Genomic DNA, 57,671 nt, shown 5'->3' with positions numbered 1-57,671 from the left:
GTACTTGCCCTCGGCGCCGAGGTGGTACTTCACGTCACCCGAACCGTGCGCCTGCGACGGGTTCAGGTTGCCCTCGAACTCGGAGAAGATCTTCGAGTACGGCTTGCCGACGATGTTGGCGAGCACGTTGAGACGGCCGCGGTGCGGCATACCGATGACGACCTCGGAGAGGTTGTGCTCGGCGCTCTGGTCGATGACCGCGTCCATCATCGGGATGACCGACTCGGCACCCTCGAGCGAGAAGCGCTTCTGACCGACGTACTTGGTCTGCAGGAAGGTCTCGAAGGCCTCCGCCGCGTTCAACTTGCTCAGGATGTACTTCTGCTCGCCGACCGGCGGCTTCACGTGCTTGACCTCGACGCGTTCCTGCAGCCACTTCTGCTGCTCCGGCTCGAGGATGTGGGTGTACTCCACACCGACGTGGCGGCAGTAGGCGTCGCGCAGGATCGACAGCACGTCGCGGAGCTTCATCTTCTCCTGGCCGTGGAAGCCACCGACCTTGAAGGTGCGGTCGAGATCCCAGAGGGTCAGGCCGTAGGTCGCGATGTCGAGATCAGGATGGCTGCTGCGCGCATCGCTGTTCATCATCAGCGGATCGATGTCGGCCATCAGATGGCCGCGGCTGCGGTAGGCGGCGATCAGCTCGAGGACGCGGGTGCTCTTGTCGACGAGGCCGGCCGGGATGTCACGACGCCAGCGGACCGGCTCGTAGGGCACGTGGAACGCGGTGAAGATCTCGTCGTAGAACGCGTCGTCGATCAGCAGCTCGTGGACGGTGCGCAGGAAATCGCCCGACTCCGCACCCTGGATGATGCGGTGATCGTAGGTCGAGGTCAGCGTCATCAGCTTGCCGACGCCGAGCTCGGCGATCTGCTCGTCGCTGGCGCCCTGGAACTCGGCCGGGTACTCCATCGCACCGGCGCCGATGATCGCGCCCTGACCCTTCATCAGGCGCGGCACGGAGTGCACGGTGCCGATGGTGCCGGGGTTGGTCAGCGAGATGGTGACGCCGGAGAAGTCATCGGCGCCGAGCTTGCCGTCACGCGCACGGCGGACGATGTCCTGATACGCGTTGTAGAACTCGGCGAAGCCCATCGTCTCGCACTCTTTGATGGCCGCGACGACGAGCGTGCGGTTGCCGTCCTTGCCGACCAGATCGATGGCCAGACCGAGGTTGGTGTGCGCGGGGGTGACGACGTTGGGCTTGCCGTCGATCTCGGCGTAGTGCCGATTCATGTTCGGGAAGGCCTTGATGGCCTGGACGATCGCATAACCCAGGATGTGGGTGAAGCTGATCTTGCCGCCGCGGGTACGGGCGAGATGGTTGTTGACGACGATACGGTTGTCGATCATCGCCTTCGCGGGAACCGCGCGAACACTGGTGGCCGTCGGGATCTGCAGCGACAGCGCCATGTTCTTGGCGATGGCGGCGGCGGGGCCGCGGAGCACCTTGTTGCCGTCCTCGGAATCCTTCTTGGACTCGGCGGCTGCGGGCTTGGCGGCAGCGGGCTTGGCAGCGGCGGCGGGCTTCGGCTGGGAACGGGCGGAGCCGTCACGGCTCGCGACACTGTGGCCGGAGGCGGCCTTGGTCGCGGTCGACTCCTTGGCAGGGGAGGGCTTGCGGGCAGAGGCGGTCCGCGTCGGCTCCTGGTCGAGTGTCACCTGCTTACGCGGTGCCGACTCGGCCGTGGGCTTCGCCGGAGCGCTGCCGTTGGAGGAGGGGGTGGTGGAGGCCGGTGCGGCGGACGTAGAACCACCGTTGTCTCCGGGCTTGTAACTCTTCAAGAGCTCATGCCAACTCGGGTCCACCGAGCTCGGGTCCTCTTTGAATTGCTGGTACATTTCCTCGACCAGCCAGGTGTTCTGTCCGAAGTCAGAAATCGAACTGCTGCTCACAGCGGTATCTCGCCTCAATTCCCTTAAGGTGCCGGGTTCTCTGCCACGCTGACGTCCCTTGTGGAGACTATCGGTGAACCATCTGCCGATGCTACGCGTCGTCTGGTGCGTCACACCCACCGACCTGCTACTACGGAGTCAGATCGTCATCTCGGGTGATCCGGCGCGGATGGTCTGGTTGTCGGTTGCGGACGCGCCACGTCGAGCGTCCTGTTTCGAGCCCGCGTGGGAGTCGGCGTCCACTGCATCCATACCCGCGGTGGGCACCATTCCACCGGGCTCGGTCACCGCGGCCTCGTCGGGATCCACACCGGCCTCCCAGAAGCCGCGATACAAACTGTGCAACGCCAGGAGTTCGTCGTGTGTTCCGAGTTCGACGATTCGGCCGCCGTCGACCACGGCGATCATATCGGCGCGGGCCGCGGTACCCAGCCGATGCGCGACGATGACGGAGGTCCGGCGCCGCGTCATCGCCCGTCCGGCGGCCAGGACCTGGGCCTCGGTGGCCTGATCGAGCGTGGCGGTCGCCTCGTCGAGCAGGAGGAGGTCGGGGTCGACCAGTTCGGCGCGGGCCAGGGCGATCAGCTGGCGCTGACCTGAGCTGAGGCCCTGGCCACGTTCGCCGATGGGATGGTTCATGCGCCCCGGTAGACCGGTGATCATCGGTAGGGCGCCCACCGCGGCCGCGGCCTCGACGATCGCGGCGCGGTCGGCATCCGGCCGGCCGTAGGCGATGTTGTCCGCGACGGTCCCGGTGAACAGGTGCGGCTCCTGCGGGACCAGTCCCAAGCGGCAGCGGTATCCGGAGAGGACGAGGTCGCCGATGTCGGTGCCGTCCACGAGGACGCGTCCGTTGGTCGGGTCGTAGAAGCGGGCCAGCAGTTTCACGATCGTCGACTTGCCCGCTCCGGTGCGGCCGACGAGGGCGAGCGAGGACCCGGCGGGGATGTGCAGGTCGACGTCGTGCAGGGCGTCGGACTCCGCGCCCTGATAGCGGAAGCCGACCCCGTCGAACTCGACCTCGCCGTCGAAGCCGGCCGCCGGCGGCGTGGTGGCGTCCGGGTTGACCCGCAGCGAACTCGGGGTGCGCAGCAGGTCGCGGATGCGCCGCAGGCCGACCGCCGCCTGCTGGTAACCGTCGAAGACCTGGGACAGCTGCTGAACGGGCCCGAACAGCATCGTGAGATAGAGGACGAAGGCCACCAGGGTGCCGGCGGTGAGCGAGCCGTCGGCCACCTGTCCGGCGCCGACGCCGAGTGCGATCGCGGTGGCGATGTCCGACATCAGCATGATCAACGGAAAGTACGAGGCGATCGCCCGCTGAGAGACCATCCGGGCCGCGACCCACGCCGCCGAACGCTGTCCGAAACGCTTCTGCGCGTCGTCGGTGCGGAGATAGGTCTGAGTGGTCTTGATCCCGGCGATGTTCTCCTGGAAGTCGGCGTTCACCGTGCTGATCAGTTCGCGCGAGCGCGTGTAGGCGGCGCTCGCGACGCGCCGGAAGACAACCGTGGCGACGATGAGCAGCGGGAAGACCGGGAGCACCAGCAGCGCGAGCAGCGGCCCGGTGACCAGCAATGCGACCGTGACGCCGACCAGGGTCAGGAGCGCGACGACCGCTGACGTCAGACCTGTCTGCAGGAAGGTCGACAGCGCGTCGATGTCGGTGGTCATCCGCGTCATGATCCGGCCCGACAGCTCGCGCTCGTAGTAGTCCAGGCCGAGGCGCTGGATGTGGGCGTAGCTGCGGATGCGCAGTCCGAACAGAACGCGTTCACCCGCTCGGGTGGAGGTCATCGTCAGCAGGGATGCGGCGACCCACCCGACGCCGACGAGTGTCACACCACCGATCGCCGCCCACCAGAGCGTGCGCTGGTCGTGATCGCCGGCCGCGTCGATGACCGCGCGGGCGATGCTGGGGAACGCCAGACCGACGAGGGTGTCGACGGCGATGGCCGCCAGTGCGAACGCGAGCAGCCAGCGAACCGGTGCGAGCAATCCGCGGAGGGTGAAGCGCGGGTTCTCGCGTCGGGCGTCGGCGACGTCCACGGCGGGGTCCTCGGCGGCCGGTGGCAGGGCGTCGACCCGGGCCTGGAGTTCGGGGGTCGCCGGCATCGACCCCAGTGCGCTGGCGACGCCCCCGCCCCGTTGCCCGGTCCGCGTGCCGGCGCCGACCGGCGCGCCGGTCCGGGCATAGGCCTGTTCCTTCGGGAGATACGTTGTGGGCCAGAGGCTCTCGATGACGTCGTCGGAGACGCTTGACGGGGTGGGCGCGGTCCCGTCGTCGTGCGGGTCAACGGAGGCGTTCGTCATCAGTTCGCGGAACCGCGCCGAAGAGGCCTCGAGTTCGGCAGGCGTGCCGATCGCGGTGATCCGGCCTTCGTCGAGCACGGCCACCCGATCGGCGAGCACGAGCGTCGACCGCCGGTGGGCGAGGACCAGCATGGTCCGTTTCCGGTCGCGCAGGCGGCCGAGGATCCGGGCCTCGGTGGTGGCGTCGACCGCCGACGTCGCGTCGTCGAGCACCAGGACGCGCGGGTCGGCGAAGAGTGCGCGGGCCAGCGCGATCCGCTGGCGCTGTCCGCCGGAGAGGGTCAGGCCGCGTTCGCCGACGACGGTGTCGTAGCCGTCGGGGAGCGCCTCGATGAACTCGGTGGCCTCGGCCGCGGCTGCTGCGGCTTGCACGCGGTCGGCGAGGGAAGCGGGGTCGGCGGTGGCGCCCGGGCCCATGGCGATGTTCGCGGTGATGGTGTCGGAGAAGAGGAACGGCTCGTCGAAGACAGTGGCGAGGGCTTCGTGCATCGCGGTCGGCGACAGCGAGTCCACCGGGTGCGGGCCATCGGCGCCGACAAGGGCGATCGTGCCGGCGTCGGGTCGCTCGAAGCGGCTGACCAGGTCGGCGATGGTCGACTTCCCGGAACCCGGTGGGCCGACGATCGCCACGCACTCACCGGGCTCGATCCGCAGGTCGATCCCGGTCAGCACGGCAGGCGGATCGTCGGCCTCGTGGGTGTGGTGGGCGAAGGAGACGTTTTCCAGTTCGACGCCGAGCGGGCCGTCGGGCAGCGTGCCGGTGGCGGTCTCGCCGGGATCGCGCGGGTGATCGATGACGTCGTAGACGCGTTCCACCGCGGCGCGGGCGAGCTGGGCGTTGACGATGAGATTGGTGAGCAGGCGGGCGATGCCGGTCATCGCGGTGACGTAGGTGGTGAACGCGAGGAACGTGCCGGCGGTGATCGCGTCCGTCATCGTCAGATAGCCGCCGACGATGATCACGCCGACCATGCCGAGCTGGGGGATGGCGCTCAGGGTGGGCCCGAAGCGGGCGTTGATGCGTGCCGCGCGCAGGCGCCGGGCGAACAGGGTGCGGCAGCGTGTCACCAGGCCGTCGACGGCGCGGTCCTCCTGACCGAAGCCCTTCACGACACGGACGCCGGTGACGGTCTCCTCCACGTGTTGGGCCACGTCGGCCGCGGACTGCTGCGCGGACCACGTCGCCGCGAAGAGCTTGCGGCGGGTGCGAAAGACCTCCAGGGCGATCAGCGGCGCGATCACCAGCGCGACCGCGGTGAGCAGCGGGGAGAGATAGGCCATGACACCGAGCGCTACGACCATCTGCACCGCGGCACCCATCGAGAGCGGCGCCATGGCCAGCAACCCCTGGACCACCTGGATGTCGGAGATGGAGCGGGAGACGATCTGCCCCGTCCGGATCTGGTGCTGGCTGCGGCCGTCGAGGTGCAGCAGGGTGTCGAGCAGGCGCCGGCGCAGGTTGTTCTGCACGTTGATCGCGAGGCGACCGGCGAACACCCGCCGGCCGAAGTGACACGCATAGCGGACGAATGCGAGAACGACCAGGCCGGTGATGATGGTGGACAGGGCGAGGTCGTCGTCGATGACGCCGGTGGCCCGGTCGATCGCGGCCTTGGCCAGCAGGGGCATCACGACGTCGACGGCGACCGCGATCATCGTGACGGTCAGGGTCACGATGACGATGCGACGGTAACGCCACGCCTCGCCGAGCAGTTTCCGGATCCAGCCCGGTGAGGTCGGGGTGCTCCCGGTGGAGGGAGGCGCGGTGGATTCCGGGATCACCGGGAGCCGGGCGGCAGCGGGCTCGTCTCGTTCACCACCTCGGCGTCGAGAACCCAGAAGGCGGGTGCGGGCCCGAATGCCTCACGCGCGTTGTGGACCACCTTCCGGCCGAGCGCGCGGCTGCCCGCGCCGCCGATGACCGCACCGATGCCGGCCGGCATCAGCTTGCCGAAGATCAACGGCGCGCGCCGGATCGCGTACTTGCGCACGAGCTTGTTGACCAGGGTCTTGTTCAATTTGGTGATGGCGCCCGATGGCAGGGCCGCCCCGCCGAGACGACGCAGGGGGCCGCCGCGCGTACCGACGACCCGACCGAGGGCGAGCACGCCCTCTTCACCCAGGGCGACCGCCAGCACGAGCGACTTGCGCCGGTCGGTCTCATGGACGCCGATGCCGTGGACCTCGGCGATCGACAGGGCGAGCAGCGCCGAGGCCTCGAGGAAGAAGGCGGTGTCGCCGGTCATCGCGCCGAACGCGGTCATCGTCCCGACCCCCGGCACGGCCGCGGCCGCGCCGACGGCGCTGCCCGAACCGGTCACCGCGTTCAGGTAGCGCTTCTCGAGTCGCTCGATGATCTGGGCGGGGGAGTCGTCGGGGTACTTGCGGCGCAGTGAGTCGACGTACTTCTTGACCGCGGGGCCCTGCAGGCGCTGTGCACGGTCGAGGATGCCGCCGGTGACCTCGACGGCCTTGCCGGTGGGCTTACGAGTGGTGTCGGTCATGACTTCGGTACCCAATTCTCCTCGGGGACGACCTCGTCGGGTCGTGGGGGGCCGGGCGGCGTGCCGTCGCCGAAGGGACGCCCGCCGAGTTCCTCGCGGTGATGCGGGGTCAACCATCCCCGCAGGTCAGGGCCCTTGGGCACGATCTGCGTGGGGTTCACATCGGTGTGCACGATGTAGTAGTGCTGCTTGATCTGGGTGAAATCGGTGGTGTCGCCGAAACCGGGGGTCTGGAACAGGTCGCGGGCGTAGGCCCACAGCACCGGCATCTCGCTCAGCTTGCTGCGATTGCACTTGAAATGGCCGTGGTAGACGGGATCGAAACGGGCGAGGGTCGTGAACAGCCGGACGTCGGCCTCGGTGATAGTGTCGCCGACGAGGTATCGCTGAGTCGACAGCCGCTCGGACAGCTCGTCGAGCTTGGTGAACAGACGGTCGTAGGCAGCCTCGTAGGCCTCCTGGCTGCCGGCGAACCCGCACCGGTAGACGCCGTTGTTGACCTCGGTGTAGATCCCGTGACTCACCTCGTCGATCTCGTCGCGCAGGCGTTCGGGGTACAGCTCGGGGGCGCCGTCGCGGTGGAACGCGGTCCACTCCAGGGAGAAGTCGATGGTGATCTGGGGGAAGTCGTTGGTCACGACCTCGCCGGTGGGGACGTCGACGATCGCCGGCACCGTGATCCCCTTGGGGTAACCCGGGATCCGCTTCTCGTAGGCGTCCTTGAGGCGCGGGATCTGCAGGACGGGGTCGAGGCCTCCGGGGTCGAGGTCGAAGGTCCACGAGTTCTTGTCGTGGGTGGGTCCGCACAGTCCGAGTGAGATGGCGTCCTCGAGTCCGAGGAGCCGGCGGACGATGAGCGTCCGGTTGGCCCACGGGCAGGCGCGTGCGGCGACGAGTCGATAGCGCCCGGCCTCGACGGGATAGCCGTCACGCCCGTCGGCGGTGATGCGGGTCTCGATGTACTTGGTGTCCCGCACGAACTCCTGGCCGGACATCACATAGCTGCCCTGCTCCCCGGAATCGGTCGTCCCGGTGGGGTCGCTCTGGGTGGATTCCTCCTGCGCACGAGTCATGCCGTCCACAGTAATGATGGCCGGCGACACTTGGCAGCAACCGCACACGTGCGTATATTCCGACTGGAATATTCGACGCCGATCAGCGGCCGCCGGACCAAGGGGGTCACGCATGGCGTGTTCCACACCGCTCGGACCGGTGGCGATCCTGGTGCTCGGCCTACTTCTCGAACGTCCGATGCACCCGTACGAGATGGTGCAGACGACCGTCGCACGTCGCGAGGACCGGCTGGCCAAGTTCCGGGCCGGCACGCTGTACCACGCGGTGGACCGACTCGCCGAGAACGGGATGATCGAGGTCCACGAGGTCCGTCGTGAGGGCAATCGGCCCGAGCGGACGGTGTACGCCATCACCGAAGCGGGGCGGCGAGCACTGACCGAGAACCTCGAACGCATCCTCGAGACGCGACCCGAGGAGTACCCGGAGCTCTACCTCGCCCTGTCCGAGGCGCACGGTCTGCCCAGGGAGCGGGTCGTCGAGCTCCTCGAGCGGCGGGTCGCGACCATGCGCGCCGACCTCGCCGACGTCGAGGCCGCCGTCGCGGAGTTCCGGTCCCGCGGCAAACCGGAGATGTTCTTCCTCGACGGGGGTTGCCGTATCGCCACGCTCACCGCCCAGATCGGCTGGCTCGACGACCTCGTCGATAGGCTCCGCACCCGCCGCATCGAATGGCTCGACGATCCGGAGTCGCCGTATCGCGTGCCGACCCAGCCGGACTCCGCCCCGGCACCGAATCCCGGCGCAGACGCCGCACACCTCGCACAGAAGGTCGAGTAGAGATGACCCGTTCCACCCCTGATACCGGGGTCACCGGCTCCGAGGTGACGACGAGACCCTGGGCCGCGCTGATGGCGCTGTGCGTGGGTTTCTTCATGATCCTCGTCGACATGACGATCGTGGCGGTCGCGCAGCCGCGCATCCAGGCCGACCTGAACACCGACGTCAACGGCGTCGTGTGGGTCACCAGCGCCTACTTGCTGACGTATGCGGTACCGCTGCTCATCACCGGGCGCCTCGGCGACAAGTACGGGCCGAAGTCGATGTACCAGATCGGCCTGATCGTCTTCACGATCGCCAGCGTGTGGTGCGGACTGTCGGATTCGATCGGCGAGCTCATCGCCGCGCGCGCCCTGCAGGGCGTCGGCGCCGCGCTCATCACCCCGCAGACGATGTCGCTGATCACCCGCATCTTCCCGCCCGAGAAACGCGGTGCGGCGATGGGGATCTGGGGCACGGTCGCCGGTGTGGCCACCCTGGTGGGCCCGCTGCTCGGCGGTGTCCTCACCGACTCGTTCGGCTGGGAGTGGATCTTCTTCATCAACCTGCCCGTCGGCATCGCCGGCCTCGCACTGGCCGCGATCCTGGTCCCGCAGGTCGAGACCAACGACCACCAGTTCGACTGGATCGGCGTGGCACTGTCGGCGATCGGCCTGTCCGCCCTCGTGTTCGGTATCCAGGAGGGCGAGAGCTTCGACTGGGCCGCCTGGGTGTGGGTCCTGATCGTCGGCGGGGTGATCTTCCTCGGCGTCTTCGTCTGGTGGCAGTCGCGCATCCGCACCGAACCGCTGCTCCCGCTCGGGCTGTTCCGCGACCGGAACTTCTCACTGGCGACCATCGGCATCGCATCGATGGGCTTCGCGATGTCGGCCATGATGATCCCGCTGAGCTTCTTCCTGCAGCTCGTCGGCGGCATGACACCCACCCAGTCGGCGGTCGTGATGGTCCCGATGGCGGTACTGACCGGAATCCTGGCACCCATCGTGGGGCGCGTCGTCGATCGTGTGCACCCGCGCGCCATCGTCTCCACCGCACTCCTCCTGAGTGCGATCGCCGTCGGATGGCTGGGTGTCGTCACCCGACCGGACACCCCGGTGTGGATGATCATCCTGCCGCTGTGCCTGATGGGTGTCGCGTCGGCGGGGGTCTGGGCGCCCCTGGCCGCCACCGCCACCCGAAACCTGCCGTGGCATCAGGCCGGGGCGGGCGCCGGTGTGTACAACACTCTGCGCGTGATCGGTTCGGTGCTGGGGTCGGCGATGATCGGCGCCCTTCTGCAGTCCCGTCTCGCAGCCGAACTGCCCGGGATCGACGCCGGCGCCGCACAGGACGCCAGTGGCGCGAACCAGCTGCCGGAGTTCCTCCGCGAGGGTTTCGCCACGGCGATGGGTCAGTCGCTGTACCTGCCCGCGGCCGCCTTGCTGGTCGGCGTGGTGGCGACGTTCTTCTTCGTGCGACCCGCCCACCAGATGCCGACGGCCGCGGCCGCAACCGGCGCTCCCGCGGATGCCGCGGCGGGTAGCGCGACTCACAATGTGCCGATGACCGGGGCCTGAGCGCGCGTCCCACGATCTGTCGGGCACCGACCGTATGGTTTGTCACCATGCGGATCGTGCACACCTCCGACTGGCACCTGGGCCGGACGTTCCACGGTGTCGACCTGCTCGCCGACCAGCGTCGCGCGCTGACCCATCTCGCCGAGCTGGTCGCCGCCGAATCGGCCGACGCCGTGATCGTCGCCGGTGACGTCTACGACCGGTCGGTGCCGTCGGCCGACGCGGTGCGCGTGTACGACGAGGGCCTCGCCGAGATCGCCGCTGCCGGTGCGCGCATCATCGTCACCTCGGGCAACCACGACTCGCCCACCCGCCTCGGCGCAGGGTCGGCGTTCGCGGCGGCCGGCGGGTTGTACCTGCGGACCTCGATCGACGCGATCGCCGAACCCATCGTGCTGACCGATGAGCACGGCGAGGTCGCGGTGTACGGCATCCCGTACCTCGAACCCGACACCGCCCGGCGCCATCTCGGGGTCGAGGAGGTGTGCGGCCACACCGCGGTCCTCGACGCCGCCATGACGCGCATCCGTACCGATCTCGCGACCCGGCAGTCCCGATCGGTCGTCGTCGCCCACGCCTTCGTCAGCGGTGCCGCCGCGTCCGGGTCCGAGCGATCGATCAGCGTCGGGGGAGTGGAAACCGTGCCCGCCGGAACCTTCTCCGGAGCCGACTACGTCGCCCTCGGACATCTGCACTCTCCGCAGCGTGTCACCGATACCGTGCGCTACAGTGGTTCGCTGCTCCCGTACTCGTTCGGCGAGCGCACCCATCGCAAGGCGGTGTGGGTCGTCGACCTCGACGCCGACGGGGTCGGCGGGATCCGCAAGCACGAACTGCCGGTCGTCCGCGAATTGAGTTCTCTGCGCGGGACTCTCGACGAGTTGCTGACCTCCGAGAGCTTCACCGATACCGAGGACCACTACGTCGAGGTGACCTTGACCGACGCGGTGCGCCCGCTCGACGCCATGCGTCGCCTGCGGGAGCGGTTCCCGCATGCGGTCCACGTGCAGTGGGACCGCCCGCACACCGGTCCGGGGGTCGATTACGGCTCGCGGGTCCGCGGCCGCAGCGACGCCGAGATCATCAACTCCTTCATCGAGGACGTCCGCGACACCCCGACCAAGGGGGAGCGGGTGCTGATCGAACGCGCACTGCGCGCCGTCGTCGGCGAACCCGAGGCCGACGCCGGTGCCGACGGAGAGCTCGTTCTGTTCGCCCTCGACGCGTTCGTCGCCGAGACCGCGTGAGCACTGACGCCGTATGAGACTGCACCACATCCGGATTCGGGCGTTCGGCCCGTTCGCCGACGAGGTCACCGTCGACTTCGACGAGCTGGGCGCCGACGGCCTGTTCCTCCTGCACGGCCAGACCGGCGCCGGCAAGACCACCGTGCTCGACGCGGTGGCGTTCGCGTTGTTCGGCCGGGTCCCCGGCGCCCGCGACACCAACCGCCGACTCCACTCGGATCATGCTGCACCCGAGACGGTTCCGGAGGTCGAACTCGAGGCCACCATCGGTTCCCGGCGGTTGCGCATCACGCGATCTCCCGAACACGAGCGCCCCAAGAAGCGCGGCGACGGCAAGCGGAAGATCAACGCGTGTGCGTCGTTGGTCTGGGTGGACGGTTCGGGGCCGGACCTCACCCGTATCCCCGAGATCGGCGAGGCGGTCGTCCGCCTGCTCGGTATGAGCGCCGAGCAGTTCTTCCAGGTGGTCCTGTTGCCGCAGGGCGATTTCGCCCGGTTCCTCCGCGCGCACTCGGACGAGCGGGAGGAGCTGCTGGAACGCCTCTTCGATACGGAACGTTTCGGCGACCTCGAGGAATGGCTACGCGATCGCGCCCGCGAGAGCGCGTCCAAGCTGGCCGAGCAGACCGGCACGCTGGACCGCATCGCCGGGCAGATCGTCGCGATCAGCGGTACCCAGGCGCCTGCCGAACCCGACTTCGACTGGGCCCAGGGATGTCTCGACACGGCCCGGCAGGCCGCCGAGTCCGCGCTGATGGAATCGACGGCCGCGCAGGCCGCCGTCGAACAGACCGAAGCCGCGTATGAACACGGCAGGCGCGTCGACGATCTGCGTCGCCGCGGACTGCAGGCCCGCGAACGGCTCGCCCGGCTCACCGAGGGCGAGACGACGCTGACGGCGGCCGAGCGGTCACGCCGGCTCGCCCTGCGTGCGGCGCCCATCGTGCCGCTCGCCGATGATCACAAGCGTGCAGACGCCGAACTGATGGCGGCCTCCGACGCTGCCGATCGTGCGCGCGAGGCGCTCACGGAGCTCGCCGAGGGTGAGACGCTGTGCGAATCCGATTGCGACGATGCCGCTCTCGTTGCGGCCGTCGACCGGTGGACCGAGGAATCGGGCCGCTGGGAGCCGCTGGCGAAGCGTGTCGCCGAACGTCCCAGGCTGGTCGCCGACATCGACGGACTCGAGAAGACGATCGCCGCCGCGGAACAGCAGGCCACGGACATTCGGACGTGGCTCGAGGCGGCACCCGCTCGCCGCGAGGAGGCGGTCGCCGCACTCCGGGCCGCCGACGAACTGCGTGTCCAGGCACCCAAGCTGCGTGCCGAACGGGACCATGCCGGCCGCGTTCTCCAGGCCTTCACCGATCGCGACGAGGTGTTCGCGCAGCTCGCCGCCGCCGAACGGGACCTTCTCGACGCGCGCGAAAAGCACTCTGCTGCACGGGAACACCAGCTCGATCTCCGTGAACGGCGCCTCACCGGCATGGCCGTCGAACTCGCCGGTGCCCTCGTCGACGGGGAACCGTGCGCGGTCTGCGGCTCGGTCGGTCATCCCGCGCCGGCGACCGGTGACGCCGGCAGCTCGGTGGGGGAGGCCGAAGAGAAGGAGGCCGCGGCCGCCGAGGAACGTGCGAGCGCGATCAAGGCCATCGCCCAGTCCGCGGTCGCGGCACTGCAGGAGCGCCGGGCCAATCTCGACGCCGTCATCGCCGGTGCCGACCGCGCGGCCACCCAGGCCGGGCACGATCGCCTGGTCGCCGACCTCGCGGCAGCCGAACGTGCGGCGGCGCGCACTCCGTCGCTGCAGGACGCGGTCGAGCGCGTCGACGCCGAGATCGCCGACCGGCGCCGGACTCTGGCCGATCACGAGACCGCGCAGGCCGGACGCCGCGAACGTCTCACCGCTCTGCGTGAGAATCTGAGTGCTCTCGACGCCGAGGTTCATCAGGCGACGGGCGGACGGATGGGGATCGCGGAGCGGCGTCGTGAACTCGCCGAACTCTGCCGCCGCACACGGACTCTGCGAGAAGCCCGGCGCGAACTCGACCGGACCCGACGACGGCGTACCGACATCGCCGAGCGCCTCGCCACGGCCTGCGCCGACGCCGGATTCGCCGGCGCGGAGGAGGTTCGCGCCGCCGCCGCGTCGCAGGCGCAGATCCGTCAGTGGGAGAAGCTGCTCGAGGAGGCGGCCGCGATCCGTGCGGGCGCCGAGGAGACCCTCGCCGATCCCGACGTGCGCGCGGCGCTGGAGGCACCCGAGGTCGACGTTGCGGGCCTGACGGCCGATCTGGTGTCCGCACGAGCCCGGCGCGACGACGCCGCCCGCGTGAATGCGGTGGCGGCACAACGCCGTACCGACCTCGAGGAATACGTCTCCGGCTTCTGGGCGGCTCTCGACGCACTGGCACCGTTGAAGGCCCGCCACGAGGAGTTGCAAGGACTCGCCGAACTGGTGAGCGGGCGCGGACAGAACTCGCGTCGTATGTCGCTGCGGTCGTATGTGCTCGCCGCCCGTCTCGACGAGGTGCTCGTCGCCGCATCTGGGCGTCTTCGCGAGATGTCCTCGGGGCGTTATGAATTCGTCCACTCCGACGCCGCCGGCGTGCGCGGTCGGCGCGGCGGCCTGGGTATCGAGGTCCGGGATGAGTACACGGGCGTGCTGCGCGCCACCACGACCCTGTCGGGCGGGGAGACCTTCTTCGCCTCGCTGGCCCTCGCGCTGGGCCTGGCCGATGTCGTCTCCGCCGAATCGGGCGGCCGGGTCCTCGACACGATCTTCATCGACGAGGGTTTCGGCACCCTCGACCCCGAAGCCCTCGACCTCGTGATGGGCGTCCTCGACGACCTCCGCTCCGGCGGTCGCGTCGTCGGAGTCGTCAGTCACGTCGACGAGTTGCGGGCCCGGATCCCGGCCCAGCTGCACGTCCTCCGGGGCGAACACGGATCGACGCTGCGGGTGCAGAGTCCGCTCGGCGTGTCGTGAGCAGCCCGATTGTGATGTGCCGGTGAGCGTGCGCTAGTCTGGGTTCCGCCCGATGAGCCCCCGTAGCTCAGGGGATAGAGCGTCTGCCTCCGGAGCAGAAGGCCGCAGGTTCGAATCCTGCCGGGGGCACCACAACTGCACAAACCCACCACTTTTGCGTAAACCCATCACCTTCACGGTGGTGGGTTTACGCATTTGTGGTGGGTTTGCGCGCGTCTCAAGGCGACTACAAGTCCCGGGTAAGCAGCTGGGCGCAGAGTGACGGCAGTCAACAGACACCAGCCGTCAGGAGAGACCCGTGACCAGCCGTTCTTCCAGTCAGTCCACCGCCACCTCGACTCCGGACCTCACCGGTATGAAGATCGCCCACCGCGCCATGCTCGACGACACACGTCGCTTCGCCGAGATCCTGGGCCGCATCGGTGCCGGTGAACCGTGCGACGACCGCCGCCGGCGAGCCATCGGCGACTATCTCACGCAGCTGTGTGCCTCGGTCCACCATCACCACACCATCGAGGACGAGATCGTGTGGCCGATCCTCACCGCGTCGGCCGGAGCTGCCGTCGACGTGCGCGAGTTGCAGGACGATCACACCGAACTCGAAGCGTTACTGGCCGTCCTGGGCACCCATGTCGGCGGGTTCGCCCGTGCACGATCCGGCGACACCCGGGCGGCCGGGAACCTGGCCGAGACCCTCCGGCAGACCCACGAGCTGCTCGCCGAGCACATCGCAGACGAGGAGAAGGTGGTGTTCCCGATCGTCGACCGCTACGTGAGCGTGACCGACTGGGATCGGGTGGAAAAGGCGGCGCGCACAGGCGGGAAGATGAGTTTCGAGGCACCCCGCATGTTCCGGCATGCCGACGAACGCGAGCTCGCCAAGATGCGAAAGGAAGCCGGACCGATCATTCGTGCCGTGCTCGGCCTGCTGATCCGCAGCTACGACAAGCGGGAGGCGATCATCGTCGGCCAAGCGCGGTGAGACCCGACTCGACCTCGGCCCGGACCTTCGCCTCGCTTCGACGGTGGTCGTCCGCAGCAGCGTGGTCGCCCAGCAACTCGGCGAGCTCGGCGAGTACGACATCCATCGGGCCGAACACGACGGATCCCGAGTTCAATCCGGCGACCGTCCCCGACCAGCGTCGTAGTTCGTCGTAGAGTTCGGCAGCAGCCTCGACCATCTGCAATCGGACCAGTGCCCGCGCGTGGAACACCGACATCGCGGTCCAGTAGAAGTCACGGCTGACCGGCGGGGCGGTCTCGGCGACGCGACGCGCCTCGTCCGGGCGTCCTGCGTCGAGCAGCGCGACCACGTACGGCCACGAGACCATCTGAGGTGCGGCGCCGACGACCACCCCGAGCGGTTCGACGAGATGGGCCAGCGAACCGCGGAACCACCCGATCACCATCTCGCCGACCAGGCCGATCTCGGCGGCATTGACGGCTCCGGCCGCTTCGAGTCGAGCGGTGAGGTCGCGGTACTCGCCTTCGGCCCGGTCGATGTCACCGCCGAGTGCCTCGAGCACGGCAGAGAAGGCGGAGAGCACGACGACGAGCTCACCGGCTCGACCTGCCGAGGCGGACCGGAGTCCTTGCTGAACCTCCGACGCAGCGCCGGGCAGGTCGGTCTGCGCGGCCCGTGCCAGGAACGAGAAGAAGTGCGCGGCAGCCTGATACGCGAGAATTCCCGACTCCCGGGCGACTCGTGCGAACTCGTCGGTGAAGTCGGGGAGACCGGCGGAGGCGTCGGGTCCCAGCGCGGTGTACACCCGTGCATTCCACGCGGCGCACAGCGCTTCGGGGTCGTCGTGCTGATTCGCCGTCTTCACCGCCTGCTCGGCCAGTCCGATCGCGCGCCGGTCGTCGATGCCCTCCAGCTCGAAGACCGCGGACACCAGCAGGTACACCCGCTGCACGTCGGTGGCCCGGGGAAGTGCGTCCGTCATCGCCGCGATCAGCTCGGTGTCGGCGACCCGCTGGCGGCGGATGGTCCAGATGACGGGCGCCCGCCAGCAGGTCAGCGCGGACATCACCAGATCGTCGTCGCCCAGGCCGCGCGCCAGATCGAGGGCCTGGCGTCGACGTTCCCGGGCCTCGATGGTGTCGTCGCCACGGAAGGCCAGGGCCGTCACCAGATGGGTCAACGCATCGACGAGGGCCCTGCGGTCGGCCGCCCTGGCATCGGCGCCCGCATGCCCGGCCGACTCGTGGAGGAGTACGGCAGACCGCCACGACTCGGCGGAATCGGCCTTGAACTCGGTTCGGAAGCGGGCCCGGGCCGCGCGCGTCACCAGCTCGATGGCGTGGTCGAGGGTGTCGGGGGCGACGCCCAGGGCAGCGTGGTGGGCCAGCTCGTCCGGGTCGGCGCCCGGGACCCGTTCGAGGAACTTCACGATCTGCCAGTGCAACCGGCGTTTGCGCAGCGCGGGCACGCTGTCGTAGACGGTGTCCCGGACCAGTACGTGATTGAAGTGGACGCTGTCGATGTCGGCGGTCAGCAGGCCGGCCGCAACAGCGGTGTCGACGGCGTCGAGAACCTCGTCCTCGGCCGCGGCACCGCCGCCCGACCGGGACCACAGTGCGAGTACGCCGTCGATCGGAGCGGTGCGCCCGAAGAGGGCGGCTAGACGCAACACCGTGGCCACTTCCGCGGGCAGGCGCTGAATGCGTTGCAGCAGGACGTTTTTGACGCCGTCGGGAATGGCATCGACGGCCTCGGACGGCCCACGGGAGGCGATCAGTTTCGCGAGTTCGCGGGTGAACAGAGGGTTGCCGTCGGTTCTGGATCGCAGCAGATCAAGGAGGGTCGCATCCACGTCGCCCAGTCCGACCGACCGGGCGAGCTCGCGTATGCCGTTGTCCGACAGGCCTTTGAGGTCGACGTGGTCAGCGGTGACCGCGGCGAGGGACGCCGTGGTCGCGAGCAGGTCGACCCCGGCCTCGGAGGCACGGTAGGTGACCAGGACCAGGATCGGTGACCGCGCCATCCACGTCACGAGCTGCCGAAGCACCTGCAACGTGGCGCCGTCGGCTCGGTGCGCGTCGTCGAGCACCAGGATCGTTCCCGGTGCGGTCGACCGGGCTGCGCAGGCGTCGACCATCCGGCGCGCGATGTCGAACGTGGTGTCGAGGCCCTCGGAGGTGGTCGAGTCACGCTGAACCGCCAACTGTTGCAGCATCTCCCGCCACGCCCATGCCGTCGGTGCACCGTCGACCTCCGGACAGTGGCCGGTGGCCCCGACCCAGCCGCCGGATTCCAGCCGACCCACCAACGTCTGTGCGAGAGTGCTCTTGCCGCCACCGGCCTCCGCGCTGACCCAGACCACGCGCAGCCCGTCGGCGGCCGCGGTGTCGGCGTGGCCGCTCAACAGGACCAGCTCGTCCTCGCGTCCGGCCGGTTCGCGGCGTTCGGCCGGCGCAGCCGTCGACGGACCGGGCGACGGCATCGCCGGAGCCGGCGTCTGCGGCACCGCGGGAGTGTCCAGCGAGGACGACTGCTGCAGGATGTCGCGTTCGAGTTGCTGGATCGCGGGTGCCGGGTCCACTCCGAGTTCGTCTGCGAGGTATGACCGCAACCGTCGGAGCGCGGCGAGGGCGTCTGCCTGCCGGCCCAGTCGATACAGGGCGAGGGCAAACAGGCGGAAGAACTCCTCCCGGGCAGGTTGGTCGTCGCACTCCGCGGCCAGGACCTGGGCCACCTGCGCCGCCCGCCCGTGGTCGACGGCCAGTGCCGCCCACTGTTCGATCGCCGATCGGCGGAGGTCGTGTAGTCGCGCGACTTCGGGTTGTGCCCAGCTGTCACCGGCGAAGCCACCGTAGGGATCTCCGCGCCACAGCCGCAATGCGGCATCCAGCTCGTCGAGTCGTCGTTCGGGGGAGTCGGAGGCGGCCCCGGTGACGGTGGCTTCGAACTCCCACGCATCCACCGCGGCGTCGGGCAACCGCAAGGCGTACCCGGGTTGCTCACTGACGAGGACGGTGGCGGGTGCCCGGGGCGGACGAGACGGTTCGATGACGCGCCGCAGATTGGACACTTGCACCTGGAGTCCGGCCAGGGCCTTGGGCGGGGGCTCGCCGTTCCACAGGTCGTCGATCAATCGGTCGGTGGACACCACTCGACCGCGACCCGCGACCAACCGCGCCAGGACCGCGCGCTGCCGACGCGGGCCCAGATCGAGTGGCTCGGAGTCGAGTTCGCAGGAGAGCGAGCCGAGCACGGAGATCCGCAGCCTCGAACCGGCATCACCGGCCGGACTCGCGCCCCGAACCGCCATGACCAACCCGATCCTCTCGTCGACGTGGCCAGACTAACCCGCCGACGAAATCGCCACCTCCGCTACGGAAATCGCGGCCTGGCGGCGGCGTTCCGAACGGAGGTGGCGAGTGCGGCGATCGTCAGTTCATCGGCAGCGGCTGGGCGTTGCGCTCGGCCAGCATCGCCTTGATGATCCCGATCTCCTTGTCCTGCGTGCGTTCCATCGCCGACGCGAGGTCGCGGACGTAGGGCTGCGAGACGTTGTCGGGGTTCGCGGCGTACTCCATCATGTGGAGTCCGCCCTCGTGGTGGCGCAACATCAGCTGCAGGAAGGTCGTGTCGACCTCCGGGCCGCGCATCGCGCGGAACCGCTCCATCTCGGCCGAGGTCGCCATGCCCGGCATGGCCGGCTGCTCGACGTCGGCCGCCGGAGTGGCCCCGTGATCCCCGTGTCCCATGTCGCCGTGGTCCGTGTCCCCGTGGTCCGTGTCCCCGTGGTCACCGTGATCGTCACCGGAGGCCTCCGTCGACGATCCGTGGCCCATCCAGCCCATCGTCTCGCCGGGGTTGGTGACGGGCCGGCCCCAGCGGCTCAGCCACGACTGCATCTGGCCGATCTCGTTGCTCTGCGCGGTCAGGATGTCGAAAGCCATGCTGCGCACCTGCGGATCGGTGCCGTGCTCGAGTTCGATCGCGGCCATCTCGATGCCCTGCTCGTGGTGACGCGTCATGTCCTGTGCGAAACCGACCGCCGCCGAGTTCGCCGCGGGGGAGTCCTCCCCGGAGGAGTTGTCGGTCAGGCTCGCCTGGATCAGCAGGCCCAGTCCGACGCCGACGAGGAGCACCGCCACCGCGGCGAGTGCGAGCAGAGCCGGGCGTCGACGCGACGGGGTGGTCTCGGTGCTCTCGGGTGTCGTCGTGCCCTCGGGTGTCTCGCTCATGGTCGTTCCTCGCTTGTTCAGCCCGCGGGCATCGGGTTGTTGCCGCCGCCGTCCATGGGCACGGCGTCGGGGCCGGGTTCGCCCTCATCGGCCGGCGGGGGATTCGACGGATCGAAGCCCGGGATGGCGGTACAGGTGGCCTGGGTCTCCGGGTAGGCCGCGGTCTGCGGGTTCTCCGGGTAGACGCCGGGCATCATGTTGCGGCGCAGCGAGGTGATGAACTGGTCGATCCGCGGGTCGTTCGCCGAGTCGAGCTTGAGCTGGTGACCCCAGCTCTGCAGCGAGATGGGCTTGTCCAGGCCGGGGTACGGCGACAGGAACAGGTACTGCTCACCGCGCACAAGTCGCTTCAGGTAGTCGAGATCCTCGGGCGAGACGGTGTCCGGGTTGTAGGTGATCCAGACCGCGCCGTGCTCGAGGGCGTGGACGGCGTTCTCCGAACGCAGCGGGTTCGGGTAGACGACGCCGGTACAGGTCGCCCAGATCTCGTCATGCGGACCGCCGAACGGCGGCGACTGGTCGTAGGCGACGCGCTGCGAGGCGTTCACGTGCTTGCCGGCCTCGTAGTAGATCTTGGTGACGCCGTCGATGCCCTGTGACGGGTCCGGGGTCTGCGGCGACGGGACGAACCCCTCGGCCGACTGGACCGCCACGTCGTCCTTCTCGTTGGCGCGCTTCTCGTTGAGCTTCGGGAGCAGGTAGATCGCGAGTCCGGCCACGAGGCCGATGACCACGACGACGGCGCCGATCAGCATCCAGTCGACCTGCCGGCCGGTCGCAGTGGGTACGGACCCGGACTTCTTACGAGCCTTGGGGACGTTGGCCCCTGGTTTGCGCGCCATTGACTTCTTTCCTCGTACGACGGGGGTCGCCGTGCGCGCGGGCGGTCGTACCCCCCGACGCGCGCTCGGCGCACCCGAGTCTACTGGTGGGCTGCCCCCGCTCTGGGAGGGTGCGATTATCGATGAGCAGCCCTCGGCCAATAGGATGGTGTCCCGTGACTCCCGCCGACCTGGCCGCGCTGCTGCGCGCCGTGACCCTGACCGTGGTCCGCGACCGCGGACTGGACGAGAACCTGGTGCCCGACTCCATCGTCGTCGAGCGCCCCCGTCACGCTGACCACGGCGATTACTCCACCAACGTCGCCCTGCAGCTCGGCAAGCGACTCGGGGTGGCGCCGCGTGAGCTGGCCGGCTGGCTCGCCGAGGCCTTCTCCGGCGCCGAGGGCATCGCGAAGTCGGAGATCGCCGGTCCCGGCTTCGTCAACATCTGGCTCGGTGCGGCCGCCCAGAACACCGTCGTGAAGACCGTGCTGGAGCAGGGTGAGAGCTACGGCCGCGGCAAGGAGCTGGCCGGCTCGATCATCAACCTCGAGTTCGTGTCGGCCAATCCGACCGGACCCATCCACCTCGGCGGTACCCGCTGGGCTGCCGTCGGTGACGCGCTCGGTCGTGTTCTGGCCGCTCGCGGCGCGGACGTGACGCGCGAGTACTACTTCAACGACCACGGCGCACAGATCGACCGCTTCGCGCGGTCGCTGGAGGCCGCGGCGCTGGGCAACCCGACCCCGGAGGACGGTTACGCCGGCGACTACATCGGCGACATCGCCGCCCAGGTCGTCGCGAAGGTGCCCGACGTGTTGTCGCAGCCCGAGGCCGACCGGGTCGAGACCTTCCGCGCCGTCGGCGTGGACCTGATGTTCGACCACATCAAGAAGAGCCTGCACGATTTCGGCACCGACTTCGACGTCTACACCCACGAGGACAAGATGTTCGCGACGGGCCTCGTCGACGAGTGCATCGAGCAGCTCAAGGGCAACGGCAACCTCTACGAGAACGACGGTGCGTGGTGGCTGAAGTCCACCGACTTCGGTGACGACAAGGACCGTGTCGTCATCAAGAGCGACGGCAACGCCGCCTACATCGCCGGCGACATCGCGTACTACCGCGACAAGCGCAACCGCGGCTTCAACCTGTGCATCTACATGCTCGGCGCCGACCACCACGGTTACATCAGCCGCCTCAAGGCCGCCGCGGCCGCGCTGGGCGACGATCCGGCCACCGTCGAGGTCCTCATCGGCCAGATGGTGAACCTGGTCAAGGACGGCAAGCCGGTGCGCATGTCGAAGCGTGCGGGCACGGTCATCACCCTCGACGACCTCGTCGACGCCGTGGGCGTCGACGGCGCGCGGTATTCGCTGATCCGTTCGTCGGTGGACGTGAACATCGACATCGACCTGGACCTGCTGACCAAGCAGTCCAACGACAACCCGGTGTACTACGTGCAGTACGCGCACGCCCGGATGTCGGCGTTGGCGCGCAACGCCGCCGACCTGGGCGTGGTGTCCTCGCTCGATCACCTCGACCTGCTCGATGACCCGGCCGAGGGTGAATTGATCCGCACCATCGGGGATTTCGACGAGGTCGTGGCCACCGCGGCCACACTGCGCGAGCCGCACCGCGTCTGCCGCTACCTCGAGGTCCTGGCCGGCACCTACCACCGCTTCTACGCCAAGTGCCGCGTCCTTCCCCAGGGCGACGAAGAGGTGGCCGACATCCACCGCGCCCGGCTCGCCCTGTGCGAGGCCACCCGCCAGGTCCTGGCGAACGGCCTCGGACTGGTCGGTGTCAGCGCTCCGGAGCAGATGTGAGCGCGCACCCGGCCGGCCCGCGGCACGCCGAACTCCTGGCCGCGCCGCACCTCGCGCAGCGCCCGAACGATCCGGCCGTCCTCGCCGCCCTGCCTCCCCAGGTATGGCCGCGCAACGCCGCCCGCGACGAGTCGGGTGAGCTGCGGATCGCCGGCGTGCCGGTGAGCGAGCTGGCCGCCGAGTTCGGCACCCCGGCGTTCATCGTCGACGAGGCCGACTTCCGGTCCCGGTGCCGCGACATGATGGCGGCCTTCGGCCCCTACGGCCGGGTGCACTACGCATCGAAGGCCTTCCTGTGCACCGAGGTCGCGCGCTGGGTGAACGACGAGGGTCTCTCCCTCGACGTGTGCAGCGGCGGCGAACTCGCCATCGCGCTCCGTGCCGGTTTCCCCGCGGAGCGAATCGCGTTGCACGGCAACAACAAGAGCCCCGAGGAGCTGGCCGCGGCGGTCGACGCCGGTATCGGGCACGTGGTTCTCGACTCGATGATCGAGATCGACCGGCTCGACGCGATCTCGGGCGAGCGGGGAGTCGTCACCGACGTGCTCGTCCGCGTCACGGTCGGTGTGGAGGCCCACACCCACGAGTTCATCTCCACAGCCCACGAGGACCAGAAATTCGGCTTCGCCCTCGCCGGCGGCGTCGCGATGGACGCGATCCGTCGGGTCTTCGCGACCGACAACCTCCGCCTCGTCGGTCTGCACAGCCACATCGGCTCGCAGATCTTCGACATGGACGGCTTCGAGCTCGCCGCCCACCGTGTCCTCGGCCTGCTCCACGATGTCGTCGACGAGTTCGGCGTCGAGAAGACCTCGCAGATGTCGATCGTGGATCTCGGTGGCGGACTGGGTATCTCGTACCTCGAAGAGGAGCGCCCGCTGCCGGTGGACAAGGTCGCCGAAACTCTCGCCGACATCGTCCGCCGCGAATCCGAAGCCGTCGGTCTGCCGATGCCGATCATCGCCGTCGAGCCCGGCCGCGCGATCGCAGGTCCCGGCACGGTCACGCTCTATCGTGTGGGCACCGTCAAGGACGTGGCGCTCGGCGGCGGTGCCACCCGCCGCTACATCTCCGTCGACGGCGGGATGAGCGACAACATCCGCACGGTCCTGTACCAGGCCGAATACGACGTCCGGCTGGTCTCGCGGGTGTCCGACGCACGTGCGGTCGTCTGCCGCGTCGTCGGGAAGCACTGCGAGAGCGGCGACATCGTCATCAAGGACTGCTGGCTGCCCGAGGATCTGGGTCCCGGCGACCTGATCGCGGTCGCCGCCACCGGCGCCTACTGCTACTCGATGTCGAGCCGGTACAACATGACCATGCGGCCGCCGGTCGTGGCCGTGGCCGATGGGGCAGCACGCCTGATGCTGCGGCGCGAGACCATCGACGACTTCCTCAGCCTGGAGGTGGGCTCGTGACCGGATCTGTTCAGAACGCAAGCGACACAAGCGAGGTGAATGCCGTGCGACCCATCGGGGTGGCGGTACTCGGGATGGGCAACGTCGGTGCCGAGGTGGTGCGCATCATCACCGACAACGCCGACGACCTGCGAGCGCGCGTGGGCGCACCGGTGGAGATCCGGGGCGTCGCGGTGCGAGATCTCAGCCGGCCGCGCAAGATCGGCCAGGAACTGCTGACCGACGATCCCGCGTCGCTGATCGCACGCGACGACGTCGACATCGTCGTCGAACTGATGGGCGGCATCGACCCGGCCCGTGCGCTGATCCGCACCGCGCTCGAGAGCGGCAAGTCGGTCGTCACGGCCAACAAGGCGCTGCTGGCCGAGTACACCGGTGAACTCGCGAGCGCGGCCGCCGAGGCGAAGGTCGACCTCTACTTCGAGGCAGCGGTCGCCGGTGCGATCCCGGTCATCCGCCCGCTGATGCAGTCGCTCGCCGGCGACACCGTCGAGCGCGTCGCCGGAATCGTCAACGGCACCACCAACTTCATCCTGTCGGAGATGGACGAGACCGGCGCCGACTACGCCGACACCCTCGCCGAGGCGGGCCGTCTCGGATACGCCGAAGCCGATCCGACCGCCGACGTCGAGGGTTACGACGCGGCGGCCAAGGCCGCGATCCTCGCGTCGATCGCCTTCCATTCGCGGGTCACCGCCGCCGACGTCCACCGCGAGGGCATCTCCTCGGTGACCGCGGCCGACCTGGTCGCCGCGAAGAAGTTCGACTGCACGATCAAGCTGCTCTCGATCTGCGAGCGGGTGCGCGACGTCGACGGCTCCCAGCGGGTCTCGGCGCGCGTGTACCCGGCGCTGATCCCGCTGACCCACCCGCTCGCCACCGTCAACGGGGCGTTCAACGCGGTGGTCGTCGAGGCGGAGAACGCCGGCCGGTTGATGTTCTACGGCCAGGGTGCCGGTGGTTCGCCCACCGCCTCGGCCGTGCTCGGCGACATGGTGATGGCTGCGCGCAACCGTGTCCACGGCGGACGGGGTCCGCTGGAGTCCACCTATGCGTCGCTGCCGATCGCCCCGATCGACGACGTGTTCACCCGCTACTACATCTCGATGCGCGTGGCCGACCGCCCGGGCGTCCTCGCCCAGGTCGCCGGTGAGTTCACCAAGCGTTCGGTGAGCATCGCCGCGGTACGCCAGGAAGGTGCGGGAGACGACGCGCGCCTGATCGTGGTCACCCATCGGGCCCCGGACCGCGCGCAGTCGGACTGCGTTGCGGCGCTAGAAGACATGGACGCCGTCATCAAGGTGTCGAGTGTGTTGCGATTGGAAGGTACCGATGACTGAGACGACTCCTGCGCCTGTGCACCGCGCGTGGCCCGGCCTGATCGAGGCATACCGTTCGCGGCTGCCCGTCGCCGACGACTGGAAGGTCGTCACCCTGCTCGAGGGTGGCACCCCCCTGATCAGCGCCCCGCATCTGTCGTCGCTGACCGGTTGCGAGGTCTACCTCAAGGTCGAGGGTCTCAACCCGACCGGCTCGTTCAAGGACCGTGGCATGACCATGGCCGTGAGCAACGCGGTCAACAACGGCAAGACCGCCGTGTTGTGTGCCTCGACGGGCAACACCTCCGCCTCGGCGGCCGCCTACGCCACCCGCGCCGGGATCACCTGTGCGGTGCTCATCCCGCAGGGCAAGATCGCCATGGGCAAGCTCGCCCAGGCGGTCATGCACGGCGCCAAGATCATCCAGGTCCAGGGCAACTTCGACGACTGCCTCGAGCTCGCCCGCAAGGCGACTGCCGAGTTCGGTGAGATCGAGCTCGTGAACTCGGTCAACCCGGCCCGCATCGAGGGCCAGAAGACGGCCGCCTTCGAGATCGTCGACGTCCTCGGCCGCGCGCCCGACGTGCACGCGCTGCCCGTCGGCAACGCCGGCAACATCACGGCCTACTGGAAGGGTTACACCGAGTACCACGCCGACGGTGTGTCGTCCTCGGTCCCGCGGATGCTCGGCGTGCAGGCCGCCGGAGCGGCCCCCCTGGTCAACGGCGCCCCGGTCAAGGAGCCGGAGACCATCGCGACCGCGATCCGCATCGGCTCGCCCGCGAGCTGGAACCAGGCCGTCGCCGCCAAGGAGGAGTCGAACGGTCAGTTCCGTGCGGCCACCGACGAGAAGCTGCTCGAGGCCTACCGCCTGATCGCGGGCAAGGAAGGCGTCTTCGTGGAGCCGGCATCCGCCGCGAGCGTGGCCGGACTCCTCGCCGCACGTGCCGACGGTTGGATCGAGGCCGGTTCGACGGTGGTCTGCACCGTGACCGGCAACGGTCTCAAGGACCCCGACACCGCGCTGGCAGGCATTCCCGAGGTCGAGGCGATCCCGGTCGATCCGGTGGCGGTGGCGAATGCCCTCGGTGTCGGCTGAGTCCGCCGGGGTCGAGGAGATGACGCAGAACGGCGAGATGACCGAACCCGGGGTGGCGACACGTCAGCTGCCCGTGGGTGTCTCGGCGCGCGTCCGGGTGCCGGCGTCGAGCGCGAACCTCGGACCGGGATTCGACTGTCTGGGCATCGCTTTGGGCATCTACGACGAGGTGATCGTCGAAACCGTCGACGACGGCATCGTGCTGGACATCGAGGGGGAGGGGTCGGCCGACGTTCCGCGCGACGAGTCCCACCTCGTCGTGCGCGCCCTCAACCGCGGTCTCACCCACGCCGGCGTGTCCGCGCCCGGCCTGAAGTTGCGCTGCGTCAACCAGATACCGCATTCGCGGGGCCTCGGTTCATCGGCGGCGGCCGCGGTCTCCGGCCTCGCTGCGGCCTCCGGTCTGATCTCGGCCGCGGGGTTCGGCGCCGGGTTGTCCACCGACGAACTGGTCCAGTTGTCCAGTGAGTTCGAGGGACACCCCGACAACGCCGCCGCGAGCGTCCTCGGTTCGGTCGTCGTGACCTGGACGGAGACCACCGACGACGTGAACTCGTATCACGCCCACCGGCTGTCGGTTCACCCCGACGTGTGCGCGACCGTCTTCGTCCCCGACACCGAGTCGTCGACGTCGTTCACCCGCGGTCTGCTGCCGGACGAGGTGCCGCGCGCCGATGCGGTCTTCAACCTGAGCCGGGCTGCGCTCGCTGTCGTGGCGCTGACCTCCGACCCGCGTAATCTCATGGCCGCCTCGGCCGACCGGTTGCACCAGCCCTATCGTGCTTCGGCGATGGTGCCGACCAGCGAACTCGTCGCCGAACTGCGCGCGCGCGGACATGCCGCGACGGTCTCCGGCGCCGGGCCCACGGTGCTCGTGCTGGGTACCTCGCCGATCCCGGCCGACATCCGACTGCTCGCGCAAGGACTCGGTTTCACCACGCATTCGGTGGCCATCGCCGGCGGCGTGGACATCAGCGCGGGCTGAGTTCGACGCTCCTCGCGGTGGAGGCGTTTCGTCACGGAGCGCCCGGGGAATACCCGACGTGCAACGCACGTTGGGAACGAGGTGTTCAGCGGTGTCCAGCCGAGGATCACAACCTCCGATCGATGTCTCCATTTGGCACTTTCGGCGTGTTGCCCCTATCATGCGAACGGGGTTAACATATTCTGGTCTAGCCGCGCGGGCTTGTCCCGCCGTGCTTCTCATCCATCACCGATCGGGGCCACCGATCGTATCCGGCCGGGGTCGTGGGTCTCTGTCGACGGTGCCGAAGCACGGGTGGCTCCCGAGCACGCTCGCAGCGGGACCGAACATCTCTCTGACCGTTCACCCCCTACCGTCCAACGCGGACGGACTCCCTCGCGTACACAGCAGGGAAACGTAGACCTCTCGCAGCTTCCGTCTGCGGGAGGAACGAAAGGACTTCCGTGACAGATACGGACCTGATCACCGCACCTGCCGAGCAGGAATCCGCGGGTTCGGCCGGCCCTGACTCGGGGCAACCGGCCAAGACACGCGCTCGTGCAGCACGTACCGGCCTGTCCGGCATGGTGCTTAGCGAGCTGCGGACCGTTGCCGGTGAACTCGGCATCAAGGGCACCTCCGGGATGCGCAAGGGCGATCTGATCGCCGCCATCAAGGAGCGCCAGGGCGGCGGAGCCGCCAAGACCGCAGACGCCAAGGCCGAGGCCAAGAGCCCTGAAGCCAAGAACACCGAAGCCAAGAACACCGAGGTAAAGGCCACCGAGGGTGCCTCGGCCGAGGCCAAGGCCGACACCAAGACCTCCGAGACCCGGCGCCGGAGCGCCAAGGCCTCGTCCGAGGACGGGCAGCTGTCGATCGTCGAGTCCGCCGAAGACGGTGATTCCGGTCAGGCCTCCCGCTCGGGCAAGAAGAACGCGAACCCGGAGGCCGGCGAGCAGAACGCCGACCAGTCCACCAAGGGCGGCGAGTCGAAGGACGACGCCAAGGCGGATTCGCCGAAGGGCGGCGACTCCGAAGCCGGTGAGCAGCGCAATCGCCGCAACCGGAACCAGAACCGCGACAACCAGAACCGCGACGGTGGCCAGAGCCGCGAGGGCGGCCAGAACCGGGACAACCAGAACCGCGACGGTGGCCAGAACCGTGACGGTGGCCAGAACCGCGAGGGCGGCCAGAACCGCGACAACCAGAATCGCGACAACCAGAATCGCGACGGTGGCCAGAACCGCGGCGGCGGCCAGAACCGGGACAACCGTGACGACCGGGACGACGACGGCGAAGGCGGCGGTCGTCGCCGGGGACGCCGTTTCCGCGAGCGTCGTCGTGGGCGCGATCGTGACGGCGGCAGCCAGAACGAGCCGCAGGTTTCCGAAGACGACGTGTTGCAGCCCGTCGCCGGCATCCTCGACGTGCTCGACAACTACGCCTTCGTCCGTACCTCCGGCTACCTCGCCGGTTCCAACGACGTCTACGTGTCGATGAACATGGTGCGCAAGAACGGCCTTCGACGCGGCGACGCGATCACCGGCGCGGTCAAGGTGCCGCGCGAGGGTGACCAGCAGAACCAGCGCCAGAAGTTCAACCCGCTGGTGCGCCTCGACACCGTCAACGGCGGTGACGTGGAGGCGGCGAAGAAGCGCCCCGAGTTCAACAAGCTCACTCCGCTGTACCCGAACCAGCGGCTGCGCCTGGAAACCACACCGGAACGCCTGTCCACCCGCGTGATCGACCTGATCATGCCCATCGGCAAGGGGCAGCGTGCACTGATCGTCTCGCCGCCGAAGGCCGGTAAGACGACGATCCTGCAGGACATCGCCAACGCGATCACCGTCAACAACCCGGAATGTCACCTCATGGTGGTGCTCGTCGACGAGCGTCCGGAAGAGGTCACCGACATGCAGCGCTCGGTCAAGGGTGAGGTCATCGCCTCGACCTTCGACCGGCCGCCGTCAGACCACACCTCGGTCGCCGAGCTCGCCATCGAACGTGCCAAGCGTCTCGTCGAGAGCGGCAAAGACGTTGTGGTGCTTCTGGACTCGATCACCCGTCTGGGTCGTGCGTACAACAACGCATCGCCGGCGTCGGGCCGAATCCTCTCCGGTGGTGTCGATTCGACCGCGCTGTACCCGCCGAAGCGATTCCTCGGTGCGGCTCGAAACATCGAGAACGGCGGATCGCTGACCATCATCGCCACCGCGATGGTCGAGACCGGTTCGACCGGTGACACGGTCATCTTCGAGGAGTTCAAGGGCACCGGCAACGCCGAGCTCAAGCTCGATCGCAAGATCTCCGAGCGTCGCGTGTTCCCCGCGGTCGACGTCAACCCGTCGGGCACCCGCAAGGACGAGCTCCTGCTCTCGCCCGATGAGTTCGCGATCGTCCACAAGCTGCGTCGTCTCCTGTCCGGTCTCGACTCGCAGCAGGCGATCGACCTGCTCATCAGCCAGCTGAAGAAGACCAAGACGAACATCGAGTTCCTGATGTCGGTCCAGAAGACCGCTCCGGGAGCCGGTGGCAACGACGACTGACAGTCGACGAACCACCCGACGGCCCTGTCCCGCATCACGCGGGCCAGGGCCGTCGGTCTTTGTGTCTCTGCTGCCTGAGTACCGAGCGTGCGAGCGTATCCGCCCCTGAGTAGCGAGCTTGCGAGCGTATCCGCTCCCTGAGTAGCGAGCTTGCGAGCGTATCCGCTCCCTGAGTAGCGAGCTTGCGAGCGTATCGAAGGGTCACCAGGCCTTCGTGGCTTGTCGACTTCGACACGCTCCTTCGTCGCTACTCAGCCCGCCGGCTTGCGCTCCTCGCGCCTCAGGCAGCCAAAGGGTCAGGAAGCCAGATCGCCGGTCAGGTGATCCCACGCCTCGACGGTGGCGCGGGACACGGCGCCGACGTGCGTGACGACGAGACAGCAGCGCCCGCGCCGGTCGTAGAACTCTAGGGCGGCAGTGGGGCCCCAGGCTCCTTCTGACCAGGTGACCCAGCACTGTTCGACGTGGGTGAAGTTGATCATCACCCGAGACGCGCCGGACGCGAGGACCATCTGCCCGCGGTGCTCGCGGGCGCCGTCGAGCCGGTCCTGGCGCATCTGCATGCATCCGGGCGCTGCGGCGGCGAGGGTGACCGTCATCCCCAGCAGCGCGGCGTGCTCGAGTGCGGCGATGATCCGACGCGGATCGACGCGGGTGCCGCGCGAGCCACGGCCCTCGGCCAGCGACTGGAGCCGAGAGGTGCCGCCGTCGAGCAGGACCGAGTCGAAGAGCCCGACCTGGTCGCCGTCGTGGCGGTCGGGGAGTGCGGCCGGGATGTACTCGGGTCCGTAAAACGTCGGGACGGGCGTGGGTTCCGAGCCGTGAATCGCCGCCATCGAGGTGGACAGGCTCAGCGACTCGAAGGCGAGGCGGTCGGAGTTCTCGGTCAGGTAGGTCGCGTGCGCGGTGTCGCCGCTCGCGTCGAACAGGCGCAGCGTGGGCGGGACCTGGGCGGCGGGATCGGTCTGCAGCGTCGACGACAACCGAGAGGGGTTGAGGCGCAACGAGATCCGTTCAGGACCGATAGCGAGGGGGCCACCCAGCGGGGTGGGGATTCCGTGAACGCCGACCGCATTCATGATCACCGGTCCGGCGACCGTGACACCGACGACCTCGGCGAGCGAGGGGAGTCGCGCGGCGATCGCGCCGATGTCCGAACTGACCGCGGACTCGCCGAAACCCGGTGTCGCGAGGAGGGTCTCGAGGTCGCTCGGCCGGATCGGGTCGTCGGTGGGGTCGGGCACGGCGCGCAGATCTCGCCGGAGTCGGCTCAGTAGACGTCGCGGGCGTAGCGGCCCGCGGCGCGGAGTGCGTCGACGTAGTCGCGCGCGGCGTCGGAGTCGAGACCGCCGTGCTGGGCGACGATCTCATGGAGAGCCGCGTCGACGTCGCCGGCCATCGTGGCGGCATCACCGCACACGTAGACGTGGGCGCCCTTCTCGAGCCAGGCGAACAGGTCCGCGCCGTTCTCGCGCATGCGGTCCTGGACGTAGACCTTGTGGTCCTGGTCCCGCGAGAACGCGAGGTCCAGCCGATCCAGCAGGCCGTCGGTGACGAAGCCGTCGATCTCGTCGGCGTAGAGGTAGTCGGTGTCGCGATGCTGGTCGCCGAAGAACAGCCAGTTCGATCCGGTCGACCCGGTGGCCGCGCGGTGATGGAGGAAAGCGCGGAACGGGGCGATCCCGGTTCCCGGACCGATCATGACGGCCGGGACGTCGCCCTCCGGAAGACGGAACGTCTTGTTGGGGGTGATGAAGACGTTCACGGTGTCACCGGGCGCGCACCGGTCGGCGAGGTGCGTCGAGCAGACACCGCCGCGTTCGCGGTCGCCGGCGACGTAGCGCACGGTGGCCATCGTGATGTGCACGGTCCCCGAGTGAACGGCGGGGCTCGAGGAGATCGAGTACTCGCGGTGGGCGAGCGGGCTGAGTTCCTCGAGGAGTTCCTCGGGTGCGAAGACCATGGTCGGATCGATGTTCAGCAGGTCGAGGACGTCACGGCCGTGGAGCCAGGTGTCGAGCGCCTGAGCGTCGTCGGCCTCGATCAGGCGGGTCAACTCGGCATGGTCGGTGCGCTCGGCCACCGCCCTGGCCAGGTACTTCGATGGGCAGCCGATCTCGTAGCGCGTGGTCAGGGCCTCGCGGAGGCTGTAAGTGGCCTTCCGGTCGGCGATGATCTCGTCGCCGACCGCTCCCAGGCGCTCGAGAAGGAGATCCACCAGGGCGGGATCGTTGACCGGCGTGATGGCGATGCCGTCGCCCGGTTCGTAGGTGATGCCGCTGTCGCCGAGGGAGATCTCGACGTGGCGCACCTCCTTGGCCGATCCCGGACCGGACAGGATGGTGTTGGTCACGATCGTCGCCGGGTAGGGGTTCCGCCGGTTCCACGGCGACCGGGCCGACTTGCGCCGTGCCGGGGCGGACTGCTGCGTCGACGACTCATCCGGGGTGGTGCTCAGTGGAGTGCTGGTACCGGCCGAAGCGGCGTCGTACATCGAGAATCCTTCGTGGTCGGAGAGGTGATGCCAAGAGATTGGCCGTCGGCCACGGTACTACTCTTAGGGCACCCTCCACGACCCTCCGGAGGTGTGATATTCACCCGGGAATCAAATCGCGATCCGTGCCGTTGACCAACCTGCGACCGCTGCGTCCGCGATTTCCGTCGCGAACGGCACACATGGCATACTGAGCGGTCGAGTCCGGTTCCGGTTCACACCGTCGAGAGGCGACGGTGACCCGGCGGCCACAGAAAGGGACGCACCAGACATGAAGCAGGGAATCCACCCCGAGTACGCGGCGACCACCGTCGTCTGCGGCTGCGGCAACACGTTCGAGACCCGCAGCACCGCTGCCAACGGTCGTATCAACGTCGAAGTCTGCTCGCAGTGCCACCCGTTCTACACGGGCAAGCAGAAGATCCTCGACACCGGCGGCCGTGTCGCCCGGTTCGAGAAGCGCTACGGCAAGCGCACCAAGTAGACCACGCTGCGACGCCCGCCCGACGCCCAGTCGGGACGGGCGTCGTTTGTGTTTGACCAGGTCTTTTCTCTCCCCAGGTTCTCGCCGACCATGTTCTTCCGCGGTGAGTTCCCTCTTCCAAGTGAGGTTTGCAGTGAGTACGCAGAGTCCGTCGGCCATCGATGACATCCTGGCCGAGCACTCCGGCCTCGAGCGTCAGCTCGCCGATCCCTCGCTGCACGACGATCCCGCTGCCGCGCGCCGGGTGGGAAAACGGTTTGCCGAGCTCGCCCCGGTGATGTCGACCTACAACAAGCTCAAGGCGGCACGCGAGGATCTGGAGGCGGCACGTGAGCTCGCGGCGGACGATTCATCGTTCGCCGCCGAGATCCCTGCCCTCGAGGCGACCGTCGAGGAACTCGACGCGACGCTCACCGACCTGCTCGCCCCGCGTGATCCCCACGACAGCGACGACGTGGTCCTCGAGATCAAGTCCGGCGCCGGCGGCGAGGAGTCCGCGCTGTTCGCCTCCGACCTCGCACGCATGTACCTCAAGTACTGCGAGCGGCACGGCTGGAAGGTGCAGACCCTCGGCGTCACCGAATCCGACCTCGGCGGCTACAAAGAGGCGACCTTCTCGATCAAGTCCAAGGAGGCCGTCCGCGACGGGGTGTGGTCGCGACTCAAGTTCGAGGGCGGCGTGCACCGCGTGCAGCGTGTGCCGGTGACCGAGTCCCAGGGACGTATCCACACCTCGGCGGCCGGTGTGCTCATCTACCCCGAGCCCGAAGAGGTGGCCGAGGTCGCGATCGACGAATCGGACCTGCGCATCGACGTCTACCGGTCGTCGGGCAAGGGCGGTCAGGGTGTCAACACCACGGACTCGGCAGTCCGTATCACGCACCTGCCCACCGGCATCGTCGTGACCTGCCAGAACGAGCGGTCGCAGCTGCAGAACAAGGCCCGCGCCATGCAGGTGCTCGCCGCCCGCCTCCAGTCGGCGGCGGAGGAGGAGGCCGAGGCCGCGGCCGCGGAGGGTCGTGCTGCGCAGATCCGCACCGTCGACCGCTCCGAGCGCATCCGCACCTACAACTTCCCCGAGAACCGCATCACCGATCACCGCATCGGCTACAAGGCCAACAACCTCGACGCCGTTCTCGCCGGGGACATGGACAACCTCCTCGACGCGCTCGTCGCCGCCGAGCGCCAGGCCCGCATGGAAGCCGAATAACCCGATGTCGGACGCGCCGGCCCGGGTGGCCGACGAAATCCGCAGAGCCACCGCACAACTGGTAGCAGCCGGAATCGACTCGGCACGACGCGATGCCGAATGGCTGATGTCGCACGTCCTCTCGTGTGACCCCGGCCGCCTGATCGTCATCGACACCATCGACGACGCACGCGTCCGTGAGTTCCGGACGGCGATCGACCAGCGGGCGCGTCGAATCCCGTTGCAGCACATCGTCGGAACCGCGGCGTTCGGTCCGCTCGAGTTGGCCGTCGGCCCGGGCGTGTTCATCCCGCGACCGGAGACCGAGTATCTGCTCGAATGGGCGGCGTCCGCCGCTGCGCCCATGGCCGACCCGGTACGCATCGTCGATCTCTGCAGCGGTAGCGGCGCCCTGGCCATCGGCCTGGCGACGCTGGTCCGTTCCGCGCGCGTCACGGCCGTCGAGATTGACGACGCCGCGTTGAAGTGGTTGCGGCGCAACGTTTCCGAGGCGCCGTCCGGAGTTCGGGAACGGCTCGACGTGGTGGCCGCGGACGTCACCGATGCCGATCAGATCGGCCGCGCGATCCCGGCGGGGAGCGTCTCGATCGTCGCGACCAACCCGCCCTACGTCCCGCTGCGGTCCGAGGTCGGTCCCGAGGTGGACCACGACCCGGCGCGCGCGGTCTTCGGCGGCGACGACGGGATGAGCGTCATCGTCCCGATGGTGCCGGTCATCGCGACCATGCTCGCCCCGGGCGGTCTCGTCGGGATCGAACACGACGACACGACCTCGGATGCCGTCGTCGACTGCCTGCGCGCCCACGGCGGGTTCGACGAGGTGACCGCCCGTACGGATCTGGCCGGGCGACCGCGCTTCGTCACCGCCCGCCGCGTCGGCTGAGGCGCGTCTGCCGGAATGCACCACCGGGGGCATGAAAGGATGGACCGGTGAGCATTGTTTTCGACTGCAACGATCCGCAGAGCCGTTCGGCGGGCATTCGCGCGGCCGTCGGGGCGGCGAAGGCGGGACGCCTGGTGGTGGTCCCCACCGACACGCTCTACGGAGTCGGTTGCGATGCCTTCGATTCCGACGCCGTCGGCTCGCTGCTCGCGGCCAAGCACCGCGGCCGGGACATGCCGGTGCCGGTCCTGGTCGGCTCATGGCATTCCATCGACGGACTCGTGCTGTCCGTCCCGCAGGCTGCCCGCGACCTGATCGAGGCGTTCTGGCCCGGCGGGCTGAGTCTCGTTGTCCGTCAGGCACCGTCGCTCGCCTGGGATCTCGGTGACACCGACGGCACGGTCATGCTGCGCATGCCGCTGCATCCGGTCGCGATCGAGCTGCTGCGTGAGGTCGGGCCGATGGCGGTGTCGAGCGCGAACGTGTCGGGCAGCCCGCCCGCCACCACTGTCGACGAGGCCCGGGAACAGCTCGGCGACAAGATCTCGGTGTACCTCGACGGCGGGCCTGCGCCGATCGCCCAGGCGTCGACGATCGTCGACGTGTCGGGCGCGCAGCCACGCGTCCTGCGTGAGGGTGCCATCACGATCGAGGCCGTCGCCGAGGTCCTCGACGTCGACCCCGACTCACTGCGTGGTTGAGATGCCGTCGGGCATCGGTTCGACGGGTGACCCGCAGATCGACATGCTGATCGAGCGGGAATCATCCCGCCGGCGCACGTGGCTCCAGCTGCTCGCGAGCGAGACCGAACCGACTGCGGGGGTGCGGGCCGCGATGGCCTCGACCTTCGACTCGAAGTACGCCGAGGGGCGCCCCGGGTCGCGCTATCACGGTGGTTGCGAGATCGTCGACGAACTCGAGGAACTCGCGATCAGCCGGGCGCGGGAACTCTTCGGCGCCGACCACGTCGACGTCCAGCCGCTGTCGGGGAGCGCGGCGAATCTCGCCGTCCACGCGGCGTTCGCCCAGCCGGGGGACCCGGTGCTCGCGCTGCGGCTCGAGCACGGCGGGCACCAGACCCACGGTTCGCGCGCCAACTTCTCCGGTCGCTGGTTCTCGCCGCTGCACTACGAGGTGCGCCGCGACACCGAGCTCGTCGACTACGACCAGGTCAGGGAACTCGCCCTGGTGCATCGGCCGCGGATGCTGGTGGCCGGCGCCACGACGTATTCGCGTTCTTTCGACTACCCGCTGCTGCGCGAGATCGCCGACGAAGCGGAGTGCATCCTCCTGGTCGACGCGGCGCACCTCGCCGGACACGTTGCCGCCGGGCTGCTCCCGTCGCCGGTGCCGCACGCCGACGTCGTCACCTTCTCCACCAACAAGGTCTTTCGCGGGCCCCGCGGCGGCGTCATCCTGGCGCGCGCCGAGCACGCCGACGCGTTGCGTAAAGCGGTCCATCCGTTCATCCAGGGCGGCCCGTCCATGCACGCGATCGCCGCGAAGGCCGTCGCCTTCCACGACGCCGGAACCAGGGAGTTCGCCACCTATGCGGGTGCGGCCGTGCGCAACGCCGGCGACCTCGCCGATGCGTTGACCGCGCGCGGGCTGCGGGTGGTCTCCGGGGGCACCGACACCCATCTCGCGGTTGTCGACGTCGAGGCGCTCGGCATCTCCGGAACCGAGGCGCAGGATCGTCTCAATCGATCGGGGATCGTGGTCGACAAGGCTGTTCTGCCCTTCGACGAGCGCCCCGTCGCCGAGGGATCGGGCATCCGGATCGGCACCCCGGCGGCCACCTCCCGGGGCCTGACCCCGGAGATGATCCCGGCGGTCGCCGACGCGATGCTGGCCGCGATGACGACCGACGATCTCTCGACGCACGACCGGATCCACCGTGAGATCAGAGGATTCGCATGCGGGTAGCGTTGTCCGGGTGTCCGATACGTCCCCAGCGACCTCGACGGCCGCAGCGGTGAGCCGATGATCGACGCCGCCCCGGTGGTGCTCGCGGCCGCGACCGACGGGGGAGGGGCCGGTGTCCCGCTGCGCGAGTTGCTGCTCGTCGGCCTGACCGCCGCCGCGATGACGTATCTGCTGACCTCGGCGGTGCGGGTGTTCGCGATCAAGGCCGGCGCGGTCGCCGTGCCGCGCGTCCGCGACGTCCATGTGATCCCGACCCCGCGACTCGGTGGTCTCGGCATGTTCGGCGGGGTGGTGGCCGGTATCGCCCTCGCCGCCAACCTGCCCGCTCTCAACCGACTGTTCGCCTACACCACCGACATGACCGCGGTGATCACGGCGGGCACGGTGATCGTCCTGGTCGGCGTCGTCGACGACCGGTGGGGCCTCGACGCGCTGACGAAGTTCGTCGGCCAGCTCACCGCCGCCGGGGTGCTCGTGCTCCTCGGTATCTCCTGGATCCAGGTGCCGGTGCCGTTCGCCGACATCGGAACCATCGTGCTCGATCCGCTCCAGGCGGGCCTCCTCACCGTGGCGGTCACGGTGGCGACGATCAACGCGATCAACTTCGTCGACGGTCTCGACGGTCTCGCCGCCGGGCTGGGACTCATCGCCGCGGCGGCGATCTGCATGTTCTCCCTCGGCCTGCTCCGTGATCAGGGTGGCGACGTCAGCTACTACCCGCCGGCCCTCATCGCCGTCGCACTCGCGGGGGCCTGCCTCGGCTTCCTGCCGCACAACTTCTCGCCTGCCCGGATCTTCATGGGTGACTCCGGGGCGATGCTGATCGGGCTCATGCTGGCGGCCGCCTCGACGAGTGCGTCCGGCCGTATCGCGGTCAACGCCTACGGCCCAGCCGACATCTTCACCCTGCTGTCACCGCTGATCCTCGTCGCGGCCGTGGTCTTCATCCCGATGCTCGACATGCTGCTCGCGGTGATCCGCCGGACCCGCGCCGGAGTCGGTTTCTACACACCCGACAAGATGCACCTGCACCACCGGTTGCTCGAACTCGGTCATTCCCAGCGCCGCGTCGCGCTTATCATCTACCTCTGGGTCGGTGTCCTGGCCTTCTCCGCCGCGGCGAGCACCCTGTTCCCGCTGTCGGTGGTCGCGCCGATGTTCGGCGGGGGACTGGTGGTGGCACTGCTCGTCACCATGGCGCCGCGACTACAGCGCCGGTTCGCCGAGCTCAGGACCTCGACGAAAGCCTTTCGATGAGGTGCTCGGGGTCGACCGGTGATGTCCGGTTCCGACCGAGCGCACCCTTGGTAAGGGCACGATAAATCTGGTGTACTATCGGCCGTAGTAGTTGTGGCCCGGGCGCCGACGGATCTCGCCGGCGGTTCTCGCGAGCCTCGACTCGTACCCCCCGGTAAGACCTTCGGGGTGGTGTTGGTAGGGTCACACCAAACGCGAGCTGTTGCATGGCGGCCACTGGCTGCTGCACGCACGCGGGTGCCCCGTGCCGTCGGTATGGATTCAACGAGCTGAGGAGAGGGACATGGAGACATCTGCCCCTGATTCAGCCCCCGTCTATCCGCAGGCGCCCACCGGTCTGCGTCGCCCGGCACTCATCGCCGGCGGCGTGACGCTCGTGGTCGCGGTGGTCTCGATCCTCGTCGGTCATCCCCTCTTCGCAGTGTTCTTCCTGCTCGGAGTCGCGGGAATCCTCGTCAACGCACTGCTCGTGAAGCGTGCCGTCGACACGGTCACCGCCGAGTTGAACCCCCGTAAAACCGCTCTTGCTCTCAACTCCGCCATGCGACTCGGTGCCATCACGGTGCTCGCTCTGCTGGCGGCGTTTCTGGTCCAACCCGACGGGTTGGGCGCGATGTTCGGACTCGCCATCGGCCAGGTGGTCTTGGTGCTGAACACGGTCATTCCGGTGATGAAAGGACTTCGTAGCCAACCATGACGACCGCCTTCTACCTAGCCGCAGAGGATGGCGAACCAGCCATTCAGGTGGGTCATTACACCAAGTTCGAGCTCTTCGGACTGACCTTCAATCTGGAAACCATCATCGCGACTGCGCTCGCGGCGTTGATCATGCTCGCGCTGGCCTTCTACCTGAAGTCCAAGGTCACCTCGACCGGCGTCCCCTCGGGTGTGCAGCTCTTCTGGGAAGCAGTCACGATCCAGATGCGCGGACAGGTCGAGAGCGCGATCGGCATGAAGGTCGCTCCGTACGTCCTCCCGCTCGCGGTCTCGCTGTTCACCTTCATCCTGATCTCCAACTGGCTGTCGGTCCTGCCGGTCCAGGTGGGTCACCACGAGATCCTCAAGCCGCCGGCCGCGGACGTGAACTTCGCCTACGCGCTCGCCCTCTTCGTCTTCGTCTGGTACCAGATCGCCGGCTTCCGGGCCCGCGGCCTGCTGGGTCACCCGGCTCGCATCGTGAAGGGCCACGTCGCCTTCCTCGCGCCGATCAACGTGATCGAGGAGTTCACCAAGCCGATCTCGCTCTCGCTGCGACTCTTCGGCAACGTGTTCGCCGGCAGCATGATGGTCGCCCTGATCGCCCTCTTCCCGCCGTACATCATGTGGGCGCCCAACGCGATCTGGAAGTCCTTCGAGTTGTTCGTCGGCCTGATCCAGGCGTTCATCTTCGCGCTGCTGACGATCCTCTACTTCTCGCAGTCGATGGAGACCGAGGATCACTGACCGCCCGTCCAGGGCACCTCGCGGCGGGAACGCCGCGACCACAACCGCACATGACCGACCTGCGTCGGCGCCTGTCGTCGCAGCCACAGACCTGGCACACCAGTTGTCAGCAACCGAAAGGGAAATATCACAATGGATCCTTACATTGGCCTCGGCGCACTCATCGGTGGCGGCCTGATCATGGCCGGTGGCGCCGTTGGTGCCGGTATCGGTAACGGCCTGGCCGGTAGCCAGCTCATCGCCGGTATCGCTCGCCAGCCGGAGGCTCAGGGTCGTCTGTTCACCCCGTTCTTCATCACCGTTGGTCTGGTTGAGGCCGCTTACTTCATCAACCTGGCCTTCATGGCGCTCTTCGTGTTCGCCACCCCGATCAGCGCCGGCTGATCACCGCTCTCCCTTTTGTCGCCGAGTAGAAACGACACCTCACCACAATGACGCTTGCTGCAGAGAACTTCCTGCTTCCGAATGGAACGTTCTTCGTTGTCCTGCTCATCTTCGTGATTTTGCTGCTGGTCATCCGCAAGTTCGTGGTTCCGCCGATTCAGCAGGTCCTCGAGGAGCGGGACGAGATGATCCACCGCACCGCGGAGGACAATCGGACTGCCGCCGCCGAATTCGAGGATGCGGACGTGCAGTTCCGTTCGCTCCTCAAGGAAGCGCGCGGTGAGGCCACCGCCAAGCGCGACGAAGCTCGCGCGCAGGGCCGTGAACAGCTGAACGAGATGAAGCAGCGAGCGACCGCCGAGGCCGACGCTGCCCTGCAGTCGACCAGCTCCGAGCTGGCGGCTCAGGGTGAGCAGGCGGCATCGACGGCTGCAGCTGATGTGGACACACTCGCCAAGACCCTCGCGGCGCGTGTGCTCGGTGTCGACTCGGCCACTCTTTCCGACACCCGATCGACGAGCGGAGCGGTGAACTGATGGCTGCCAACACTGAGACCGAATCCGACCAGGGCCCCATCGGCACCTGGCTCCACGACATCGGTGCTGCGTTCGACCCTGCGATCTTCATCGCTCAGCTCTTCGGCTTCGCGGTCATCATCTTCCTGCTGTGGAAGTACGTCCGCCCGCCGGTGCAGAAGATGATGCGTGATCGTCAGGAGACGGTGCGCACCCAACTCGCCGAGGCCGAAGCCGCCAAGAAGCGGGTCGCCGAAGGCCAGAAGGCCCGTGAGAAGGCCGTCGCCGAGGCCAAGGCCGAGGCGGAACAGATGAAGAAGGACGCCGCGGCCGACGCCGAGGCGATCACCTCCGACATCCGCGCCCAGGCCGATCACGAGGTCAAGCGCATCTCCGAGCACGGCCGCAACCAGGTCGCACTGGTGCGGGCGAACCTGGTTCGTCAGCTCCGTACCGACCTCGGCCTCGCCGCGGTCGACAAGGCCGGCGAACTCGTGCGCAACCACCTCGCCGACGACTCGGCCCAGGCCGCCAGCGTCGATCGGGTCATCGACGAGCTCGAGGAGATGTCGTCGGGATCGTCGTCGGCCATTCCGTCGAGCGCCAAGCTCGTCGGTCTGCACGCCATGCGTGCCGCCAGCCGCGACGCCGCTCTCGCCGTGTCGGACAAGTTCGACTCGGCTGCGGGCGACCTCGACGCTGCAGCTCTCGCCGCGGCGTCGAGTGACCTGACCTCGGCCATCAACTTCCTCGGCGAGAACCCGGTGCTGCGCAAGCGCCTGGTCGAGGACGACGAGAACGCCGCCGGCAAGAACTCTCTGGTGCACACCCTGTTCGACGGCAAGGTGGCCCCGGTGGTCGTGGAGGTCCTTGCGACCGCCTCGACTCAGCGCTGGTCGTCGTCGGGTGACTTCATCACCGCCCTGCGTCGTCAGAACTCGCTGATCGTGCTGACCGCCGCCGAGCGTGACGGGGTCATCGAGCAGGTCGAGGACGAACTGTTCCGCGTCAGCCGGATCCTGGAGGCCAACCCGCAGCTCGCGTCGCTGCTCTCCGATCACAGCAAGGATGCCGACAAGCGCGTCGACCTCCTGCAGAAGCTGGCGGGGGACAAGGTCAGTGGCCACACCTGGACGCTTCTGTCCTCGACCGTTCGCCTGCTGAACGGTCAGGCCGCCGATGTCGCCGTCGATCAGCTCGCCGAGCTGGCCGCCGCCCGACGCGGCGAATCGGTCGCCCACGTCGTGTCGGCCTCCGAGCTGGCCGACGCACAGGTCGAGCGCCTCGCGACCGTCCTCGGCGGGATCTACGGCCGCACCATCTCGGTGCAGACCGAGGTCCAGCCCGAACTGCTGGGCGGCCTGCGGATCAGCGTCGGCGACGAGGTCATCGACGCCGATGTCGCCACGCGCCTCGCGAAGGCAGCCGAGACCCTGCCGCGCTGACGCAGCTCGACCCCTGACCACCTGAACACCCAAAGCCCGAGCCCTAAAGCCTCAGAGCTAATCAAGGAAAGACGAGAACCCATGGCGGAGTTGACGATCTCACCAGACGAGATTAAGGGAGCGATCGAGCAGTACGTCTCGTCGTTCGAAGCCGAAGCGTCGCGTGACGAGGTCGGCATCATCACCGATACGTCGGACGGTATCGCTCACGTCAGCGGACTGCCCAGCGCAATGGCCAACGAGCTCCTCGAGTTCCCCGGCGGCGTCCTCGGCGTCGCGCTGAACCTCGACGAGGACGAGATCGGCGCCGTCATCCTGGGTGACTACGAGTCCCTGGAAGAAGGCCAGCAGGTCAGCCGTACCGGCAACGTGCTCTCCGTGCCGGTCGGCGACGCCTTCCTCGGCCGCGTGGTCGATCCCCTCGGCGCCCCGATCGACGGCCAGGGCGACATCGAGGCCGAAGAGCAGCGCGTCCTGGAGCTGCAGGCCGCTTCGGTGCTCGAGCGCCAGCCCGTCGAGGAGTCCCTCGCCACCGGCATCAAGGCCATCGACGCCATGACCGCCATCGGTCGCGGACAGCGTCAGCTCGTCATCGGCGACCGCAAGACCGGCAAGACCGCCGTCTGCATCGACGCCATCCTGAACCAGAAGGCGAACTGGGAGACCGGCGACCCCACCAAGCAGGTCCGCTGCATCTACGTCGCGATCGGTCAGAAGGGTTCGACCATCGCCGGCGTCAAGTCCGCTCTCGAAGAGGCCGGCGCGATGGAGTACACCACCATCGTCGCCGCCCCGGCTTCGGACTCGGCCGGCTTCAAGTGGCTCGCCCCCTACACCGGCTCGGCCATCGGCCAGCACTGGATGTACCAGGGCAAGCACGTCCTCATCGTGTTCGACGACCTGACCAAGCAGGCCGAGGCCTACCGCGCCATCTCGCTGCTTCTGCGTCGCCCGCCGGGCCGCGAGGCATACCCGGGTGACGTCTTCTACTTGCACTCGCGCCTCCTGGAGCGTTGTGCAAAGCTCTCCGACGAGCTCGGCGGCGGCTCGATGACCGGTCTGCCGATCATCGAGACCAAGGCCAACGACGTCTCGGCGTTCATCCCGACCAACGTCATCTCGATCACCGACGGCCAGGTCTTCCTGGAGTCGGACCTCTTCAACAAGGGTGTCCGCCCGGCCATCAACGTCGGCACCTCGGTGTCGCGCGTCGGTGGTGCCGCACAGACCAAGGGCCTCAAGAAGGTCTCGGGTTCGCTGCGTCTGGAGCTGGCCCAGTTCCGCGAGCTGGAAGCCTTCTCGGCCTTCGCCTCCGACCTCGACGATGCGTCGAAGGCGCAGCTCGAGCGCGGCGCCCGCTGGGTTGAGATGCTCAAGCAGGACCAGTACAGCCCCTTCTCGGTCGAGGATCAGATCGTCTCGATCTACCTCTGCGGTGAGGGCCACTACGACTCGGTCCCCGTCGACGACGTGCGCAACTTCGAGACCCAGCTGCTGAGCCACCTGCACCACAACGCGAAGGGCGTCTACGACTCGATCGCCGGCGGCAAGGCGCTCGCCGACGACCAGGCCGAGGCCCTCGTCGCCGAGACCAACAAGTTCAAGAACGGCTACCTCACCCACGACGGCCGTCGCGTGGTCAACGAGGCCGAGGCGCAGGCAATGGATGCCGAGAACGTCGAGAACGAAGAGATCAAGATCCGCAAGTGATCTCAGACGTCAACGGACATTGCGATAAGGAAGGGGTGAGGGCTCATGGCCAGCATTCGTGAGCTGCGCTCACGCATCCGGTCGGTCCAGTCGACCAAGAAGATCACCAAGGCTCAGGAGCTGATCGCGACCTCGCGTATCACGAAGGCCCAGGGTCGCGTCGCGGCGGCGAAGCCGTACTCGGAAGAGATGACGACGGTGCTCTCCGAGCTCGCGAGCAACTCGGGCTACCTGGACAACCCGCTGCTGAACGAGCGCGAGAATCCCAAGCGTGCGGCGATCCTGGTGGTCACCAGCGACCGCGGCATGTGCGGTGGCTACAACGCCAACGTGCTCAAGGCGACCCGTGAACTCATCGCGCTGCTGCGCGAGGAGGGCAAGGAAGCCGTGCTGTTCGTGATGGGTCGAAAGGGTGTGGGGTTCTTCAACTTCCGCGGCCTGACCGTCTCGGACTCGTGGACGGGCTTCTCGGAGGCGCCGAAGTACATGGACGCCGCCGAGCCGACCCAGTTCCTGGTGGATCTGTTCGTGGCCGGCTCGGGCACCGAGGTCGAGCGTCCGGGTGGCGACGGCGTCCTCGAGGGCGTCGACGAGCTGCATCTGGTCTACACCCGGTTCCAGTCGATGCTGTCGCAGGTACCGGAGGTCCGCCGGGTGGCGCCGCTGGTCGTGTCCGAGGACGACGAGTCATCCGACGACACCCCGTCTCGCAACTACACGTTCGAACCGGGTGCGGATGCCCTGCTCGACGCGCTGCTGCCGAAGTACGTGGCAACGCGGGTGTACGCGGCACTGCTGGATTCGGCTGCGTCGGAGTCGGCGGCTCGCCGTACCGCCATGAAGGCGGCGACCGACAACGCCGAGGAGCTGGCCAAGACGCTGTCGCGTGAGGCCAACCAGCTCCGCCAGGCCCAGATCACCCAGGAAATCAGCGAGATCGTCGGTGGTTCGAGCGCACTGGCCAACTAGCCGCAGCGCCCCCGAGTCCTGACGACGAGAACCAATACTTCGATCAAGAGGAAGTGACCCAAGCACCATGACCGCAGCAGTAGAAAACCCCTCCGCGCAGTCGGCGGGTTCCGCCGACGGGCGGGTCGTCCGCATCATCGGCCCCGTGGTCGACGTCGAGTTCCCCCGGGGCTCGATCCCTGAGCTGTTCAACGCCCTGCACGCCGAGGTCACCCTCTCCTCGGTTGCCAAGACCCTGACCCTCGAGGTCGCGCAGCACCTCGGTGACAACCTGGTGCGCACCATCTCGATGCAGCCCACCGACGGCCTCGTCCGCGGTGCGTCGGTCTCCGACACCGGCAAGTCCATCGTCGTGCCGGTCGGCGACGTCGTGAAGGGCCACGTCTTCAACGCCCTCGGCGACTGCCTCGACAGTCCCGGCCTGGGTCGCGACGGCGAGCAGTGGAGCATCCACCGCAAGCCGCCGGCCTTCGACGAGCTCGAGGGCAAGACCGAGATCCTCGAGACCGGCATCAAGGTCATCGACCTGCTGACCCCGTACGTCAAGGGCGGCAAGATCGGTCTGTTCGGTGGTGCGGGCGTCGGCAAGACCGTCCTCATCCAGGAGATGATCACGCGTATCGCGCGCGAGTTCTCCGGCACCTCGGTGTTCGCCGGCGTCGGCGAGCGCACCCGTGAGGGCACCGACCTCCACCTCGAGATGGAGGAGATGGGCGTTCTCCAGGACACCGCCTTGGTGTTCGGTCAGATGGACGAGCCGCCGGGCACGCGTATGCGCGTGGCTCTGTCGGCGCTGACCATGGCGGAGTACTTCCGCGATGTGAAGCACCAGGACGTGCTGCTGTTCATCGACAACATCTTCCGCTTCACGCAGGCCGGCTCGGAGGTCTCGACCCTCCTCGGCCGTATGCCGTCTGCGGTGGGCTACCAGCCGACCCTGGCCGACGAGATGGGCGAGCTCCAGGAGCGCATCACCTCGACCAAGGGCCGCTCGATCACCTCGCTGCAGGCGATCTACGTCCCCGCCGACGACTACACCGACCCGGCGCCGGCGACCACCTTCGCGCACCTCGATGCGACCACCGAGCTCTCGCGTCCGATCTCGCAGTTGGGTATCTACCCCGCTGTGGACCCGCTGACGTCGACCTCGCGAATCCTCGAGGCCTCGATCGTGGGCGACGAGCACTTCCGCGTCGCCAACGAGGTCAAGCGCATCCTGCAGAAGTACAAGGAGCTGCAGGACATCATCGCCATCCTCGGTATGGACGAGCTCTCCGAAGAGGACAAGGTCACGGTGCAGCGTGCTCGCCGTATCCAGAAGTTCCTCGGCCAGAACTTCCTCGTCGCCGAGAAGTTCACCGGTCAGAAGGGCTCGGTCGTCCCGCTCGCGGACACCATCGAGGCATTCGACCGTGTCGCCAAGGGCGAGTTCGACCACCTGCCCGAGCAGGCGTTCAACAGCTGCGGTGGACTCGACGACGTGGAGGCCGCCGCCGCCAAGATCGCCGGAAAGTAGCGGTAATCCATGGCTGAGAAGTCCTTCCACGTGGAGGTTGTCTCCGCGGATTCGAGCCTGTACTCGGGCGAGGCCACGTTCCTGATCGCGCAGACCACGGTCGGCGAGCTGGGCATCCTGGCCAACCACGAGCCGCTCCTGGGCCAGCTGGTCCCGGGTGGTTTCGTGGTGATCGTCGAGGAGAACGGCAATCGCCGCGCGGCTGCTGTCGAGGGCGGATTCCTGTCCGTCACCGGCGAGGCCGTCACGGTGCTCGCGGAGTCGGCCGACTGGGCCGACGACGTCGACATCAACGCGGAGAAGACCGCACTCGAGCAGGCTGAGCCGGACTCCCCGGAGTATCACCGTGCTCACGCGCGTTTGACTGCGGCACAGCACCTTTCGAAGTAACACCCTCGCTCGCGCGACGGTCGCCTCGGCCGGTCATCGGACTCACGTCCGGTGACCGGCCGAGGTCGTTTCGCGTCCGATGTGCGTGATCTGGCATGCTGGATCCACAGCCCTTGTCCCGCTTGCCGGTCATGCCGTCCATCCTCGATCAGGATCTCGACGGCGGGTCGGACGTATGCGGTGATTGCACAGAGGAGTAGGTGATGACGCTGCTGGTCGTGTTGCTCAGTGTGCTGCTGGCGGTTGCCGTCATCGTCTGTGTGCTCCTGGCGGTGCGTCTGGCCCAGCTCCGCCGCGTGGGCACCCCGATCCTGCTGCGCACGATCCCGGCGGAGGTCGATCACGGCTGGCGACACGGCACGGTTCACTACAGCGACAATTCACTGCGCTACTACCGGCTGGCATCGCTGCGTCCGGGCCCGAACGTCACGTTTGCCCGTCAGAGCATCGAGATCGCCGGCCGTCGCCGTCCCGAGGGCACCGAGACGGAGATCCTCGAGGGCATGCTGATCCTCCAGGTACAGACCACCGGTAGGACCCCCACCATCGGCAAGGGTTCCGATAGTGCGTTCCCCGACGGCAAGGTCAAGGACGGCTACGAGCTCGCTATGGGCCCGGGCGCGGTCACCGCGTTCCAGTCCTGGCTGGAGTCGCGGCAGTCGGCACGGTCACAACGGCGTAAGAGCGCCTGATCCCGCCAGTCCGGCGGGATCCCTTCTGTAGCAGGGGCCTTTCGGCTCCCAGACGTCAGCTGTCGGACGATTCCGGACGTTGCCGGTTGCCGCCCGGCACCCACTTCACGTCGCCGAGCGTGCCGTCGGGCGCCCGGTTGGCCACACGCGACAGGATGAACAACAGGTCCGACAGTCGGTTGAGGTACTTCGCCGGCAATACGCTGGTGGTGTCCGGGTGTGCCGCCACCGCGGCCCAAGCCGAACGTTCTGCGCGGCGGGTCACCGTGCGTGCCTGGTGCAGGAGGGCCGCCAACGGGGTGCCGCCGGGGAGGATAAACGAGTCCAGCGGCGGCAGATCGGCGCCGAAGTCGTCACACCAGCCCTCGAGGGCGTCGATGTACTTCTGGGCGATCCGCAGCGGCGGGTACTTCGGGTTCTCCACGATGGGCGACGACAGGTCGGCGCCGGCGTCGAACAGGTCGTTCTGCACCGTGGACAGCACCGCGGCGATGTCGGCGGGTACATCGCCGCCGAGAGCCAGTGCCGTGCCGATCGCGGCGTTGGCCTCGTCACAGTCGGCATAGGCGACCACGCGCGGATCCGTCTTGGGAACGCGCGAGAAATCGCTCAAACCGGTCGAACCGTCGTCGCCGGTGCGGGTGTAGATCCTCGTCAGATGAACGGCCATGCGTTGAATGTACTGCGTGCGATGAGTGCCGGACGGCGGCGGATAAGGTGGCATGCGTGAGCGATCGGTTTCTGGTGACGGGCGGGGCACGTCTGTCCGGTGAGGTGTCGGTGGGTGGCGCCAAGAACAGCGTGCTGAAGCTGATGGCGGCGGCGTTGCTGGCCGAGGGGACGACGGTGCTGACGAACGCGCCGGAGATCGCGGACGTGCCGCTGATGGCCGACGTCCTGCGCGGTCTCGGTGCGGTCGTCGAGATGGACGGCGAGACCGTCTCGATCACGGCCCCGGCCGAACCGAAGTTCCACGCCGATTTCGCGGCCGTTCGTCAGTTCCGTGCCTCGGTGTGCGTCCTCGGTCCGCTGATGGCCCGGTGCCATCGCGCCGTCGTGGCTCTTCCTGGCGGTGACGCGATCGGGTCGCGGCCCCTGGACATGCACCAGGCCGGCCTGCGCGCCCTGGGTGCGACCAGTTCCATCGAGCACGGCTGCATGGTCGCCGAGGCAGACGCGCTCATCGGCGCGCCCATCGCGCTCGAGTTCCCGTCGGTGGGCGCCACCGAGAACATCCTGATGGCCGCGGTCCTCGCCGAGGGCCAGACGACCATCGACAACGCCGCCCGCGAGCCCGAGATCGTCGACCTCTGCGTGATGTTGCAGCAGATGGGTGCGCAGATCGAGGGCGCCGGCACGTCGACGTTGACCGTGAACGGCGTCGACCGCCTGCACCCCACGACTCACCGGGTGGTGGGGGACCGCATCGTCGGCGCCACCTGGGGCATCGCCGCGGCGATGACACGCGGTGACGTGACCGTCCGCGGCGTACTTCCCGAACACCTGCAGCTCGTACTCAACAAGCTCGTCGACACCGGCGCCCGCGTCGACACCTTCGACGACGGCTTCCGGGTGCGTCACGACAGCCGACCGGTCGCGGTCAACGTCTCGACGCTGCCGTTCCCCGGTTTCCCCACCGACCTGCAGCCGATGGCCATCGGCCTCGCCGCCATCTCCGAGGGCATGTCCGTCATCACCGAGAACGTCTTCGAGGCCCGGTTCCGCTTCGTCGAGGAGATGGTCCGCCTCGGGGCGGACGCACGCACCGACGGACACCATGCGGTGATCCGCGGCATCGAGAAGCTCTCGAGCGCCCCCGTCTGGTGTTCGGACATCCGCGCCGGCGCAGGCCTGGTGCTCGCGGGCCTCGTCGCCGACGGCGTCACCGAGGTGCACGACGTCGAACACATCGACCGCGGCTACCCGCACTTCGTCGAGATCCTCCGCAGCCTCGGCGGCGAGATCGAGCGCGTCTCCGACTGATTCGCGCGTGCCGACCTGTCCGATCGGACAGGTGGTACCCCCGTCCCGTTGGACCGTCCCTGTCGGCCAAGGGTCAGGACCCCTTGTGGCCGTTGTGATCTGAGCGACATTCTCGTTGTGACAGACCCAACCGTCACAAGGAGTTCACCCCCATGGCCATTGAGCTGAACCAGATCTGGGACTTCCCGATCAAAGAGTTCCACCCGTTCCCTAAGGCGAAGCTGGGCGTCGGTGCGCACGACATGCTCGGTGTCGAGGCCAAGGAACTGGGCATGACCCGTGCCCTGCTGATGACCACCGGCCTCCGCGGTTCGGGCATCATCGAGGAGCTGATCGGCAAGATCGAGTACCAGGGTGTCGACGTGGTCCTCTTCGACCAGGTGGAGTCCAATCCCAAGGACTACAACGTCATGGACGCCGCCGCGCTGTACCAGTCGGAGAAGTGCGACGGCATCATCTCGGTCGGCGGTGGTTCCAGCCACGACGCCGCCAAGGGCGCCCGCATGGTGATCGCGCACGACGGCCGCAACATCAACGAGTTCGAGGGATTCTCCAAGGCCACCAACAAGGAGAACCCGAAGCACATCGCGGTCTCGACCACCGCGGGCACCGGCTCGGAGACCTCGTGGGCGTACGTCATCACCGACACCTCGGACATGAACAACCCGCACAAGTGGGTCGCGTTCGACGACACCTGTCTGGTCGACCTCGCGATGGACGACCCGCTGCTGTACTACCCCTGCCCGGAACATTTCACCGCGTTCTGCGGCTTCGACGTCCTCGCCCACGCCAGTGAACCGTACGTCTCGCGACTGGACTTCGCGCCGTCGCTCGGCAACGCGAAGTACGCGATCGAGCTGATCGCCAAGCATCTGCGGACCGCCGTCTACGATCCCCGCAACCTCGAGGCGCGCACCGGAATGATGCACGCGCAGTACATCTCGGCGCAGGCGTTCAACTCCGGCGGTCTCGGCCTGGTGCACAGCCTGTCCCACGCGGTGAGCGCTTTCTACGACAGCCACCACGGTCTCAACAACGCCATCGCGCTGCCCCGCGTGTGGGAGTACAACCTGCCCTCCCGCTTCGAGCGCTACGCCGAGATCGCCGCGCTGCTCGGCGTCGACACCTCCAAGATGACCACCGTCCAGGCCGCCGACGCCGCGGTCGAGGAGGCCATCCGCCTGTCGAAGGACCTCGGCATCCCGGACAACTTCGGACAGCTGTCGACCAACAGCTACGAGAAGAACCGGATGAACACCGGCAAGTACGAGGGTCGCGGCGAGGGCATCGACACCTCGGAGAAGCAGATCCGCGCCATCGCCGAGCACATGATGGGCGACTGGTGCACCCCGGGCAATCCCCGCGAGAGCACCGTCGAATCGCTGATCCCGATGGTCACGCACGCCTTCACCGGCAGCTACTGATCATGCCCCCGGGCGTCGACCCCCCACGACGCCTGTGGCGGAGCAGCGCCCCGGGAGGGAGATCCCTCCCGGGGCCTGCGGTCCGTCGCTCCCCATCGATCCGACGAAGGAAGGTCTGGCGACCCGATGACGCACACCTCCACTGGTCTGGCCCGCCTGGCGGACGCCGACGAGACCGCTCGTTTCGCCTCCGCAGAGGAACTGACCGCCGCCCTGGGCGAGCAGGGATACCTGATCGGACCCGAGCTGGCGGTCGTCGTGCACCTGGCGACGCTGCTCGACCGCCCGCTGCTCCTGGAGGGGCCGGCCGGCGTCGGCAAGACCGAACTGGCCAAGGCACTGGCCGCGGCGTCGGGGCGCGAGCTCATCCGCCTGCAGTGTTACGAGGGACTCGACGACTCGCGCGCCCTCTACGAGTGGGACTACGCCCGCCAGCTGCTGCACGTGCAGATGCTGCGCGACCGCATCAGCGCCGAGTTGGCCGCGGAGACAAGCCTTGCGGCGGCTTCGGCAGCCCTGGCGCGTACCGAGGTCGGTGTGTACACCGAGGACTTCCTGGTGGCCCGGCCGCTGCTGGCCGCGATCACCTCGACCACCCCCACCGTGCTCCTCGTCGACGAGATCGATCGCACCGACGAGGCGATGGAGGCGGTCATGCTCGAGGTGCTCGCCGAACGCCAGGTGTCGGTCCCCGAACTCGGCACGTTCACCGCGCGGTCGTCGCCCTGGGTGATCCTGACCTCCAACGACACCCGTGAACTCTCGCCGGCCCTCAAGCGCAGGTGCCTGCATTTCCAGGTCGACTATCCGGACCCGGAGACCGAGCGCGCCATCGTTGCGGTGCGGGCACCCGACATCGAGGACGAGGTCATCGGCGAGGTCGTCGACCTCGCCCGGCGACTCCGCGATCTGCCGCTGCGCAAGAGTCCTTCGATCGCCGAGGTCATCGACGCCGCCCGGGCTGCGTCATATCTCAAGAGCACCGGCTCCCGCCCGGAGGTCGGTTCTGGCTCCGCTCCCGCCGACGCCGCGTTGCTCTCGTTGCTGGTCAAATTCGGCACCGACCTCGACCTCGCCCGTCGTGTGCTGTCGCCGGCCGCCGCCGACACCACCGTCGCGGAGGTCGGGGTCGACGGCACGACGCCGCAAGGATCGGTCACGGCGCGGGCGTTCGGTGCGGGCCGGGCCCGCAGCGCCGGGGTCCACGCGGGACGATGAGCGTGCTCGCGCCGCCGAAGGGAAGCATCCGCCGCGCCGAGATCCTCGACCTGCTCGCGGTCCTATTCGGGCAGGCGCTGCGCGGTGCCGGGGTCGCGGCGTCGCCCGCGGAGGTGATCGAGATCCGTCGGACGCTGGCCATCGTCGGGGGCGGCGATCTCGGCGTGCTGCGCGCGGCCCTGCGTAGCGTCTCGGTCAAATACGGTTATGAGAACGAAGGTTTCGAGCACGCCTTCGACGTCTTCTTCCTCGACGCCGACCTGCCTTCCGGTCGGGAGGCGGATCTGCCCCGGCCGCGGGGTGCCGCCGCGGACCTCCCCGACGACGTCGTCTGGGACGAGGAGTTCGAAGGGGCTGCCCGTCGCATCGGCGCCGACGAACACACCGAGGAGATCGGCGACCTGATGGCGCCCGATCCCGACGCGGGGGAGCGTCATGGCGAGAGCGCCCATCGCGAGGAGAACGACTTCACCGTCTCCGCCGGCGCCGAGCAGCTCGGCGTCGACCCGGACAGCGGTTCGGTGAGCGGGGGAGTGACCTACACGGTCGAGATCGATTCCGCCGATTCGGCAACCGTGGGTGAACTGACCGGTGCCGCGGCCCGGGTGGAGTCCACGCCGCTGGGTCTGACCGGCGCCGCCGCGATCCTGGCTGCGCTCGACGCCTACGACCCCCGCAGCGCCTACGGCACCGACGGGAACGCCGACCTCGACGACGCGCGTCGCGTCGAACTCGAACGGGCGCTCGCGGCCTTCGTCGATGCGTTCACCGCACGCCTCGAGGCGGCCGGGATCGCCATGGGCGACGCACTCGGACAGTCCGCGCCTGCGCGCACCGAGCAGGCCGACATCGACCGCGCGTGCCACCGGCTGGTCCAGCGCATGCGCGGTGCACCGCGTCGGGTGATCCGTCCCGGAGACCGCGGAACCCTCGACATCCGGGCCACCATGCGCGCGGCCGTGGCGACCGACGGGGTGCCGGCCGAACTGTGGCGGCGGCGTCCGCGGCCCGGTCCGGTGCGACTGCTGGTCCTGGTCGACGTCTCGCTGTCGGTCCGGCCGGTCACCGGGTTCATCCTGCGACTCGCCCAGACCCTGCACCGCTTCGGCGACCGGTGCGAGGTCGTCGCCTTCGTCGACCGTCCGGTGCGCGTCACCACGGCGCTCCGGGCGGCGTCCGCCGACGCCGCACTGGCCGCAGTGCTCGCCGCCGACGGCCTCGACCTGGCCGCGACAAGTGACTACGGGCAGATGTTCGCCGGGTTGCTGGGTGAGTTCGGCGACCTCATCACCCCGCGTACCTCGGTGCTCGTCGTCGGCGACGCGCGCAGCAATGGATTCGACGCGCGCACCGACCTCGTCGCCGAGATCGGTCGACGCGCGCACCGGCTCGCGTGGGTGACGCCGGAGCCGTCGCGCTACTGGTCCCAGACGGGCTGTGCGATGGCCGACTATGCCGAGCACTGCAGCGGGGTGGTCAGCGTGCGGGACGGCGCCGAGATGCTCGCGCGCTGTGATGAACTTGGTGCAGCGCTGAGGTGACGTGAGTAGCGTCGGATGTGCGGGTCGCGGACAGCGAGTCATCGGCCCGTGGTGATCGGAGGACAACGGATGCAGGGTGGCACGCGCCGACGCAGCGCCGGTCATGTCGCCAAGTTCCATGCCCCCGAGATCGTGCTCGGACCGGGCGCTTTCGGTGAGGTGCCGCTCGCCACCTCGGGCCTCGGGATGCGCCGTCCGCTGGTGGTCAGCGACCGCGGTCTGGAAGGCACCCCCTGGTATGCACAGCTGATGTCGGGGCTGGCCGACGCCGGTCTGCACGCGGCCGCCTTCCTCGACGTGTCGCCCAACCCGCGCGCCGGGGAGGTCACCGCAGCGTTCCTGGCGTACAACTCGCACGACGCAGACGGGCTCGTGGCGCTCGGCGGCGGATCGGTCATCGACGCCGCCAAGGGGGTCGCGGTGCTCGCGTCCAACGGCGGCCACATCCTGGAGTACGAGGGCATCGATCGTGCCCACCGGCCCCTGCCGCCGCTCGTCGCGGTGCCCACCACGGCCGGCAGCGGCGCCGACGTCTCGCAGTTCTGCATCATCAACGACGCGCAGCGCCGCACCAAGGTCACCATCATCGGCCGCTCGCTGGTACCCGACCTGTCGGTGAGCGATCCGGAACTGCTCACCACGGTGCCGGCCGAGGTCACCGCCCAGGTCGGCATGGACGTCCTGACGCACTGCGTCGAGGCGTATGTCTCGCTCGCGCACGGACGGATGACCGATTCGCTTGCGCTGGAATCGATCCGGGGCGTCTGGACCCACCTCGAGCGGCTCGTCGACGATCCGCTGGACAAGGTCGCGGCCGAGGAGATGTCGCTGGCGTCGCTGCGGGCCGGGATGGCGTTCACCAATGCGATCCTCGGCGCGACGCATGCGATGAGTCACCCGGTCGGCGGGCACTGCGACGCGCCCCACGGCGCGATCAACGCGGTTCTGTTGCCGCACGTCATCCGCTACAACGCGGAGGTGTGCGCTGACGGCTTCGTCGACCTCGCCGGGGCGATCGCGTTGTCCACCGACGGGAACGCACGCATGGTCGCCGACCGCCTTGCCGACGCCGTCGGGGGACTGGGAGCCCGGGTCGGGATGCCGGAGTCGCTGAAGCCGTTGGGGGTTCGCGCCGAAGACCTCGACCGGCTCACCACGCACGCCCTCGCGGACTCGTGCATGACCACCAACCCGCGCCGACCGCAGGCGGCCGGGATTCGCGATCTGTATGCGGAGGCCCTGTGATGGCCGGCGCCGCGCGCCCCGACCCCGAGCGGGAACCCGCCCGTTCCGACCTCGAGAGCCTCGTCGGCCTCCGCAGCGTCAAGGGCAGTCACTATGCCCAGTACCGCGGGGTCGAGGCCCGGCTGAGCCGGGTGGTCGGTGCACTGGAACGGATCTCGCGGGCGCTGGTGCGCACCGCCGAGGGGCCCGAGGCGCTGGTCATCGCGGTGGTCGAGGCCGCACGCGATCACCTGGGCGCCGAGTGGGTGGTCTTCGGCCTCGCCGACGGTCGGCTCGTGCGGTCCGCGCCGCGTCACCTGATCAGCTCGGGCAGCGGCCGGCTCTACGCCTTCGAGGGTTCGGCGACGGCCTCGCCGCCCGACGGTCTGCCCGACGAGGTGCTGAACCGTCTCAACGACATCCTGCGCGGCCACGAGCCGCTGCTGCACGGCCCGATCCTCTCTGAGGACCACGTGCACGTTCCGGTCGAGCTCGACGGCAACGTGGTCGGCGGCCTGTCGGCGTGGACGCCGTCCGACCGGGTCGTCGACCCGACCGACGTCGTGGTCCTGCGGATCCTGGCCAGCCAGGCGATCGTCGCCCTGCTCAACGCCGAGCTCTTCTCTGAAACCCACCGCCATGCAGCGGAACTGGCCGAACGGAACAACGAGCTCGAACGCACGCAACGCGAACTCTCCGCCGCGATGCGCACCACGGTCCTCAACGAGGAGCGGTCACGGATCGCCCGCGAGCTGCACGATTCGGTGACCCAGTCGGTTCTGTCCGCGGGCGTGCAGATCGAGCTGTGCCGTGACCTCGTCGACGGGGCCGCCCTCGAGCGTTTGCAGATGGCCGGCCGGCTCACAAAGGAGGCGGTGGAGCAGTTGCGGACGTTCATCTACGCACTCAACAACGCCGCTAGTGTGCCGTCGCCGAGCGTCCACGAGGTCCTGACCGAACTGTGCTCGTTGCACATGCCGCCGGACCTGACGACCGCGGTCCGCATCCGGGGCCGCTCCCGCGACCTGACCGACGACGTCCAGCACGCGCTCCTCCGAATCGCCGGGGAAGCGCTCTTCAACGCGGCGATCCACGCACGCGCGACCGAGGTCACCGTGACGCTCACCTACACACCGGATCAGGTGTCGTTGTCCGTCGACGACGACGGGGTCGGCGACCCCGAGCACCTCCGGCGCGTGCTCAGGACCGCATCGCTCGGCGACCTCGCCGCCGGACGCCATCGGGGTCTGGCGAACATGGCCTCGAGGGCAACCGAACTCGGCGGCGAGGTACGGATACGACGGTCGCGGGCGGGCGGTATCCGGCTGACCGCGATCCTGCCGACTGCATCCGATCCCGGAACGACGACCAGGGAGTTCTCGTGAGCACTGACAACACGGCCGGGGACACGACCAGCCGGGGCAAGCAGGTCAGGCCCATCCGGACACTGCTGGTCGACGATCATGCGCTGCTCCGGGAGGGGATGCGCTCACTCCTGGAGCGGGAGGAGGTCGTCGAGGTGGTCGGGGAGGCCGGCTCGCACGACGCCGCGCTCGCCGAGGTCAACGCACGCCGACCGGACGTCGTGGTCGTGGACCTCAAGCTGTCCGCGGGTACCGAGTACGAAGGGCTGCGCCTGATCAAGGACATCGCCCAGCGCCACCCGGAGGTCGCGGCGCTCGTGCTCACCACCTTCCTCGACGACGACCTGGTCGTTCGGGCGGTCCGCGCCGGTGCCCGGGGATACGTCGTGAAGGACGTCGACACGACCGAACTCGTTCGTGCGATCCAGGCGGTGTCCACCGGTGGTAGTGCTTTCGATCCGCGCAGTGCCGCGGTCGTGTTGCGAACGGTGTCGGGGGAGGCGGAGGCCACCGAGACGCTCAGCGACCGGGAGCGCGAGGTCTTGCGGTTGCTGGCGGATGGCATGTCGAACAAGCGCATCGGGGAGACGCTCTACATCTCCGAATCGACCGTGAAGTTCCACATCCGCAACATCATCCGCAAGCTCGGTGTCAGCAAGCGCACCGACGCGGTGTACATCGCCAGCAAGCGCGGTCTCATCTGATCGGCGGTCCTACGGGGTGAGGATCAGCCAGCCGCCGTGGTCGACGAACACCTCGGCTCCGGAGTGCCCGACGCCGCTTGCCCAGAGGTGCAGGTCCTTCTCGGTGAGGCGGAGACGATGTCCGAAGTGCGGACTGGGCTCCTCCTCGAACGGGACCGCGACGACCACACGTCGCCTCGCCACCCGCAGGGCCTCCGACAGCGCCGCCTTCACACCGGTGGCGTCGAGATGCTCGAGCAGATGGATGAGCGAGACCGTGTCCACGGAGTCGTCGTCATAGGGGAGAGCGGTCGCGTCGCCGACGGTCGCGTCGACCGGCAGGCCGAGTCGACGCGATGCGCACGAGAGCAGGGAGACGGCGCCTGGCGAGATGTCGCAGGCCGACACCTCGAACCCGTCCATCGCGCACGCCAGGGCCAGAAATCCGAAGCACGAACCGACCTCGAGCACCGACGAACCGGTGACGAGCGACCGTGCGCGCCGGTGCACCGGCGCGAATGCCGAAGCCCCGCAGCGGAGTTCGCGGATCGAGTTGTCGTAGAACGCCGACCACGCGTCGGCGGACGTGCCCGCCGAGGTCCGGATGATGCCCACCGCCGCGGATTCGAACTGTTCCTGCCCCGACAGCACACCTGCGTCAACCAGTGACACCAGGCCGTCGACGACCACCGAGTCGGAGATGGTCTCCTCGTCGAATGGGTGCGCGATCTGGAGGACGCCGGCCACCCGACGCCACGACAGAAGGCCGCAGCGCGCGAAACCACTGGGAACAAGCGCGGATCGGAGAATCCGCGGCATACGTTCGCGTGCGACAGATGAGTCGAGAAGCTCCGCGCGGACGGTCGTCGACTGATCGATGATGGTCATGAATCGACCGTAGAAACATCCTGACCTGCGCATAACTGACCTACCGGGGGCGGGTACCTGTCCGAAAGGACGGTTCTGCGGTGCACGTCACATCCGTGGGATCGCGGAAAATGGACGCCCGACAGACGGTTTCGGCGCAGGCCGGCAGACCGTGACCTGCGAAGATGTTCGACGCGACGGGTGGCCACCTGGCGATTTGACCCTGGCGAAACGGTTGCGTAACTTTCTTCGAGTCAGCGCGCCACGGCGCCGCCCCGGAAGGCCTGAGAGGGTCTGGAGACGGGGAGTGGAGACCGGGCTTCGCGCAGACCGCCCCCGAACTTCGACTGCAGGACTTCTTGTCTTGCGGACGCGGTACGGGGTTGCCAGATCACTTGTGAGTCGCCAACTTCGGGTTTGTGGGTCGCGGAGAAGGTCTGGTAGGCTGGAAGAGTTGCCCCGGAGACGGGGTGGCTTGGATGGTGTGAACCTAGTCTGCTG

Annotated in this window: 45 protein-coding genes and 1 tRNA gene (1 of these 46 running past the window's edge); 35 read left to right on the top strand and 11 right to left on the bottom strand. The window is 68.4% G+C overall.

Features of this window, described 5'->3' with window-relative positions; all coding sequences use genetic code 11:
* The 4 genes from M1L58_RS07205 to M1L58_RS07190 form a co-directional block, all read right to left on the bottom strand.
* Positions 1-1,842 carry the 5' portion of a multifunctional oxoglutarate decarboxylase/oxoglutarate dehydrogenase thiamine pyrophosphate-binding subunit/dihydrolipoyllysine-residue succinyltransferase subunit gene (locus M1L58_RS07205; protein ID WP_248658455.1) on the bottom strand. It extends 1,917 nt beyond the left edge of the window, so the window shows 1,842 of its 3,759 coding nt (coding positions 1-1,842); its start codon is at positions 1,840-1,842; its stop codon lies off the left edge, out of view.
* A 192-nt stretch (positions 1,843-2,034) separates the two neighbouring features.
* A complete protein-coding gene (locus M1L58_RS07200) occupies positions 2,035-5,991 on the bottom strand; it encodes an ABC transporter ATP-binding protein (protein ID WP_248658355.1) in 3,957 nt (1,318 codons plus the stop codon).
* The gene (locus M1L58_RS07195) at positions 5,988-6,713 is read right to left on the bottom strand and encodes a hypothetical protein (protein WP_006865828.1); all 726 of its coding nucleotides are present in this window, start codon (positions 6,711-6,713) and stop codon (positions 5,988-5,990) included. Before M1L58_RS07195 ends, M1L58_RS07200 begins: the two co-directional genes overlap by 4 nt.
* On the bottom strand, positions 6,710-7,786 hold the full coding sequence (locus tag M1L58_RS07190) for a glutathione S-transferase family protein (RefSeq protein ID WP_006865827.1): 1,077 nt from the start codon (positions 7,784-7,786) through the stop codon (positions 6,710-6,712). The genes M1L58_RS07195 and M1L58_RS07190 overlap by 4 nt, the downstream gene beginning before the upstream one ends.
* Positions 7,787-7,898: 112 nt before the next feature.
* Here M1L58_RS07190 and M1L58_RS07185 point away from each other — a divergent pair, with 112 nt between their 5' ends.
* From M1L58_RS07185 to M1L58_RS07160, 6 genes are all read left to right on the top strand, one after another.
* Positions 7,899-8,564, top strand: coding sequence for a PadR family transcriptional regulator (locus tag M1L58_RS07185; RefSeq protein WP_248658354.1), 666 nt, complete (start codon positions 7,899-7,901; stop codon positions 8,562-8,564).
* Between the two features lie 2 nt (positions 8,565-8,566).
* Complete coding sequence (locus M1L58_RS07180) at positions 8,567-10,120, top strand: DHA2 family efflux MFS transporter permease subunit (RefSeq protein WP_248658353.1); 1,554 nt, start codon at positions 8,567-8,569, stop codon at positions 10,118-10,120.
* A 47-nt stretch (positions 10,121-10,167) separates the two neighbouring features.
* Positions 10,168-11,367 carry an exonuclease SbcCD subunit D gene (locus tag M1L58_RS07175; RefSeq protein ID WP_248658352.1) on the top strand — a complete coding sequence of 400 codons (1,200 nt, stop codon included), beginning with the start codon at positions 10,168-10,170 and terminating at the stop codon, positions 11,365-11,367.
* A 13-nt stretch (positions 11,368-11,380) separates the two neighbouring features.
* Entirely contained in the window at positions 11,381-14,356 is a 2,976-nt protein-coding gene (locus M1L58_RS07170) for an AAA family ATPase (RefSeq protein WP_248658351.1), read from the top strand.
* A 56-nt stretch (positions 14,357-14,412) separates the two neighbouring features.
* A tRNA-Arg gene (locus tag M1L58_RS07165) sits at positions 14,413-14,488 on the top strand.
* A 166-nt stretch (positions 14,489-14,654) separates the two neighbouring features.
* Positions 14,655-15,338 carry a hemerythrin domain-containing protein gene (locus M1L58_RS07160; RefSeq protein WP_248658350.1) on the top strand — a complete coding sequence of 228 codons (684 nt, stop codon included), beginning with the start codon at positions 14,655-14,657 and terminating at the stop codon, positions 15,336-15,338.
* Here M1L58_RS07160 and M1L58_RS07155 read toward each other — a convergent pair.
* The 3 genes from M1L58_RS07155 to M1L58_RS07145 form a co-directional block, all read right to left on the bottom strand.
* Positions 15,316-18,630 (bottom strand): BTAD domain-containing putative transcriptional regulator, encoded by a 3,315-nt coding sequence (locus tag M1L58_RS07155; RefSeq protein ID WP_248658349.1) that lies wholly within the window; start codon positions 18,628-18,630, stop codon positions 15,316-15,318. The two genes, M1L58_RS07160 and M1L58_RS07155, sit on opposite strands and share 23 nt — an antisense overlap.
* Before the next feature lie 121 nt (positions 18,631-18,751).
* Positions 18,752-19,552 carry a DUF305 domain-containing protein gene (locus M1L58_RS07150; protein WP_248658348.1) on the bottom strand — a complete coding sequence of 267 codons (801 nt, stop codon included), beginning with the start codon at positions 19,550-19,552 and terminating at the stop codon, positions 18,752-18,754.
* A 17-nt stretch (positions 19,553-19,569) separates the two neighbouring features.
* Complete coding sequence (locus M1L58_RS07145; RefSeq protein ID WP_006865819.1) at positions 19,570-20,394, bottom strand: DUF3105 domain-containing protein; 825 nt, start codon at positions 20,392-20,394, stop codon at positions 19,570-19,572.
* A 155-nt stretch (positions 20,395-20,549) separates the two neighbouring features.
* Here M1L58_RS07145 and argS point away from each other — a divergent pair, with 155 nt between their 5' ends.
* From argS to rho, 6 genes are all read left to right on the top strand, one after another.
* Positions 20,550-22,202 carry an arginine--tRNA ligase gene (gene argS / locus M1L58_RS07140; protein WP_248658347.1) on the top strand — a complete coding sequence of 551 codons (1,653 nt, stop codon included), beginning with the start codon at positions 20,550-20,552 and terminating at the stop codon, positions 22,200-22,202.
* Positions 22,199-23,620: a diaminopimelate decarboxylase gene (gene lysA / locus M1L58_RS07135; protein ID WP_248658346.1), complete on the top strand. Its 1,422-nt coding sequence runs from the start codon at positions 22,199-22,201 to the stop codon at positions 23,618-23,620. Before argS ends, lysA begins: the two co-directional genes overlap by 4 nt.
* Positions 23,617-24,960 carry a homoserine dehydrogenase gene (locus M1L58_RS07130; protein ID WP_006865816.1) on the top strand — a complete coding sequence of 448 codons (1,344 nt, stop codon included), beginning with the start codon at positions 23,617-23,619 and terminating at the stop codon, positions 24,958-24,960. Before lysA ends, M1L58_RS07130 begins: the two co-directional genes overlap by 4 nt.
* On the top strand, positions 24,953-26,038 hold the full coding sequence (gene thrC, locus M1L58_RS07125) for a threonine synthase (protein ID WP_006865815.1): 1,086 nt from the start codon (positions 24,953-24,955) through the stop codon (positions 26,036-26,038). Before M1L58_RS07130 ends, thrC begins: the two co-directional genes overlap by 8 nt.
* A complete protein-coding gene (gene thrB / locus M1L58_RS07120) occupies positions 26,019-27,023 on the top strand; it encodes a homoserine kinase (protein ID WP_248658345.1) in 1,005 nt (334 codons plus the stop codon). Before thrC ends, thrB begins: the two co-directional genes overlap by 20 nt.
* Positions 27,024-27,466: 443 nt before the next feature.
* A complete protein-coding gene (gene rho / locus M1L58_RS07115; RefSeq protein ID WP_248658344.1) occupies positions 27,467-29,548 on the top strand; it encodes a transcription termination factor Rho in 2,082 nt (693 codons plus the stop codon).
* Between the two features lie 296 nt (positions 29,549-29,844).
* Here the strand turns inward: rho and M1L58_RS07110 are convergent, their stop codons facing one another.
* Positions 29,845-30,792, bottom strand: coding sequence for a heme transporter (locus M1L58_RS07110; protein WP_248658343.1), 948 nt, complete (start codon positions 30,790-30,792; stop codon positions 29,845-29,847).
* 26 nt (positions 30,793-30,818) lie between these two features.
* On the bottom strand, positions 30,819-32,042 hold the full coding sequence (locus M1L58_RS07105; protein WP_248658342.1) for a sulfite reductase subunit alpha: 1,224 nt from the start codon (positions 32,040-32,042) through the stop codon (positions 30,819-30,821).
* A 271-nt stretch (positions 32,043-32,313) separates the two neighbouring features.
* On the opposite strand from M1L58_RS07105, the gene rpmE reads away from it, so the two are divergent.
* The 16 genes from rpmE to M1L58_RS07025 all read left to right on the top strand — a co-directional run bounded on the left by rpmE (position 32,314) and on the right by M1L58_RS07025 (position 46,866).
* Positions 32,314-32,526 carry a 50S ribosomal protein L31 gene (rpmE, locus tag M1L58_RS07100; protein ID WP_006865810.1) on the top strand — a complete coding sequence of 71 codons (213 nt, stop codon included), beginning with the start codon at positions 32,314-32,316 and terminating at the stop codon, positions 32,524-32,526.
* Positions 32,527-32,659: 133 nt separating this feature from the next.
* On the top strand, positions 32,660-33,736 hold the full coding sequence (gene prfA / locus M1L58_RS07095; protein WP_006865809.1) for a peptide chain release factor 1: 1,077 nt from the start codon (positions 32,660-32,662) through the stop codon (positions 33,734-33,736).
* 4 nt (positions 33,737-33,740) lie between these two features.
* Positions 33,741-34,619: a peptide chain release factor N(5)-glutamine methyltransferase gene (gene prmC / locus M1L58_RS07090; protein WP_248658341.1), complete on the top strand. Its 879-nt coding sequence runs from the start codon at positions 33,741-33,743 to the stop codon at positions 34,617-34,619.
* A 47-nt stretch (positions 34,620-34,666) separates the two neighbouring features.
* On the top strand, positions 34,667-35,320 hold the full coding sequence (locus M1L58_RS07085; protein ID WP_006865807.1) for an L-threonylcarbamoyladenylate synthase: 654 nt from the start codon (positions 34,667-34,669) through the stop codon (positions 35,318-35,320).
* A gap of 1 nt (position 35,321) precedes the next feature.
* Positions 35,322-36,545, top strand: coding sequence for a serine hydroxymethyltransferase (gene glyA / locus M1L58_RS07080; RefSeq protein WP_248658454.1), 1,224 nt, complete (start codon positions 35,322-35,324; stop codon positions 36,543-36,545).
* A gap of 57 nt (positions 36,546-36,602) precedes the next feature.
* A complete protein-coding gene (locus M1L58_RS07075; RefSeq protein WP_006865805.1) occupies positions 36,603-37,802 on the top strand; it encodes a glycosyltransferase family 4 protein in 1,200 nt (399 codons plus the stop codon).
* Between the two features lie 283 nt (positions 37,803-38,085).
* Positions 38,086-38,499 carry a hypothetical protein gene (locus tag M1L58_RS07070; protein WP_006360521.1) on the top strand — a complete coding sequence of 138 codons (414 nt, stop codon included), beginning with the start codon at positions 38,086-38,088 and terminating at the stop codon, positions 38,497-38,499.
* Positions 38,496-39,245, top strand: a complete 750-nt coding sequence (atpB, locus tag M1L58_RS07065; protein WP_006865804.1) for a F0F1 ATP synthase subunit A — start codon at positions 38,496-38,498, stop codon at positions 39,243-39,245. The genes M1L58_RS07070 and atpB overlap by 4 nt, the downstream gene beginning before the upstream one ends.
* A gap of 132 nt (positions 39,246-39,377) precedes the next feature.
* Positions 39,378-39,629, top strand: a complete 252-nt coding sequence (locus M1L58_RS07060) for a F0F1 ATP synthase subunit C (RefSeq protein ID WP_006360523.1) — start codon at positions 39,378-39,380, stop codon at positions 39,627-39,629.
* A 47-nt stretch (positions 39,630-39,676) separates the two neighbouring features.
* Complete coding sequence (locus tag M1L58_RS07055; RefSeq protein ID WP_005196345.1) at positions 39,677-40,165, top strand: F0F1 ATP synthase subunit B; 489 nt, start codon at positions 39,677-39,679, stop codon at positions 40,163-40,165.
* On the top strand, positions 40,165-41,589 hold the full coding sequence (locus M1L58_RS07050; RefSeq protein ID WP_248658340.1) for a F0F1 ATP synthase subunit B/delta: 1,425 nt from the start codon (positions 40,165-40,167) through the stop codon (positions 41,587-41,589). The genes M1L58_RS07055 and M1L58_RS07050 overlap by 1 nt, the downstream gene beginning before the upstream one ends.
* Positions 41,590-41,670: 81 nt before the next feature.
* The gene (atpA, locus tag M1L58_RS07045) at positions 41,671-43,299 is read left to right on the top strand and encodes a F0F1 ATP synthase subunit alpha (protein WP_006865802.1); all 1,629 of its coding nucleotides are present in this window, start codon (positions 41,671-41,673) and stop codon (positions 43,297-43,299) included.
* Between the two features lie 45 nt (positions 43,300-43,344).
* Positions 43,345-44,268: a F0F1 ATP synthase subunit gamma gene (locus tag M1L58_RS07040; protein WP_006865801.1), complete on the top strand. Its 924-nt coding sequence runs from the start codon at positions 43,345-43,347 to the stop codon at positions 44,266-44,268.
* Positions 44,269-44,335: 67 nt separating this feature from the next.
* Positions 44,336-45,784 (top strand): F0F1 ATP synthase subunit beta, encoded by a 1,449-nt coding sequence (atpD, locus tag M1L58_RS07035; protein ID WP_006865800.1) that lies wholly within the window; start codon positions 44,336-44,338, stop codon positions 45,782-45,784.
* A 9-nt stretch (positions 45,785-45,793) separates the two neighbouring features.
* Positions 45,794-46,174 (top strand): F0F1 ATP synthase subunit epsilon, encoded by a 381-nt coding sequence (locus M1L58_RS07030; RefSeq protein ID WP_005194830.1) that lies wholly within the window; start codon positions 45,794-45,796, stop codon positions 46,172-46,174.
* A 203-nt stretch (positions 46,175-46,377) separates the two neighbouring features.
* Positions 46,378-46,866, top strand: a complete 489-nt coding sequence (locus tag M1L58_RS07025; protein WP_248658339.1) for a DUF2550 domain-containing protein — start codon at positions 46,378-46,380, stop codon at positions 46,864-46,866.
* 55 nt (positions 46,867-46,921) lie between these two features.
* Here the strand turns inward: M1L58_RS07025 and M1L58_RS07020 are convergent, their stop codons facing one another.
* Positions 46,922-47,536 carry a cob(I)yrinic acid a,c-diamide adenosyltransferase gene (locus tag M1L58_RS07020; RefSeq protein ID WP_248658338.1) on the bottom strand — a complete coding sequence of 205 codons (615 nt, stop codon included), beginning with the start codon at positions 47,534-47,536 and terminating at the stop codon, positions 46,922-46,924.
* 56 nt (positions 47,537-47,592) lie between these two features.
* Here M1L58_RS07020 and murA point away from each other — a divergent pair, with 56 nt between their 5' ends.
* From murA to M1L58_RS06985, 7 genes are all read left to right on the top strand, one after another.
* A complete protein-coding gene (gene murA, locus M1L58_RS07015; protein WP_248658337.1) occupies positions 47,593-48,849 on the top strand; it encodes a UDP-N-acetylglucosamine 1-carboxyvinyltransferase in 1,257 nt (418 codons plus the stop codon).
* Positions 48,850-49,001: 152 nt separating this feature from the next.
* The gene (mdo, locus tag M1L58_RS07010) at positions 49,002-50,273 is read left to right on the top strand and encodes an NDMA-dependent methanol dehydrogenase (RefSeq protein WP_006865796.1); all 1,272 of its coding nucleotides are present in this window, start codon (positions 49,002-49,004) and stop codon (positions 50,271-50,273) included.
* A 126-nt stretch (positions 50,274-50,399) separates the two neighbouring features.
* A complete protein-coding gene (locus tag M1L58_RS07005) occupies positions 50,400-51,491 on the top strand; it encodes a MadB family AAA-type ATPase (protein WP_248658336.1) in 1,092 nt (363 codons plus the stop codon).
* Positions 51,488-53,032 (top strand): MadC family VWA domain-containing protein, encoded by a 1,545-nt coding sequence (madC, locus tag M1L58_RS07000; protein ID WP_248658335.1) that lies wholly within the window; start codon positions 51,488-51,490, stop codon positions 53,030-53,032. Before M1L58_RS07005 ends, madC begins: the two co-directional genes overlap by 4 nt.
* A gap of 69 nt (positions 53,033-53,101) precedes the next feature.
* A complete protein-coding gene (locus tag M1L58_RS06995) occupies positions 53,102-54,277 on the top strand; it encodes an iron-containing alcohol dehydrogenase (RefSeq protein ID WP_248658334.1) in 1,176 nt (391 codons plus the stop codon).
* Positions 54,277-55,641, top strand: coding sequence for a MadS family sensor histidine kinase (locus M1L58_RS06990; protein WP_282578436.1), 1,365 nt, complete (start codon positions 54,277-54,279; stop codon positions 55,639-55,641). The genes M1L58_RS06995 and M1L58_RS06990 overlap by 1 nt, the downstream gene beginning before the upstream one ends.
* Positions 55,638-56,324: a MadR family response regulator transcription factor gene (locus M1L58_RS06985; RefSeq protein WP_154882918.1), complete on the top strand. Its 687-nt coding sequence runs from the start codon at positions 55,638-55,640 to the stop codon at positions 56,322-56,324. Before M1L58_RS06990 ends, M1L58_RS06985 begins: the two co-directional genes overlap by 4 nt.
* A 9-nt stretch (positions 56,325-56,333) precedes the next feature.
* Here the strand turns inward: M1L58_RS06985 and mftM are convergent, their stop codons facing one another.
* Positions 56,334-57,191 (bottom strand): mycofactocin oligosaccharide methyltransferase MftM, encoded by an 858-nt coding sequence (gene mftM / locus M1L58_RS06980; protein ID WP_248658333.1) that lies wholly within the window; start codon positions 57,189-57,191, stop codon positions 56,334-56,336.
* Positions 57,192-57,671: the final 480 nt, after the last annotated feature.

It is taken from the genome of Gordonia sp. C13 (genome assembly GCF_023218005.1).
In the GTDB taxonomy this organism is placed as follows: domain Bacteria; phylum Actinomycetota; class Actinomycetes; order Mycobacteriales; family Mycobacteriaceae; genus Gordonia; species Gordonia namibiensis.
The sequence above is the reverse complement of the archived record's forward strand: the minus strand, read 5'-3'. Positions and strand labels throughout refer to the sequence as shown.

Bases quoted from the DNA above. Each gene is read 5' to 3' on its own strand.
- M1L58_RS07005 (WP_248658336.1), top strand. From the start codon at position 50,400: ATGACGCACACCTCCACTGGTCTGGCCCGCCTGGCGGACGCCGACGAG.
- M1L58_RS07020 (WP_248658338.1), bottom strand. From the start codon at position 47,536: ATGGCCGTTCATCTGACGAGGATCTACACCCGCACCGGCGACGACGGT.
- M1L58_RS07155 (WP_248658349.1), bottom strand. From the start codon at position 18,630: ATGGCGGTTCGGGGCGCGAGTCCGGCCGGTGATGCCGGTTCGAGGCTG.
- M1L58_RS07070 (WP_006360521.1), top strand. From the start codon at position 38,086: ATGGAGACATCTGCCCCTGATTCAGCCCCCGTCTATCCGCAGGCGCCC.
- mftM (WP_248658333.1), bottom strand. From the start codon at position 57,191: ATGACCATCATCGATCAGTCGACGACCGTCCGCGCGGAGCTTCTCGAC.
- M1L58_RS07175 (WP_248658352.1), top strand. From the start codon at position 10,168: ATGCGGATCGTGCACACCTCCGACTGGCACCTGGGCCGGACGTTCCAC.
- M1L58_RS07075 (WP_006865805.1), top strand. From the start codon at position 36,603: ATGATCGACGCCGCCCCGGTGGTGCTCGCGGCCGCGACCGACGGGGGA.
- madC (WP_248658335.1), top strand. From the start codon at position 51,488: ATGAGCGTGCTCGCGCCGCCGAAGGGAAGCATCCGCCGCGCCGAGATC.
- atpB (WP_006865804.1), top strand. From the start codon at position 38,496: ATGACGACCGCCTTCTACCTAGCCGCAGAGGATGGCGAACCAGCCATT.
- M1L58_RS07060 (WP_006360523.1), top strand. From the start codon at position 39,378: ATGGATCCTTACATTGGCCTCGGCGCACTCATCGGTGGCGGCCTGATC.
- M1L58_RS07105 (WP_248658342.1), bottom strand. From the start codon at position 32,042: ATGTACGACGCCGCTTCGGCCGGTACCAGCACTCCACTGAGCACCACC.
- M1L58_RS07195 (WP_006865828.1), bottom strand. From the start codon at position 6,713: ATGACCGACACCACTCGTAAGCCCACCGGCAAGGCCGTCGAGGTCACC.
- M1L58_RS07150 (WP_248658348.1), bottom strand. From the start codon at position 19,552: ATGAGCGAGACACCCGAGGGCACGACGACACCCGAGAGCACCGAGACC.
- atpD (WP_006865800.1), top strand. From the start codon at position 44,336: ATGACCGCAGCAGTAGAAAACCCCTCCGCGCAGTCGGCGGGTTCCGCC.
- M1L58_RS07145 (WP_006865819.1), bottom strand. From the start codon at position 20,394: ATGGCGCGCAAACCAGGGGCCAACGTCCCCAAGGCTCGTAAGAAGTCC.
- M1L58_RS07190 (WP_006865827.1), bottom strand. From the start codon at position 7,786: ATGACTCGTGCGCAGGAGGAATCCACCCAGAGCGACCCCACCGGGACG.
- rpmE (WP_006865810.1), top strand. From the start codon at position 32,314: ATGAAGCAGGGAATCCACCCCGAGTACGCGGCGACCACCGTCGTCTGC.
- M1L58_RS07040 (WP_006865801.1), top strand. From the start codon at position 43,345: ATGGCCAGCATTCGTGAGCTGCGCTCACGCATCCGGTCGGTCCAGTCG.
- atpA (WP_006865802.1), top strand. From the start codon at position 41,671: ATGGCGGAGTTGACGATCTCACCAGACGAGATTAAGGGAGCGATCGAG.
- M1L58_RS06995 (WP_248658334.1), top strand. From the start codon at position 53,102: ATGCAGGGTGGCACGCGCCGACGCAGCGCCGGTCATGTCGCCAAGTTC.
- mdo (WP_006865796.1), top strand. From the start codon at position 49,002: ATGGCCATTGAGCTGAACCAGATCTGGGACTTCCCGATCAAAGAGTTC.
- M1L58_RS07055 (WP_005196345.1), top strand. From the start codon at position 39,677: ATGACGCTTGCTGCAGAGAACTTCCTGCTTCCGAATGGAACGTTCTTC.
- prmC (WP_248658341.1), top strand. From the start codon at position 33,741: ATGTCGGACGCGCCGGCCCGGGTGGCCGACGAAATCCGCAGAGCCACC.
- M1L58_RS06990 (WP_282578436.1), top strand. From the start codon at position 54,277: ATGGCCGGCGCCGCGCGCCCCGACCCCGAGCGGGAACCCGCCCGTTCC.
- M1L58_RS07185 (WP_248658354.1), top strand. From the start codon at position 7,899: ATGGCGTGTTCCACACCGCTCGGACCGGTGGCGATCCTGGTGCTCGGC.
- thrC (WP_006865815.1), top strand. From the start codon at position 24,953: ATGACTGAGACGACTCCTGCGCCTGTGCACCGCGCGTGGCCCGGCCTG.
- M1L58_RS07170 (WP_248658351.1), top strand. From the start codon at position 11,381: ATGAGACTGCACCACATCCGGATTCGGGCGTTCGGCCCGTTCGCCGAC.
- M1L58_RS07030 (WP_005194830.1), top strand. From the start codon at position 45,794: ATGGCTGAGAAGTCCTTCCACGTGGAGGTTGTCTCCGCGGATTCGAGC.
- M1L58_RS07180 (WP_248658353.1), top strand. From the start codon at position 8,567: ATGACCCGTTCCACCCCTGATACCGGGGTCACCGGCTCCGAGGTGACG.
- M1L58_RS07050 (WP_248658340.1), top strand. From the start codon at position 40,165: ATGGCTGCCAACACTGAGACCGAATCCGACCAGGGCCCCATCGGCACC.
- glyA (WP_248658454.1), top strand. From the start codon at position 35,322: ATGCCGTCGGGCATCGGTTCGACGGGTGACCCGCAGATCGACATGCTG.
- thrB (WP_248658345.1), top strand. From the start codon at position 26,019: ATGCCCTCGGTGTCGGCTGAGTCCGCCGGGGTCGAGGAGATGACGCAG.
- M1L58_RS07025 (WP_248658339.1), top strand. From the start codon at position 46,378: ATGACGCTGCTGGTCGTGTTGCTCAGTGTGCTGCTGGCGGTTGCCGTC.